This is a genomic window from Arthrobacter zhaoguopingii, from assembly GCF_009828595.1.
GTDB lineage: Bacteria > Actinomycetota > Actinomycetes > Actinomycetales > Micrococcaceae > Arthrobacter_D > Arthrobacter_D zhaoguopingii.
The window spans coordinates 56072-111344 of sequence record NZ_WPNY01000002.1; the positions used below are offsets into that span (position 1 = coordinate 56072).

Genomic DNA, 55273 nt, shown 5'->3' on the forward strand with positions numbered 1-55273 from the left:
CGTGCCGTCGGCCAGGCGCAGCGGAGTGAGCACCTCATAGCCGGGCTGGCCGTTCATCGGGCGGTTACGCACCACGACCTGCCCCGCCGTGTCGTACTCGCCGGTGAGCCGAACCGGAGTCCATTCCCGCAGGGGATCGTAGGTGGCGAAGTCGGTTGTGCCTTTTGCGTAGGGCACGGGGGACTTCTCGTAGTTCGCCTCGATGCGTCCGATGTCGGACACCACCGCATTGCGCCGCTCCAGCTGCCACATGCCCAGTGCGGCGCAGGCCGCCGCCAGTGCCATCACCAGCGCGAACCAGCCGAGCCAGCGGCGGGAGATCAGGAACCGGTACACCTAGGACGCACCGCCAGCCAGCGTTATTGTCTCTTTCCAGAGCCCACGGACCTGGAGGTAGTCCTGCAGCCAGTCGACATGGGCGGCGCAGGCGGCCCAGGCCTTGCGGCGCTCAGGGGTGTGGATGCGGGGGTTGTTCCACAGCAGCTGCCATTCGGCCGCCTCGCGGCAGCCCTTCCGCGAGCAGACCGTCGATTCGGCCGCCTGCTGAGGGGCACCCGAGAGGGAGTCGAAAATGTTGAAACCGGGTGTGCTCACGCGGCGGTGTCCGTCCTTCCGCGCAGCGGATCGTCGTTCTCATTGTGGTCATCGGTGGGTGCCAAACGCTCCTCCTCGATGATCTCCCCGGTCAGGACGTCTGGACCGGGGTCCTCCGTCTCGACCGGGCTGGTCGGGGCTTCAATTTCGCGCACCGGCGCGCGGTCGAGCAGGGCGTCGGTGTGGCGGATGTCGCTGGTGTCGCTGCCCCCGTTGGCGATGATGACGGCGAAGTAGGGCAGGAGCACCGCCCCCGCGATCACAACCCACACCATCCACCCTTCGACGAAGAAGACGAGGATGAGGCATACCATCCGGATGCCCATTGAGATCGAGTACTTGATCATGCGCGAGCGCATTTCGTCGGTGTGGGACTCCCGGGCGTCGGAAATGCTGTGAACGTCGGTGTCGTGCCTGCTGTGCCTGGTCTGCTTGCTCATTCCACTCCCAAGGGGCTTCATCCATCATCTCATCCCACCGCCCGTTGTTAAAGTTGGCTGCCTCACGGCTAGGATCGACGGGACACTTTGACATGAGTTCGTTAAGTAACAACGTGTAGCGAGAAGCGGAGGATCCCTGTGCAGGAAACAAGTCGCAGCGATGAAGACAGGCCCGGACGCAGCGTCCTCGTCACGGGTGGGAACCGGGGCATCGGGCTTGCCATCGCGAATGCGTTCCTTGCCAACGGGGACAAGGTGGCGATCACCTACCGCAGCGGCGAGGTGCCGGAGGGACTGCTGGGCGTGAAGGCCGACGTGACGAGTGAGGAGCAGCTCGACGCGGCGTTCACCGAGGTCGAGGCCGCCCACGGGCCCGTCGAGGTGCTCGTCGCCAACGCCGGCATCACCCGCGACACGCTGCTGCTGCGCATGAGCGAAACCGACTTCACCGACGTCATTGATACAAACCTCACCGGTGCATTCCGGGTGATCAAGCGCGCCTCCAAGGGAATGATCCGGCTGCGCCGCGGGCGCGTCATCCTGATCTCCTCTGTGACCGGTCTTTACGGCGCCCCCGGCCAGATCAACTACTCCGCCTCCAAGGCCGGGCTGGTCGGCATTGCCCGCTCGCTTACCCGCGAACTGGGCTCCCGCGGCATCACCGCGAACGTCATCGCCCCGGGATTCATCGACACCGACATGACGGCGGAGCTTCCCGAGGACACCCGCAAGAGCTATCTGGCCACCATCCCCGCCGGGCGCTTCGCGTCCCCGGACGAGGTGGCCAAGGTGGTGCGCTGGGTCGCCAGCGAGGAGGCAGGCTACATCTCCGGCGCCGTCATCCCGGTCGACGGCGGCCTCGGCATGGGCCACTAGGCCCCATCAGCATTCCGGCGGCAGCGTCCGCTGCCGCCGCACCGGAAACGCGAAGTCACGATGCGTGGGAACCAGCCCGCGCCAAGAAGGAGTAGTCATGGGTGCATTGGACGGCATTGGAGCAATCGTCACCGGATCATCACGGGGCATCGGGGCCGATGTGGCCCAGCTGCTCGCCGCCGAAGGCGCGGCCGTCGTGGTGAACTACCGGCAGAAGGCCCCCCGGGCCAACAAGGTGGTCGCCGGGATCGAGGGTGCCGGCGGCCGGGCCGTCGCAGTCGGCGCCGACCTGACCACTTCCGAGGGCCCGGCCGCACTGGTCGCCGCCGCGGTGAGCAGCTTCGGAGGACTTGGCCTGCTGGTGCTGAATGCGTCGGGAGGCATGGAGAGCGGTGTCGGCGAGGACTATGCGCTGAAGCTCAACCGGGATGCCCAGGTCAATATGCTCAAGGCCGCCGCGGAGGTCATGCCCGCCGGCTCCCGCGTGGTGTTTGTCACCAGCCATCAGGCGCACTTCATCGACACCGTGCCCACCATGGACGCCTACGAGCCGGTGGCCCGCAGCAAGCGCGCCGGTGAGGACGCCCTGCGCGACCTCATCCCGATGCTCGAGGAGAAGGGTATACGCCTTGTCATCGTCTCCGGCGACATGATCGAGGGCACGGTGACCGCAACCCTGCTGGACCGCGCGGCCCCCGGTGCGATCGAGGCGCGGCGCAGCGAAGCAGGCAAGCTGTACTCAGTGGCGGAGTTCGCTTCGGAAATCGTGAAGATGGTCACCGCCGACGTGCCGACCGGCCACACCGAACTGGTCGGGGGAGCGCGCGGCTTCGTGCCGCAGGGCTGACGATGCGGCGGGCTGCGCGCCCTACCCTGGCCGCTGCGCCTTCGCCGTCCAGGTCAGTCGGTACTACGGTGAAAGAGCCGTGTACGGGATCTCAGCGGTCCATCGTGGGTCCCGCGGGCCACACCCCTGCTGTGGCCGCTTCGACGGTGCCGCAGCACTCCTCCAGCCGCTTCCGCTCGTAGTCGCTTAAGCCGGAATCGGCCAGGGCGGCGCGGGTCCGGGAGAGCTGGTGGAGCACAGCGTCGAGGTGCCGCCCGGATGTGTCGGTCCAGGCGATTTCCCGGAGCATCTGGACCGTGCGCTCCGCGGTCCGGGGGTCGGTCATGCCATAGGTGAGCAGCTGTCCCATGGCTTGGTCCAACAGGGAGGGGAAGCCTGGGTATGTCAACCTCACCCGGGGCGTGCCGTCCTCGTCCTGCAGGGTCTTGGGGCCGGCATTCCGCGATACCAGCGAGCACAGAACCGCGGAGATGTGGGCCACGGCGTGAACGGCCGTCGTCGGATCGTTGACCCCCGGGGAGAGCGCGCGGCTGGCGACGTCGAGCAGCTGCTGGAGCCCGAATCCGGCATCCTGTACGGACGTGCGCTCAAAGCCTGTCCTGAGGGCGGCGTTCAGCTTCTTTTCCACGGTTTCCCGCACTGCCGGATCAATGGCCGTCCCGTCGGGGTCCCAGGCCCTCGCGCAGGGGATTCCGACGATGAGGGAGCTGCCCGGGGCGGCGTCCACGGAGATGAGGACCCCCGTATCGGTTGCGGCACTCAACGCCCGGTCCTCATCGATTCCCGTCAAAAACCCGGATGAACTGCTGACCAGAACCACGCCGTGCGGTCTCCCAGCGAATCCGCTGTCCGGCCGGGGCTGGTCATCCTCGGGGAAGATCCGGGCGATGGCCACGTTGGCCTCCGCGTGGACGTCCCGCAGCATGGTTTCAACCCGAATCTGCCGTGACAGGTGCGCCAGGAAAAGGACGAGGGCGATGACGCTGGCCACGGCAAGAACGAAGGCGAACGTTACGGAGATCTCGGGGACGAATCCGGGGTCCGTCGAGGTCTCCGCCCTGATACTGCGAAGAACGGTCAGCGCGAACACCAGCGTGGCGAGAAACAGGGCCAGCGTGTTGTGGACGAACCGGTCGCGGGTGAAGGTGCGCAGCAGGCGGGGAGAGAACTGGCTGCTGGCCAGCTGCAGCGTCACCACCGTGAGCGAGAAGGTCAGCGACGTGACCGTGACCAGCGACCCCGCGATGGTTTCCATGAGCGATCTGGCCGCCTCGGGACCTCCGCTGAACAGCAGACCCGACAACAGCGGTGCAACCCGGTCCTGGATGGCACGGTCAAGGAGTGGCAGTAGCTGACCCAGGATGAGGGCCACGAACAGCGCCAGCAGGGGAATGGGCCAGAGTTGGGTGCGGAGCGAATCCCGGAGGGTGCTCCGGGAGACCTGCCCGCTCACTGCTGCCCACTCCGGGTCCGGGGGCGGGCTCCTGGGTCTTCCTCGGTGCACGTCATGCCAGAAGACTAACCGCTCCCAGGCATCAGCCGTAACGGGATCTCCGGGTCGCCGGTGCGGAAGGCGGCGTCTTCCATTCCGGGGTTCGCGCCGATGTCCCCGGCGGGCCTGCCTGTCGCACCTTGCGGGTCAACATGCACCGATCCGCTCGGTGCGGAGGATCAGAACGACGCGCGCCGCTGCCCCCTGTTCAGCTGGTGTCAGCGCTTCGGCGGCGCCGCGTTCTTCGGTCTGGTCAGGAGAGCGGCAAGACCCGCGGCCACAGCCGCGGCGAAAAGAACGAATTTCAGGATGGTGAACGTCGACGCGGCGGCAACGGCGCCGGGCCCCAGAGACTCCGCCGCGAAGACCGCCTCGAGGAGCAGATTTTCAGTGATGTCGACCACGACGTAGACCACCGGGACGGGCAGCAGAAACCACCGGATTTTCCTGCCGCGGGTGATGGTGGAGATCAGAAGCATGACAGTGGCCGCAAAGACGACCGGGAACAGGACATCCCAAAGGTAGTGGGATGCTCCGTAGCGCTCGTACAGTTCGTCGGTCATGCGTGACTGCACGCGGGTGATGTAGTCGCTGTCGTACCCGGTCAACAGGGTATCGGGCATGGCCAGGCCGCCCGTTGCGCGCTGCAGGGAGGCGAGTTGCAGGCCGTTGATGGCCGCCAGAACGGCGCTCACGACGACGCCGGCAATGATCAGCAGGGCTGCTCTCCCCGGTCTTCTCGCCGCGGGCGATCCGGATCCGGCGGGTGCACGCCTGCTCCGCCGGGGCTGATGTGGGTTCGATGCCATCGACCCATTATGTACACCATCTCGGCGGCTTGAACCTCACAATCCGGTAAACGCCCCGGCTGGGCCGGTCCACCTCGGGCGTCGGTCCGGTATACGTTGCGCCACAACCCGGTCTCGCGCCCCGTCTCGAGGTCACAGACCCATGAAGCCGGTTGGGGACCGGAAGCGGTGCTGCCTAGGTTGTTTGGACGGCGCGGGGAACCAACCACAATGCGGACCGGATGCGCTGCCGGCCCCAGCGATATGGAGGAGTCATGGAATCGATGACCAGGAAACGATGGGCGATGCGGGCTGCTGCGATGTCGATGCTGCCGATTACCGCACTGGGGCTCGTGGGTTGCGACAGCACCGCGGGCACCGAGGAGGGCGCCGATGTGGAAGACATCGTGGACGAGGAGGCCGATGGCACCGAGGCGCCGGGTGGAGTCGAACCCTACAACGGGGTCTATGACAGCACGTTCTTCGACGATCGGGAGAGTTATGTCGGGGAGGAAGTGACCCTGTCCGCAGATGTGAACGAGGTGATGTCTCCGATGTCATTCACCATCGCCGGCACCGACGACACCACCGTCGAGGCTCTGCTGGTTGTGCATGACATGGAACTGCCCGAGGTGGCCCCGGAACTGACGGTCAGCGTCACAGGGGTCGTCCGTGAGGCGTTTGACCTTCCAACAGTCGAGGAGGAAATGGGAATCGACCTTGATGATGAGGCATTCGAAGATTGGGACGGTGAACCCTACGTCGAGGCCAAGAGCGTCGATACCGCTGTCCCCGCCGACAGCTGACCGTCAACTGGATGCGCGGCCCCGTCCGGAGCGCCGGACGGGGCCGCGCCGAACAACGGGAAGGGACACACCATGGCAGAGAGTACGCCGACAGCGGCCCGATCATGGCATCACGGCACCCGCCGGGCCGCCGACGTCGTCAGACTGCTCGCTGCACTCAGCATCAGCGTGTGCGCGGCCGGGATGGGGCTGCCCGACACACTGGGCTTTGCCATCGTGTTTCTTGGGTTGCTCGTTCCACGGATCACCCGCCTGCCCGGTCCCTTCGATTTCGGTTTTTGCCTGAATATTTTCGTGGCGACCTGGAGCGGGATCGCCGGGCTCTATCGGGCCATCTCCTGGTGGGATCTTCATTACGGCCGGAGCAACGGCGGCGGCACTGTTCCTTGTGCAGGCCCGCACGGGTCTGACCCCGGGCACCGCTGATGGGCAGGTGCTTCGCGGCCGTTCCATCGCAGCCATGACCTTGGCCCTGGGACTTTCCGCTGCGGTTGTCTGGGAGTTCTTCGAATGGGCGGCGAATGCCTATTTCACCGAGGAGATCCACGTCGGATACAACGACACCATGGCCGACCTCGCGGTCGGAGGTCTCGGAGCGCTTCTGGCAGGCGTTGCATTGGTCGGCTGGAAATCCGCCAGAACGGGCCGGCCGGTCGAACGCCTCCAGGCGCCAACCGGGTGACCTCGCCCGCCGCGCCGGACTCGCTGCCCTAGCCCCAAACACGGCCCAGGACGCCCGGACCGACGGTCGGCCCCGCCCGGATCACGGACGGAACTGATGATACGGGCAGGCGGCGACCGGAAGGCTGTGGAGGTTCCGGTGCCCGATGGCACTCCGCTCCGCCCCTCGGGGCCCGCACCACAGCTTGGTGACGTTCCGGTCACAGCTGGGTCGCAGGGACCGGTCCCGGGTAACGATGGAATAGACCAGGGGTCCCACGCACCGGATGCTTGCCGAGGCTGGGAGAAGAGCGGCGCCATCCTCCCGCAGACGCCGCCGGCTACCGCCGCAGTTAGGCGGGGCCGCTCGGTCCGCCCCCGCGCCGGGAGCGCAGCGATAACCGGCGGGCACCGCGCCGGACGCAGGCGGACAAACCGAGGCCTATGAGGTGGCCCCGACATAAGCAGATAAGCGGCAGGCACTGCCCAGAACACGCAACAGATCCGACGATTGTGCTCCTCGGAAACCCGGGGGCAGAGGAGTTGGGACTGGAAGCATAAACATTTTCGGCAGGATCCGTGAGGGAATGCAGGTTTTCGATCGGGCGGGCGAACGGGTCGGTGTGGTGAGGTCCGTGGAGCTTGGACGCGACCGCGTACCGTCATCGCAGATGGAGGCCGGCGGAGGCGGCAGGGTATCGGGGCTGCGCGGAGCGTTCGCTACCCCTGTCGCCGACCTGCCGATGGCATGCCGCGACCGCCTGCTCCACGACGGTTTCATCCGCATCGACTGCGACCGTTCCAGCACGGATTTCTTCGAGTCCTTCGATGCGGTGGACCGGGTGGCAGGCAGCATCGTGCGCCTGGCTGTGCGGCACCACCAGGACAGCGCGCGTTCCCCCGCTATTCGCTGAGCGCGGTGATGACCGTGAGGAGGACTGCGTAAAGCACGAGGCCCACGGCGAACCAGGCGAAGCTTGAGTTTCGGTTGGAGGGCAGTTCTTCCTTGAAGACGTTCAGCAGCACCGACCCGGCAAGGAAGGAGGTCAGCAACGCCACGACCAGGGTGCTGGTCGGCGCAAACAGGGCCGAGAGCACCCATCCCGCCAGCAGGGACCCGGCCAGCAGGATGCGGCCGGTTGACCTGAAGCGCCGCGGGTAGTGCTCCTCCAGGCCGCGGTCCGTCAGGATGAAGTGAAGACCCATCGCGACCGTGAAGAGAACGGCGAACAGGACTCCGGTGCGCACCCGCAGCGCCATGGTGTACGTGATGAGCACGTTGTACGCCATGAAGGACGCAAGGTGGAGCCAGTAGACTCCCGCGGAGCCGGAGTCTGTCCCACCGCTGCGGTCCCCGGCGCGTGCGGCCATGCGCTCGAGCCCGTAGAACAGTGTGAATCCGGTGAGCGCGACAACGAAGATGCCCAGGTCGAGCAGGGGAGTGACGGTGAGGGAATCCTCCAAAGCCTCTCCGATGGCATTGCTGCCCTCGGCCACCTCGGGCAGCAGGTGCAGGAAGACATAGGCGACGGCGAGGCCTCCCGCGAAGGAGCCGGTGTACCGCTCGGGAACGAGCGGCAGCTTGCGGATATGCGGGGCGCCCAGGTGCAGCGCCGCGAGGAGCACGGCGATCAGGAGTGCGCCCACCACACTCTGTGCCACGGTCGGTTGCACGCTCACCCTTCCCGCCGGGGGCGCGCCCGGTGTCCGGCCTCATCCGCCACCGGTGCCTCCGGGGCCCGGGCCCGGTCCTGGTCCCGTAGGAAGAAAGCCCCAAGGGATCCGGCAAGGGTCGCGAACACGGCCACCGAGTAGACCGCCAGCAGCACCTGAAGAATGCGGGCAAATGGATCCGTCGGGGTCAGTCCGCTCCCGGTGATGGTGGCCATCGCGGCTTCGAAAAGCGCCTCGGTGTAGGAGGTGTGGGAACCGGTTGCGTAGAGCAGCTGGCTGGCGGCGAGGATCACGACGGCGGTCACGGCCGCGAGCCAGCCGATCCGGCTCGAGAGCAGTCGACCCGCCGACCGGGACCCCCGGATTCCCGCGGACAGGATCCCTCCGAAGCGGGCAAACCGCGCGATCCGGACGATCCGGAGGACCTGGAGCGCACGGAAGAACCGCAGGAACGGCACGAGCAGGAAGACAAGCTGCCACCAGTTCTTCGCCCAAAACGCCCTGCTGAAGCCGCCAAGATAGGCCCGCAGCAGGAATTCCGCGACGAAAACGGCCCAGAACACCCAACCGGCAATGCTGAAGGCCAGGACCACGGCCGGGTCCTCGGCGAGGAGTTGCCCAAGGACCACGAAGAGGAAGATCACGCCGAGGATCCCCATGGGTTTATCCAGCCGGCGGGCGAGGACCTCCGCGCTGCGGAGTCTGTCGGACGCCGCCGGAGCGGTGCCGGGCCCGGCGGCGGGCCCCGTCACGGCGATTCTTCCCCGAAACGGTTGGCCACACCATCCAGGGCCGACCCGCTGCCGGCCTTGGCTTGGGCGATCACGCTGATCGTCCCATTCGTCTCGAGCACGACGGCGGCGATGCTGGAGAGGTCCCCGAACCCGCTGCCGCGCACCGCCTGCAGCACCTCGGACTCTGTCAGCCGGTTTCGACGCAGCTGGCTGTGCTGAAGCTTTCCGTCGATGACAAGGGCAACCGGTTGCGCGGTGACGAAGGAGCGCGCCCGGGGCCAGTGCGCCGATACCCAGGCGACGACCAGTTGAAGTGCCGCGAGCAGTGCCAGGGCCGTGACCCCCTCCAGGAAGGCGACGTCTGAACTGAGCAGGATCGTGGCAAGCGTCGACCCGAACGCAACGGTGACGATGAAGTCAAAGGCATTCAATTGCCCCAGCGTGCGCTTGCCCGAGGCCCGCAGCACTAGCACCAGGGCGGCATAGGAAACCGAGCCGATGAGCAGCACCCTCAGAATCTGCGCCCATGAGTCAAACCACATTCAGGACCCCCTCCAGAGCCGTCCAACTAGCGATCGAGGCTATCAGGTCCCCCTGTCGCGGATCCCTGATGGTGCGGCGGACCACCGCCGACTCCATCGACAGTACGGGGGGTGCAGCTGTGCGACCAGCGGGTGACCGGCTGGCCGGGCTCCCGGACTGCGCCTCACCGCGGGGACGTCGGAGCGGCGCTGGCGGCGCTCTTGGCCTCCGCCGCGGTCTTCGCATACGATGCCGAGACGCGGCGGTACACGGGCGTCAGGAAGGCGAGCAGGGCGGCGAGAATCAGGATGATTCCGGCCACCAAGAACACCAGGGCGATGCCGCGGGAGGTGCCCTCTCCCAGCAGCGGAGCCAGTTGGGCGGCGCCCTCGTCGGAGCGTGCATACGGGATGATCCAGAACTGCGCGATCGGGGCGATGAGGAACGCGGTGATAGGGGCTGCCGCGGACTCGAACGCCATGGCAAACCCAAACACCCGCCCCTGCCGCTGCAGGGGCACCACCTGCTGGATGACCGTCTGCTCGGCAGCCTCGACGAAGGGCACGAGCACCAGGTAGAGCCAGATGCCGGCGATGTACAGCCACGCCCACTCCCGCAGCGTAAACACCGCGCCGAGGACCCCCATCAGGATCACCGCGAGGAGCATGGTGCGCAGCGGGTTGGCTCCCAGCCCGAACCTGCCAATCAGCGCGCCGCCCACGATGAACCCGGTGGCACCGAGCGCGAAGAAGGTGCCCCACAGCTCCACGGGGAAAAGCTCAAGCCCATAGGGATCCATCAGGGCCAGGTAGACGCCGCCGACGAAATTGTTGAAGGTTGAGAACAGGATCAGCGCGAACAGCCCCGACACGGCGAGCACAGCGGCCAGTGAGCCGCGGAAATCGAAGCCGCCGTGGGCGTCCGTCGCTGCCGCGCGCACCTCCTCGGGCATGCTCAGCGTCAGCAGGTGCGCGAAAGCCAGCGCCGTGAACACCAGGGCGACGACGATCGTCCAGCCCATACCCAGCAGCCCCACCGACAGCCCGGACAGCACCGAGGTGACGATGAACATCAGGCCCTGCACCATGCCTACCAGCCCGTTGGCATTGGCCCGCCGGTCCGGCTCGATGAGGATGGTGACCGTCGTGGAGAGGGCGATGTTGCGCAGGTTCTCCACCACCGCGCCGATCAGGATAATCAGGGTGAAGACCCAGAACCATGGCCGGGTCAGGTCAAGCAGCGCGGGTGTGGGCGCCAGGGCGAACATGATCCCGGACAGCACGAACATGACGAGGGTGAAGCCCGCGGCGAAGCGCATCACGGCCAGCTTGCGGTAGCGGTCCACGTAGGTGCCGAAGCTGATGCTGGAGAGGGCGATGAGCAGCATGTACGCCCCACCCACCACACCGGTGGCGATCACGTTGCGCGTCTCCAGGTACACCCAGAACGTCAGCGCGAACCACAGGTAACTGGTGGTGATATTGGCGAGGGCAGTGTTGATCAGGATCCCGGCGAAGGTGCGGGACCGCTCCGCCGGGGTGCGCAGGGAGGTGTCGATGGCGTCGCTGTCCGCAGGCGGCGGCGCCGCATCCGCCCCGTCCAGCGTCGGAGGGACGGCTGCGTCCACGCGCGTGCCGTCGAGGGGATCCGCAGCGGCCCGGGGCTGGGCCGGTTCGTGCCCGGTCATGCGTCCCAGTGTAGTGACCGGCACCGACACTGTCGCTGCGCCGGCTGGACCTGTTACGCGCCGCTGGGGATCCCAGGGAACGGTGCCGGTGCGGGCCTTAGATCCCCGCGAAGTTCCGCACAATGTCGAGGTAGGGCAGATCGACGGAGGCGTCCGCGGCTGCCCGCACGGCGGGCTTCGCGTTGAACGCCACCCCGAGCCCGGCGGCGCCGAGCATGTCGAGGTCGTTCGCTCCGTCGCCGACCGCGATGGTCCGCTCAAGCGGAATGCCGGCGTCCTGCGCCCACCGCCGCAGGGAGCGCTCCTTTTCCGCCCGGTCGATGACCCGGCCCGACACCCGACCGGTGAGGAGGCCGTCGCGGATCTCCAGCACGTTCGCCTTGGCGTGGGTCAGGCGCAGGCGCGCCGCCAGCGGGTCGAGGATCTGGCTGAACCCGCCGGAGACCACCGCCACAAGGTGGCCTGCCCCGAGGAACGCTTCCGCCATCACCTCGGCACCCTCGCTCAGCTCGATCTGGGCGCCGACCTTGTCCAGAACCGCCTCGGGCAGTCCTGCCAGGACGGCGACCCGGGCATGAAGGCTCTGGGCGAAGTCGATTTCACCGCGCATCGCGGCTTCCGTGACGGCGGCGACCTCCGCCTCGCGGCCCGCAAAGGCGGCCAGCAGTTCGATGACCTCCTGCTTGATCAGCGTCGAGTCGACGTCGAGCACCAGCAACGTGCGCCCCGGGCCGAAAACCGCACCGGGAACCACCGCGGTCCCGACCGGCCGCACCGGCGCTCCGGCGGCGGCATCGCCCGCTCCCGGCAGGACCGCACGCAGGTCCGCCACCGGACCGGTGTACTCCACCGTGAGCGTCCGCACCCGGTACCGGGAGTCACCGCCGTCACTGGCCGCCAGGATCCTCGCGCCGGCGGCGCGGACGGCGTCCTCGACGGCCAGGAAGCCCGCCTCGGAATCGTTCAAACCGTAGCTGACGACTCGGAACGGCGCGGTCATTAAACCTCCAGGGATGCAGGGGTGCCCAGTGGGTCGGGACGGGTGCCACGGGCGGGGCCGGACGGCGGTGCTGGTTTCGCCAACTACCCCGGTCTTAGCCTAGTGTCTAGTGCTATGAGTGACGTTCTTGAATTGGCCGGGGTGAGCCTCGTTCGGAGTGGAAAAACGCTGCTGAACAGCGTCGACTGGCAGGTCAAGGAGGGCGAACGCTGGGTCATCATGGGCCCCAACGGAGCCGGAAAAACGACACTCCTCCAGATCGCCGGAGCGCGCCTGCACCCCACCACGGGCGTGGCAGGGATCCTCGACGAAGTGATGGGCGCCGTCGACGTCTTCGACCTGCGCCCCCGGATCGGACTCGCCTCGGCGGCCCTGGCCGCGCAGATCCCCGAGCACGAAACGGTCCTCAACGTCGTTGTCACCGCCTCCTATGGTGTGACGGGCCGCTGGCGTGAGCAGTACGAGAAGCTCGACGAGCGCCGTGCCTTCCGGCTGCTCCACACCTGGGGCATGTCGACCTTCCTGAACCGCCCCTTCGCCTCGCTCAGCGAAGGCGAACGCAAGCGGGTGCAGATCGCTCGAGCGCTGATGACAGATCCCGAACTGCTGCTGCTGGACGAGCCGGCCGCCGGTCTCGACCTCGCCGGGCGTGAGGACCTCATCCGCCGGCTGACCGAACTCGCCCAGGATGAGGAGGCCCCCGCCACAGTGCTGGTCACCCACCACCTCGAGGAGGTTCCTCCCGGGTTCACCCACGCGATGCTGATGCGAGACGGCGGGATCGTCGCCGCCGGACCGCTCGAGGACGTCCTCACCGAGGAACATCTCTCCGAGGCGTTCGGCCTGCCGCTGAAGGTCAGCCGCGCCGACGGCCGCTACAGTGCTGTCGCCCGCACCGCGTAGGCCGGAGGCCGGGGCGCAGCACCGCACGGCTCCGCCGGGAGCGGGCGCGTGGGCCTGATCCGGCTCGAGGGCCCGGGGGACCCGCGCACCACGGACTACCGCAACCTCACCGACACCCAGCTCCGCCGCCGTGTTGAGCCCGCCAACGGCCTGTACATCGCCGAGAGCTCCAAGGTGCTGCGGCGCGCCATCGATGCCGGACACTCACCGCGGTCCTTCTTCCTCGCCGAGAAGTGGCTGCCGGGCCTTTCGGACGTCCTCGACCGGTTCCCGGAGGTTCCGGCGTTCATCGGCGACGAGGCCACGCTCGAGGAGATCACCGGTTTCCACCTCCACCGGGGGGCCCTGGCCGCCATGAACCGCCCGGCCCCGAGGACCCTCGACGAGGTCCTCGCCGGGGCCCGCAGGGTGGCGGTGCTCGAGGACATTGTGGACCACACCAACCTCGGGGCGCTGTTCCGGTCCGCCGCGGCGCTGGGCATCGACGCGGTCCTCATCAGCCCCCGGTGCACCGACCCGCTCTACCGCCGGGCCATCCGCGTAAGCATGGGCAGCGTCTTCCAGGTGCCCTGGGTCCGCCTCACGGACTGGCCAGGGCAGCTCGCGGCCCTCCGGGAGGCGGGGTTCACCGTCGGGGCGCTGGCGCTGGGGCCCGATTCGGTGCCCGTCCAGGACGTCGGAACGGCCGGACACGAGCGGCTGGCGCTGGTCCTTGGAACCGAGGGCGAGGGCCTTTCCGCCGGTGCCCTCGCCGAGGCCGACCTGTCGCTTCAGATCCCCATGCACGCCGGAGTGGATTCGCTCAACGTGGCCGCAGCGGCCGCCGTCGCCTTCTGGGAGTGCCGCTACCGCACCCCCTAGCGGGGAAGGCGCGGGAAAACGGCAGTAGCGGGCGCCGATACCCGATGCAACACTGGGAGGGTGACCGCTCCATCGGCCCGCTTCAAGGCTCCCGGCGCACGGACCGTCCCCGTGGCCGCGGCGCTCCTCTTGGGCGCGGCCGTCGCGCTGAGCGGATGCGGCCGGCTCGCCGAACAGATCGACGCAGCGGAATCCTCTCCGCTGACCGCCCCCGCCCCCCTGGCGACCGCGCCGGTCAAGACCCCATCGCCCGCACCCGTGGCCACCGCACCAGCACCTTCCGCGGCCCCGAAGCCCACGCCGGCGCCGACGAAGGCCCCCGAGCTGTCCCTGACCCAGAGCCAGCAGTCCCTGCCGGCCGAGGTGGTGAAGGCCTGCGGTGCCCTGCTCACCGGCACGCTCCCGGAACGGCTGCCCGCCGCGGAGGCGGGTGCCTGCGTCGAAGCGTCGATGCGCGCCGGCACCGGAGCGCAGCAGACCCTGTCGACCCGCGCCACCGGCCTTCCCGCCGGAGAGCACACCTCGGTGCTGAGCACGGCGCCCGAGTTCGGCCTGCATCTGCGCAACGGGGAGCACGGGGTGGAGATTATCGTCAGCGGCGGCGAGGGGTACCTGCTCACGCCGGAGGGAGGAACACCGGCCGACGCCGAGGGCGGGCCGGAGGAGCGCTTCGCCGCGGTCCTGGTGGAGGCGGCCTCCGCCACGGCCGACCCGGCCGCCGTCGGCGCCCTGTTGGCGGACTCCGGAGAGTTCCTGGTGACACCGCGCAGCGAACGGGACGGCATGCTCTATACCCGGCTGTCGGCGGTGTCCGGGCCCGAACTGCAGGGCGTCAAGATGGCCACCCTCGACATAGAGCTCGACGAACTGATGCGCCCGGCGCACCTGAGTATCAGCGGGTTCGAACATGAGATCCTCAGCTCGGTGGAGGTCGGATTCTCCGACTGGGGCATGCCCCAGGCCATTACGGCCCCCGCTTTAGCGCAGCTGGGCGGATTGCGCTAGGATTACTAGCTGGTCCCGAAGGACCGTTTCCGCTTTCAATCCCAGTGCCTGGCAAAATCCAGGCAACCAGAGAAGGTATTCCTGTGAAGTCTGATATCCACCCCCAGTACCACGCCGTCGTTTTCCGCGACCTCGCCTCCGACAAGTCGTTCCTGACGAAGTCGACGGCCACGTCCAAGAAGACCATCGAATGGGAAGACGGAAACACCTACCCGCTGATCGAGGTGGAAATCTCCTCGGAGTCCCACCCGTTCTACACCGGCAAGCAGCGGATCATGGACTCCGCCGGCCGCGTGGAGCGCTTCAACGCCCGCTTCAAGGGTTTCGGCAAGAAGTAGTCCCGGCTCTTCTCAGCACCTCAGTTTCGACAGTGAAGCCACGCGCGCACGACGCCGTGGCTTCACTGCGTTAAGCCAACCAAGCAGGAGGAACCCCGGATGGGTCAGGGCCAGGAAACGAGCGGCGGACGGCGGCACGGCGAGTACAAGACGCCGGGGGGCAAACTGACCGCCGTCGACCTCGCGGTGGTGGACGGACGTCTGGCCCAGGTGTCGGTGAACGGCGACTTCTTCCTCGAGCCCGACGAAGCCCTCGACGACATCAACGCCGCCCTCGAGGGCCTGGCGGTCGACACGCCCCCGTCCGAGCTGGCGGAGGCCGTCCGGGCCGGGCTCGACCCCTCGGCCCAGCTCTTCGGGTTCTCCCCGGAGGCCGTGGCCACCGCCGTGCGCCGCGCCCTGGGGCACTCCACGGGCATCGCGGACCACACGTGGGAGATCGTCCCGCCGACGGCGCTGAGCACCGCCATGCACGTCGCCATGGACGAAGTGCTCACCCGCGACGTCGGGGACGGGCGCCGCAACCCCACCCTGCGGTTCTGGGAGTGGGAATCGCCCTCGGTCGTGATCGGCAGCTTCCAGTCGGTGCGCAACGAGGTCGATCCCGACGGCGTCGCCCGGCACGGGGTGAGCGTCGTGCGCAGGATCAGCGGCGGCGGTGCCATGTTTATGGAGCACGGCAACGCCATCACCTACTCGCTGTACATCCCGCAGACGCTCGTGGACGGGATGAGCTTCGCCGATTCGTACCCGTTCCTCGATGCCTGGGTGATGGAGGCCCTGGCCGCCCTGGGCATCAATGCCTGGTACCAGCCGCTCAACGACATCGCCACCGATCTGGGCAAGATCGGCGGGGCGGCGCAGAAGCGGCTCGCCAACGGCGGGATGCTGCACCACGTCACGATGAGCTACGACATCGACGCCGACAAGATGCTCGAGGTGCTGCGCATCGGCAAGGAAAAGCTTTCCGACAAGGGCACGAAGAGTGCCAAGAAACGCGTCGACCCGCTCCGGCGCCAGACCGGGCTGGCCCGGGAGGAGATCATCGCGGTGATGATCGAAACCTTCCGCCGCCGCTTCAGCGCCGTCGACGCCGGCCTGAGCGAGGACGAGCTGCGGCGCGGCCGCGAACTCGTCGAGGAGAAGTTCGGCACCGAGGAGTGGCTCTACCGGGTGCCGTAGGCCTGGGCGGTGAGGGAGCGCAGCAGGTGGTCGCGCTCCTCCACCAGGATGCGCCGGAGGGCCCCCGGCGCATCCTGGTTGGCGGCGAGCCAGCTGTCTGTGGCCAGAAGCACCGGGTGCACTTCCGGGCGGCCCTGGAGGTCCTGGCGGCCGGGATAGAGGCCGCGCACCACGCGGGTTGCCATCTCGATTCCCCGGGCCTCCCAGACCTCCCGGAGCGCCTCGAAGTACGGTCCGTTGTAGGGGGCCGTCAGCTCCGGCCCGCCGAGGGTGAACCCCTCGATGGTGGCGCTGAGCAGTTCGTTGGACAGCCGGGTCCCGAAGACCGCCTCGCGCCAGGCGAGGTCCTTCACCGCGGCGTCCGGCACGGCCGAGCAGGCCAGCGTGAACGCTGCCTTGCCCGACGCCGTATTGTCGCGGGCCAGCTCGGTCTCCAGTTCGTCGATGGGGGCCAGGCCCTGCGCGGCCAGTGCGGCAAGGAACATCCAGCGCAGTTCGTCATCCAGGACCAGCCCCGGCACGGTGTCCGCGCCGTCGAGCAGGCCGCGCAGCACGGCCGCCGCGGAGCCGGTGGTCCGGCCGCCTCCCGCCAGTGCCCGCGCCCACGCGAGCTGCAGGTCCGAGCCTTCCGCGGCGTCCCGCAGGCCCCGCTCCAGGAAGCCGGCGTAGCGTTCGCGAAGCGTCGCCCGGCCGGCGGGTGCCGTGTAGCGTTCGACGGCGGTGCCGGCGTTCTGCAGGAGCACCTGGAGCACCCCGACGCCTGGTTCGGCCGGTGCGGCCAGCTCGACGGCGCCGAGGTAGTCGGCGGCGGCCAGGTCGGCATCCCGGGTGCTGGACCACAGGGCGGAGAGGCAGATGGCGCGGGCGAGCGGGTCGGCGATCCGGTCCACCGACCGCAGCAGCGTCGCCAGGGAGCGGGGGTCGAAACGCAGCTTGGCGTAGGTGAGGTCCTCGTCGTTGACCAGCAGCAGGTCCGGCTGGGTCCGGCCGACGAGCCCGTCCAGCGGGGCCGAAGCGCCGGTGACCTCGACGGCGTGCGACTCGGTGCGGGCCAGAAAACCTTCGGCGTCGTAACTGTAGAAGCCGACCTTGAGGGAGTGGGGACGGGGCTCGGGCACCCCGGTGATGGGGTCGAGCGCGTCCTGCCGGATCGCCGCGGCGGTGTACACGCCGTCCTCGACGGAAACCTCCGCGGTGAGCGCCGGCACCCCGGAGGTCTGCAGCCACTGCCGGGCCCAGGCCGTCATATCCTGCCCCGAGGCCTCGCTGAGGGCGGCGAGCAGGTCCGCGAGGGTGGTGTTGCCGAAGGCGTGCGCCCGGAAGTACTTCCGGGCCGCCTCCGTGAAGGCGTCGAAGCCGACGTAGGCGACGAGCTGCTTGAGCACCGAAGCGCCCTTGGCGTAGGTGATGCCGTCGAAGTTCTGCTTCGCCGCCTCAAGGTTGGGGATGTCCGCCACGATCGGGTGGGTCGTCGGCAGCTGGTCCTGCACGTACGCCCAGGCCTTGCGCTTGTTCGCGAAGCTCACCCACGAGGTCTTCCACTCGGTGGCCTCCGCCACGCCGAGGGCGCCCATGTAGTCGGCGAAGGACTCCTTGAGCCACAGGTCGTCCCACCAGGTCATGGTGACGAGGTCCCCGAACCACATGTGCGCCATCTCGTGCAGGATGGTGTTCGCCCGCGCCTCGTACTGGGCGGCCGTGGCCGCGGAGCGGAACACGTAGTTCTCCGTGAAGGTCACCAGGCCCGGGTTCTCCATCGCGCCGAGGTTGTACTCGGGGACGAAGGCCTGGTCGTACTTGCCGAACGGATAGGGGTAGTCAAAGAGGCGGTGGAAGAAGTCCAGCCCGCGGCGGGTGGTGTCGAAGATCGCCTCCGCGTCGAACGCGGACGCCAGCGACCGGCGGCAGTAGAGCCCGAGCGCAATTTCGGGCGAGCCGGTGCCGTCCGCACCGGTCCAGGATCCGGCGACGTGGTGGTAGGGGCCGGCGAGCACCGTGGTGATGTAGGTCGAAATGCGCTCCGTGGGCGCGAACTCCCAGCGCAGCGCCCCGGCGGAGACCGGGGAGGGGGCGCCCAGCGCCGGGGCGTTGGAGGCGACCGTCCAGGCCTCCGGGGCCGTGACGGTGAAGGTGAAGGCGGCCTTCAGGTCGGGCTGTTCGAAGTTGGCGAAGACCCGGCGGGCGTCGGCGGGCTCGTACTGGGTGTAGAGGTAGGTGAGGCCGTCCGCTGGGTCGGCGAACCGGTGCATGCCCTCGCCGCTGCGGCTGTAGAGTGCGGTGCCGCGAACGGTCACAGTGTTCGCCTCAAGCAGGTCCGGAAGGTGGATGCGCGAACCGTCGACGGCGGCGGCCAGGTCGAGGGTCTTCCCGTTGAGGAGCACCTCGTCGACGCCGCCGTGGATGAAGTCGAGGAAGGTGGACGCGCCGGGGGCGGTGCAGCGGAACACCACGGTGGATTCGCTGGGAAACCCCTCCGCCGAAGGGTCCTCGGCGCCGCTGAGGTCGAGCCTCACATCGTAGCGTTCGACCCGGATCAGCAGGGAGCGGGCGGCGGCCTCGTCACGGAGCAGGTTCTCGTTGCGCATCCGGTTATTCAATCACGCGCCGCGCACCGGCAGGCACGGCGGGTCGTGGTGGAATCGAAGCATGGACACGACAATTCCCGGGAACGAACCCACTCCGAGCGTGCAGATCGATGCCGGCCGGTTGGAGGCGAACATCACGGCCATGGCCTCGGCCATGCGGGCCCGCGGGGTGGCGCTGCGCCCCCACGCCAAGACCCACAAGATCCCTGAGATCGCCGCGCTCCAAGTGGCGGCGGGCGCCGTCGGGCTGACCGTGGCCACGGTCGGCGAGGCGGAGGTCTTCGCCGGGGCCGGGGTTGAGGATCTGTTCATCGCCTACCCGCTGTGGGTTGACTCGGCGAAGGGGGAGAGGCTGCGCCGGCTCGCGGAAAGGGCGCGGATCACCGTGGGTGCGGATTCCGTCGAAGGCGCCACCGCCCTGGCACGCAGCCTCGGCCCGGCCGTCGCCGCGGTCGCGGTCCGGGTTGAGGTCGACAGCGGCCACCACCGCAGCGGCGTGGCGCCCGGGGACGCCGCCGGCGTGGCCGTGGCAGCCGCGGAGGCCGGTCTAGAGGTCACCGGCGCCTTCACCTTTCCGGGCCACAGCTACGGCCCGGGAATGCCCGTCACGGCGGCACGGGACGAGGACGCGGCGTTGGCTCGAGCGGCCGCCGGGCTCCGCGCCGAGGGCTTCGCTGCTGCCGAGCTGAGCGGCGGGTCGACCCCGTCGGCGCTGATGGGAGGCGGAACCGCCACCGAGCTGCGCCCGGGGGTCTACGTCTTCGGCGATGCGCAGCAGTGGGAGCTGGGCACGATCGCCCCCGGCGACATCGCCCTCACCGTGGCCGCCACCGTGGTCAGCCACCACCGGCGTGCCCCCGGGGAGCCGGGGCGCTTCCTGCTCGATGCCGGCAGCAAGGTCCTCGGCAGCGACCGGGCGGCCTGGGCGACCGGCTACGGCAGGCTGCTGGAGCACCCGGAGGCGCGGATCGTTGCCCTCTCGGAACATCACGCCACGGTGCAGGTGCCCGCCGGAGAACCCCTGCCGGCCCGCGGCACCCGCGTCCGCGTGGTCCCCAACCACGTCTGCCTGCCCGTGAACCTGGTGGACGAGGTGCAGGTGGTCCGGGACGGCGCGGTCGTCGACCGCTGGGCGGTGGCGGCCCGGGGCAGGAACAGCTGACCCACCCCGGGCGGCCGCTCAGCCTGCGGGGACGATCTGTCCCTTGCTCAGGATGGTCAGTCCGGACTCGGTCACGGCGAAGCCGCGGCTGAGGTCGAGCTCACGGTCCACGCCGATGCGTGCCCCGGCCGGGATCTTCACGTTCTTGTCGATGATCGCGCGGCGGACGATGGCGCCGGGGCCGATGCTCACCTTGTCCATCAGCACCGAATCGCTCACCTCCGCGTTCTCCTCCACAAAGACGTCGGTGGCGAGGATCGAACCCTGAACGGTGCCGCCGGAGACGACGACGCCTGCCGAGACGATGGAGTCATGGGCAGCTCCGGAGCGGCCGGTGGCGCTGCGCACGAACTTCGCCGGCGGCGAGACGCTCTGGCGGGTGTAGATCGGCCACTGCAGGTTGTACAGATTGAACAAGGGCAGCGGGGAGATCAGGTCCATATTGGCGTCGTAGTAGGAATCCATCGTCCCTACGTCGCGCCAGTACTGGCGGTCCCGGTCGGTCGAACCCGGGATGAGGTTCGTCGTGAAGTCATAGACGGCGGCGTCGTTGCGGTCGACGAAGTGGGGGATGATGTCCCCGCCCATGTCGTGCTTGGTGTCGAGCCGGGCCGCATCCTCCTCGAGAGCCTTCAGCAGCGCATCGGTGGTGAAGACGTAGTTGCCCATCGAGGCGAGGAAGCTGTTGGGGTCATCGGGCAGCCCTGGGGTGGTCTTGGGCTTCTCGACGAAGGCGGCGATGCGGGTCGGGTCCTGCTGGTCGACCTCGATGACGCCGAACTGGTCAACGAGGTTCATGGGCTGGCGCACGGCGGCGACGCTGACGGAGGCCCCCGAGGCGATGTGCGCGTTGACCATCTGCTCAAAGTCCATGCGGTACACGTGGTCGGCGCCGATGACCACGACAATGTCGGGCTGGGCGTCGTGGATGAGGTTCAGGGACTGGTAGATCGCGTTGGCGCTGCCAAGGAACCAGCTCTTGCCGCGGCGCTGCTGCGCAGGCACCGAGGCGATGTACTGCTGGAGCTGGGTTGACATCCGCCACGTCTCGGAGACGTGCCGGTCGAGGCTGTGCGACTTGTACTGCGTGAGCACCACAATCTGCAGGTAGCCGGAGTTCACCAGGTTCGAGAGGGCGAAGTCGATCAGCCGGTAGCTTCCGGCGAACGGCACGGCCGGCTTGGCCCGGTCCGCGGTGAGGGGCATCAGGCGTTTGCCCTCGCCACCTGCCAGTACAACCGCCAGAACTTTCTTTAGTGCCACGGGTAACCCCCTTTGAGTATTCCAACGTGTCGGTCCAATTCTGTTCACACTAGAGGACTGCGGCCTCCTGCACTACGTTGGGGGAGTGCGAGTAGATATTGTCTCCAAGGAATTCCCCCCAGAAATCTATGGCGGGGCAGGCGTCCATGTCGCGGAACTGAGCCGCGTGCTGGCCGGGCAGGTGGATCTGAACGTCCATTGTTTCGGCGCGGAACGGCCCTCCGACTACCACGGGGCGCGGGTGCGCGCCTACGGCGTGCCCCCGGGGCTGGCCGGAGCGAACGCAGCCGTGCAGACCCTCGGGACGGACCTGGAGATGCTCGGGAACATCAATGGTGCCGACCTCGTCCATTCCCACACCTGGTACGCGAATATGGCCGGGCACCTTGCCTCCCTGCTCCACGGCATCCCGCACGTGCTCAGCGCCCACAGCCTTGAGCCGCTGCGGCCGTGGAAGGCGGAGCAGCTCGCGGGAGGCTACGCGCTGTCCTCCTGGGCGGAGAAGACCTCATACGAGGCCGCCGCGGCGGTGATCGCCGTGTCGGCGGGAATGCGCGACGACATCCTGCGCAGCTACCCCGCCGTCGACCCGGCGAAGGTGCATGTGGTGCACAACGGCATCGACGTCTCCGAGTGGGTGCGCGACGAGGACGACGACGCCGTGCGGGCCCTCGGCATCGACCCGGACCGTCCCAGCGTTGTCTTCGTGGGGCGCAACACCCGCCAGAAGGGCGTGCCCTACCTGCTCCGGGCGGCCGCACAGCTGCCTGCGGACGTGCAGCTGGTCCTGGTCCTCGGTGCGGCCGACACCCCCGAGCTCGCCGCGGAGACCGAGAAGCTGATCAACGAGCTCCGGGACCGGCGCGGCTCGGTGGTGCTCATCGAGCGGATGCTGCCGAGGCGCGAAGTGGTCCAGGTCCTGAGCCACGCGACGGTGTTCGCGTGCCCGTCCATCTACGAGCCGCTGGGCATCGTCAACCTCGAGGCGATGGCCTGCGGAGCGGCCGTGGTGGCCAGCGCCACCGGCGGGATCCCCGAGGTGGTCGAGGACGGCGTGACCGGAACCCTCGTTCCGCTCGAACAGGTCTCCGACGGCACGGGCACCCCCCTCGATCCCGAACGGTTCGTCTCGGACTTCGCCGCCGCACTCACAGCGATGCTTTCCGATCCGGCGAAGGCCCGCCGGATGGGCGAGGCCGGCCGGACCCGCGCCGAGCAGCACTTCGCGTGGGACTCCATCGCCGAGGCAACCCTCGAGGTGTACCGCAGCGTGCTGTGAACCCGGGAGCCCCGATCCGCCCGCCGGGCGGGCGGATCGGGACCGCCAGTTCCCGGTCTCGGGTCATCGCCGGATTGGAGACCGGCCGGTCAGGCTGAGGACTTCTCGGGCACCTGCCGTGCCTTGCGCGGTGCGCTCTTGCGCCGCGCCTTGGTCTGTTCCGCCTGCCGGGCCAGCAGGGTCTTCTCCTCGATCGGGGAGCCGCTGCTTGCCCGCACCGCCCGGGCGTGCGCGGCGGCCTCGTCCTGGCGCCGCTTCTCCGCCCCGGTGGCGATCGCGGCGCGGAGGTGCTCGGGCCCATAGCCGAAGGCCTCGACCAGGTCGAGGGCGTGCGGGCGGAGCTTGGCGAGCAGCCGGTTGATGTAGGGCGTGAGGGTCCGGGCCCGCTGCGAGGAAAGCCGGCCGTTCATCAGGTACCAGGCGAGGTTCCGTTCCAGCAGGCACAGCCCGAACAGGTCGCGCAGCCAGGTCAGGACCTGCCGGGTCCCGGGCTCCTCGACCCGGTGCAGCGCCGCCGTGAACGCCTCCCACTGCAGCAGCTCAGCGTGCGCCCGGGCCGTTTCGATCAGTTCGTGCTGGTGTTCGTTGAACAGGGCAGCAGCCTTGTCCTGCGGCATCGCCCCGGCCCCCCGCAGGGCGCCGGCGAGTTCGGCCACCATGGTGCCGACCCGGTCCGACAGCAGCCCGTGCTGGGTTGCCTCGTCCCGCAGGGCGATCGCCGACTTCTTCTCGGACCCGGTGTCCACGACGGTCTGCACCACACGGCGGAGCCCGGAGCGGTGAACCGTCCGCCCCGCGGCCTGGGAGACCGCGTAACGGGCGAGGACGCCGAAGTCCATGCCCTTGAACTCGCGGGCATAGTCCATCAGCAGGCGCTTGGCGACGAGCTGGAGCAGGACGTTGTTGTCACCTTCGAAGGTGGCGTAGACATCCATGTCCGCCCGGAGCGACGTGAAACGGTTTTCCGTGAGGAACCCGGCGCCGCCGCAGGCCTCCCGGCACTCCTGCAGCGTATCCAGGGCCAGCCAGGTGGACAGCGGCTTGTAGGCCGCGGCGAGGGTCTCGAGGTCCTGGCGGTCGGCGTCGGTATCGGAGGTTCCCGAAAACACGCCGTCGAACTTCTCAAGCAGTTCCTCGTGCGCGAAGGACGCCGCATAAGTGGCGGCCAGCCGTGGCAGGAGGCGCCGCTGGTGGCGCTGGTAATCGAGGATGACCTCTTCGGAGAGGTCCGAGGACGCGTTGAACTGGCGCCGCTCGGAGGCGTAGGTGATGGCGGTCTTCAACGCAATCTTGCTCACTGCGACGGCCGCGCCGTCGAGGGACACGCGGCCCTGGACGAGCGTGCCGAGCATGGTGAAGAAGCGGCGGCCCGGCGAGGCGATGGGGGAGCTGTAGGTGCCGTCGGGGGCGACGCTGCCGTACCGGTTCAGCAGGTGCGTCCGGGGCACCCGGACGTCCTCGAAGTGGAGCCGGCCGTTGTCGATGCCGTTCAGGCCGCCCTTGAGGCCGTCGTCCTCGCCGCCGATGCCGGGCAGGAAGGCGCCGTCGGCGTCGCGCAGTTCGACGTAGAAGGCATGCACCCCGTGGTTGACGCCCCGGGTGATGAGCTGGGCGAAGACCACGGCGGCTCGGCCGTCGACGGCGGCATTGCCGATGTAGTCCTTCCAGGCCGCCCGGAAGGGGGTGTTCAGTGCGAAGGATTCATCCTCGGGGGAGTAGACGGCGGTCGTGGCGATGCTTGCCACATCCGAGCCGTGCCCGGTCTCCGTCATGGCGAAGCAGCCCGGGATGTCCATGTTCATGATGCCGGGCAGCCACGCCTCGTGGTGCTCCTCGGTGCCCAGGTGGAGCACCGCCGCACCGAACAGGCCCCACTGGACGCCCGCCTTGATCTGCAGGGAGGGATCGGCGACCACCAGTTCCTCGAACCCAGCGACGTTGCCGCCGTGGTCGTCGTGCCCCCCCAGCGAGGTCGGGAAGGCCCTGTGCACCGCCTGGTTCTTCACCAGGTAGTGGAGCTGGTCGAAGCAGCGGCTGCGGTGCTCGGCCGAGGTGAGTCCTTCGATCTTGTGCACTTCGGGGCGCCCTGCGAGCTCCCGTGCGGTCCGGCGCACCGAGGCCCACTTGCCGAGGAGCAGTTCCCCGAGCACAGCGGGGTCGAGAACGGCCGCGTCGTTGTCTGTGATGGTGCCCGCTGCGGGAACCTCGCGCCGGGGGGCGGCTGCTGTGTGCGTCATGAGTTGTCCTTTGCAGGGGAGGAGGTGGTGGAGTCCGGTGCCGGGCGGGACGGTTGCCCGGTGGGCACCTGGTGGCTGATGCCTTCGAAGAGCCAGTCGGTCAACTGGTCGGCGAGCTGCTCCACGCCGGGCTTGCCTGGGCCGGCGGGCGTCGCGAGCCATAGCTCACCCGCGGAGCGGACCATGCCGATGGCGGCCCGCGGCCAGTACGCGAGCCGGGGGTCGGCGGGGCCGCTCAGGTGGGGCGAGGACCGCAGGTAGGCCCGCATGGGGCGGGCCAGCATCTCGGTGACGGCCTCGAGGAAGTGGGTCAGGGGGTCGGCGGGCCGGGCCTCATCGGTCGGGCCCGCGGCCAGGTCGGCCGGGCCGACCCGTGTGACGAACGCGTACACGTTCGGTGAGGTCTGTGCCATCTGCAGGTAGACGTAGATCATGGCGCGCAGGCCCTCGCGGGGCGTCTGGGCCTGCCGTGCCGCCGCAAGGATCTTCTGCTGCATCTGGCCCGTGACGACCTCGGCCATGGCCTGCTGAAGGCCGGTCTTGTCACCGAAGTAGCGGTAGTACACGGACTTGGAGGTGTCGGCCGCCGCCGCGATGTCCTCCATGGAGGCGCCGTGGCCGAGGGTGTCGACGGCGCGGCGGGCGGTGCTGATCAGCGCGCGCCGGCGCTCGGCACGGTGTTCCTCCCATCGGCTTGACCGGCCGTCGGGCACCGCCCCCGTTCCGGCGGGCACGGCGGAAACCGTTGACGAAGTGTTCATGATACTCAGCGTATCAGGTACGCTGGGTATCGGTAATCCACCACCACTACCAGGAGATCCCTCATGTCGAACCAGCCAGGAGCAGGCGCGGGCACCACCACCGTCCGCAACGCCGTCGTCATCGGCGGCAACCGCATTCCGTTTGCGCGCTCGGGCGGGGCCTACGCCCATTCGTCGAACAAGGACATGCTCATTGCGGCCCTCGACGGCCTCGTCGCACGGTTCGGCCTCCAGGGCGAACGCATCGGCGAGGTGGCAGCAGGCGCCGTCCTCAAGCATTCACGGGACTTCAACCTCACCCGCGAGGCGGTGCTGGGTTCCGCCCTCTCCGCGCACACCCCGGCGTACGACCTCCAGCAGGCCTGCGCCACAGGGCTGGAGACCGTTGTGGGCCTCGCCAACAAGATCAAGCTGGGCCAGATCGACTCCGGCATCGCCGGCGGCGTCGATTCGGCCTCCGACGCGCCCATCGTGGTCAGTGAGGGCCTGCGCCGGGTGCTTCTCGACCTCTCACGGGCCCGCACGCCCAAGCAGAAGCTCGCCGCGGTCAGCAGGCTGCGCCCCCGGGACCTGGCACCGAACGCCCCAACCACCGGTGAACCCCGAACGGGGCTCTCGATGGGCGAACACCAGGCGCTGACCACCGCGGCCTGGGGCATCACCCGCGAGGCCCAGGACGAACTGGCCTATCGCAGTCATGCCAACCTCGCCGCGGCCTACGAGCGCAGGTTCTTCGAAGACCTGATGACCCCCTACCGCGGGCTCACCCGGGACGCGAACCTGCGCGCCGACACGTCGCTGGAGAAGCTGGCGAAGCTGAAGCCAGTGTTCGGCGCCGGGCTCGATACGCCGGCCACCATGACGGCGGGCAACTCCACGCCGCTGACCGACGGCGCCGCCGTCGTCCTGCTCGGCTCGGAGGACTACGCGCGGGCCAACAACCTGCCGATGCTCGCGAACGTCGTCGACGCCGAGGCCGCCGCCGTGGACTTCGTCAACGGTCAGGAGGGCCTGCTGATGGCCCCCGTCTATGCGATGCCGCGGCTGCTCCAGCGCAACGGTCTGCACTTCGACGACTTCGACTTCTTCGAGATCCATGAGGCCTTCGCCTCCACGGTCCTCAGTTCCATCGCCGCGTGGGAGAGCGAGGAGTTCTGCCAGACCCGGTTGGGCCTCGACGGCGCACTCGGCAAGATCGACAGGAGCAAGCTCAACGTCAACGGCTCCTCGCTGGCCGCCGGCCACCCCTTCGCCGCCACCGGCGGGCGGATCGTGGCCTCCCTGGCCAAGGCGCTGGCGGAGAAGGGCTCGGGCCGCGGCCTGATCTCCGTATGCGCCGCCGGCGGGCAGGGCGTTGTTGCCATCCTCGAGGCGCGCTGAGGTGGCGGATACCTATCTCGGCCTCGTCAACACGCCGCTGCCGGGCAAGCTGGCCAAGACGCTGGGGCTGCCGCGCCCGGCGGTGCTGCGCCGCTACACCCCCGGCGACCCGCTCGTCCCCGGCCCGGTGCTGGTCCTGGGCAGCGGCCCCGGCGCCGACACCCTGGCGGAGGCCCTGCTCGGCTGGGACCAGGACGTCCGCCGGCACCTGCGCCCGGGGGAGAAGCTCGGAGCGGTGGTCGTGGCCCTCGATGCGGTGTCGCGTCCGGAGGACCTGGGTGCGCCCCTGCTCGAGCTCGGCCCGGCCGTCCGCGCCCTGCTGCCCGGCGGGAGGATCGTTTCGGTCGCCCGGCCGGCGGAGGAGGCCGGGGACCCCGCCACCGCCGCCGCCCGCCAGGGCGTGGACGGCGCCGTGCGTTCGGTCGCCAAGGAACTGCGGGCCGGTGCCACCGCCAACGGGATCGTGCTTTTGGACGGGGCGGCGGCGGACAGCCCCGGCGCCCTGGGTGCCCTGTGGTTCCTGCTCTCCGGGCGCAGCGCCTACGTCGACGGCCAGTTCCTGCGGGTCTCCGCCGTGCCCGCGTCGGAGGAGCCGGCCGACGCCGCCGCTCCGCTGGCCGGCAGGACCGCCGTGGTGACCGGCGCGGCGCGGGGCATCGGAGCGAAGATCGCCGAGGTCCTGAACCGGGACGGGGCAACGGTCGTCGTCGTTGACGTGCCCGCGGCAGGTGACAAGCTTGCGGAGGTCGCCAACCGGGTCGGGGGAACGGCACTCCAGGTCGACATCACCGCTCCCGACGCTGCCGCCCGGATCCTGAGCCACGTGAAGGAGCGCCACGGCACCCTCGACATCTTCGTGCACAACGCGGGCATCACCCGGGACAAGCTTCTTGCCAATATGGATCCGGCACGGTGGAGCGCGGTCATCGCGGTCAATATCTCCTCGCAGCTGCGCATCAACGACGAACTGCTTGCCTCCCCGGTGTTCTCGCCCGAGGGCCGGATCATCAGCCTCGCCTCAACCAGCGGCATCGCGGGAAACCGCGGACAGAGCAACTACGCCGCCTCCAAGGCCGGGGTGATCGGCATGGTCCGCGCCACCGCGGCCGCGTTCGCTGGGCCCGGTCGCACCATCAACGCCGTCGCCCCCGGGTTCATCGAGACCGATATGACCGCGAAGATGCCGATGCTCACCCGTGAGGCGGCCCGCAGGCTCAGCAGCCTGCAGCAGGGCGGGCAGCCGGTGGACGTCGCCGAGACCATCGCGTTCCTCGCGTCCGGGCCGGCGGGCGGCATCAACGGCCAGGTTCTCCGGGTCTGCGGACAGAACCTGGTGGGAGCATGAACGAGGTCCTCCTGCCGGCCATGCCGGCGCTGGCGGGCCTGTACCGCCAGGCGGCACTCGGCGCCGTGCTGCGCCGGGCCGGCCGCCGCAGGCCCGCGACGGCGCTGCCGGAGAACCGCCACCGTGCCTCCGGCGGCCCTGTGGACCGGGAGCGGCTCACCGCCTTCCAGCATCTCGTCGGGCAGGCGGCACGCGACGCCGTCCCCTCGGCCTACGTCCACACCCTGGCCTTCCCGGTGGCCATGAGCGTCATGGCCCGCCCGGACTTCCCGCTCCCGATGCTGGGTATGGTCCATCTGAGCAACACGGTGGTGCAGACCCGGGCGCTGCGCGTGGGGGAGGAGTTCGAGTCGGTGGCCTACGCCGAGAACCTGACTCCGCACCGGTCCGGAACCTCGGTGGACCTCGTCACCGAGGTGTCCGTGGACGGGCAGCGCATCTGGACGGGCCGCTCGGTCTACCTTGCCCGCGGCATCCGGACCGCCGGCGGCCGGGAAGCAGATCCGGTGCCCTCCCCGGAGGGGTCCACGGGGGCAGGCCCGGCGGTCGGTGGCGACAGGAGGGACTCTGCCCTGCCCGGGAACGGGGACGCCTTCACCCCGCCGGTGCCCACTGCACAGTGGCACCTGGCCTCCGACACCGGCCGGGCCTACGCGGCCGTGTCCGGGGACTGGAATCCGATCCACCTGAGCGCGCCCTCGGCACGGTTGCTGGGGATGAAGCGCGCCATCGCGCATGGAGTGTACCTTGCCGCGCGCATGGTGGAAATGGCGGAGCCAGCGGCGCCGGAGGCACTGTCGTGGGGCGTGGACTTCCTGTCGCCGGCACTGCTCCCGGGCACGCTCGCCGTCGCCGTCCGTCCCGGGGAGCCACTCGACGGGTCCGTCCGGCGCACTGAGGTCACCGGCTGGGCGCCCGGCGCGAAGCGGCCGTCCTTCACCGGATGGGTCACTCCGGAGGCGGTGGACCCGGCGTCGCCTTAGACTGGGCCCATGGTTGACGATCCGCTCCTGCAGCGCGCCCGCGAACTCGATGACAAGGACCCGCTGGCCGGGTACCGTGACCTGTTCATCATCGACGACGCCGACGGCATTGCCGCCTACCTCGACGGAAACTCCCTGGGCCGCCCCCTCGCGGCGACCGAACAGAGCCTTGCCGACTTCGTCAGGCACCAGTGGGGGTCCCGCCTGATCCGCGGCTGGGATGAGGGCTGGCTCGAGCTGCCCGAACGCATCGGTGACCGGCTGGGGAGCATCGTCCTCGGCGCAGCGCCGGGGCAGTGCATCGTCGCCGACTCCACCAGCGTCCTGCTGTACAAACTGGCGCGCGCCGCGGTCTCGGCCCGGCCGGGCCGCACCGAGATTGTGATTGACCGTGACAATTTCCCCACCGACCGGTTCCTGATGGAGGCCATCGCCCGCGAGCGCGGCCTTACCGTGCGGTGGCTCGACGTTCCCTACGACGGCGGGGCGAGCGCCGAGGCCGTTGCCGGCGTCGTCGGGCCCTCGACCGCCCTCGTGGTCCTGAGCCACGTGGCGTACCGGTCCGCCCACGCCGCCGACGTTCCCGGCGTCACCTCGGTGGTGCACGACGCAGGCGCCCTGGTCCTGTGGGACCTGAGCCACTCGGTGGGCTCGGTGCCCCTTGAACTCGATGCCTGGAATGTCGACTACGCCGCCGGCTGCAGCTACAAATACCTCAACGGAGGTCCGGGCGCCCCCGCCTGGGCGTACGTCGCCGAACGGCACCTCGATTCCTTCGAGCAGCCCATCCAGGGCTGGCTCGGCAGCGCCGATCCGTTCGCCATGGGCGGGTCATATGAGCCGGCGCCGGGCATCCGCAGGATTGTGTCCGGCACTCCGCCGATCCTCGGCATGCTCGCCCTGCGCGACATGCTGGATGTGCTGGAGAAGGCCGGGATCGGGGCGGTGCGGGAGAAGTCGGTGGCCCTGACCGGTTTCGCCATCGAGGCCGTCGACGCCCTCCTGGGGCCGGCCGGTGTAGTGGTGGCCTCGCCGCGCGCACCGGGTGAGCGCGGCGGCCATATCACCATCGACCATCCGGCGTTCGCCACCATGGTGCCCGGCCTTTGGGAGCAGGGGATCATCCCCGACTACCGGAACCCCTCCGGCATCCGCCTGGGCTTGTCCCCGCTGACCACGTCATTCGAGGAGACGTTGGTCGGAATCCGCGCCATCGCCGACAAAATGGTTTCTTGAGGGGTGGGGCCTGTCGCTCGCTGAGCGAGGCGGTCTATTGTGGGGCTATTGCCCGGACCGGAGCCGGGCGTCGTTAGAGGGCGGCTGATCAGTGCGGACAAGCGGAGGCAAGGGCATGGCTGAGGACAAGGGCGATTCGCCCACCCTGCAGGTGGGTACCCTCCTCCAGGACATGGTGCTCGACAGCACCGATGTCGAGGAGTTCCTGACCGAACTGGTGAAGCTCGCGGCCGCAACCCTGGAGGGGGGGCACGGCGAGATGCTTTGCGGTGTGACCCTGCTGCGTCCGAAGCGGACGGGCACCGTGGCCAGCAGCAGCGAGCACGCCCGGAACATGGACGAGATCCAGTACAACTTCGGGGATGGGCCGTGCCTGCGCGCCGCCAGGGAGGAGAAGCTCGTCCACGTCCCGGACATCACCAGGGACACCCGGTTCCCCGAGTACCGGGATGCCATCGCCGAGCACGGCATCCGCTCGATCCTCGGAGTCCCGATCCTGCTTGAGGGCGACGCAAACGCGGGGCTGAACCTTTATTCGAACCACGTCGACGCGTTCGACGACGATGCCGTCGCCGCGGCCGAGACCTTCGCGGACGAGGCGTCGAAGGCCCTGCGGCTCGCTGTGCGGATCGCCCGGCTGACCGAATCCGCGAATGACCTCAAGGCCGCGATGGAAGCACGGACCACCATCGACCTCGCCGTCGGAATTATCATGGGCCAGAACCGCTGCAGCCAGGATGAGGCGTTCGGAATCCTCCAGTCGGCCTCGAACACCCGCAACATGAAGCTGCGCGACATCGCCACCGCCATCGTGGCCTCCACCGGCAAATCGACGCCGAAAACCCACTTTGAGGTCTAGCCGCGCCCTGGCGGCCGGCTCAGCCGGCCTTCCCTGCCAGGCCCTCGGTGAGCCTGCCCAGAAGGCGCAGCAGGGTGGCGTAGTCCTCACCGGGCAGCAACTCGCCGACCCGCCGCCGCACGTCGGCGACGGGCACGCAGAGTGCCTCGTGCACGTGCCTGCCTGCCTCCGTCAGGCGTAGCAGGCCGGCGGTTTCCTCAACCAGGCCGCGCTCCGTCAGGTCGGCGACGACGCCCGCGACGACAGTCGGCGGATCGAAGGGGCTCAGCAGGTCCACCAGGCCGGCGCGGCTCTCGGGCCGCCGTGTCAGGGAGGCCAGCACCTGCCAGGACCGCCGGTCGCTTCCCTGGCCCTCAAGGGCACGTTCGAAGGCGCTGTCGAGCTGCCGGTCGGCCTTCTTGAGCCACCAGCCGATAGGCCTGTCCTGCTGACCCGGTGTGGGTTCCGGCCCCGGGTCAGCCACGTCCCGCAAGGACCTGATGCGGATACTGCGCACCGCGGCCCTGGAAGTCGAGGATGGCCGGGTTGACTACCGCGCCATCCCGGATTTCGATGGCGCGCCTCAGCGTCTCGTTGGCATTCCAGGCCTCCGGCCCCTCCAGAACCGGGCCGAGGAACGGCAGCAGCGCCTCGCTGATCTCCCAGGTGGCCGAGTCCCACAGGTAGGACGGGGTGTGGTCGACGGCGTAGTAGCGGACGTGGTCCCCGACCTCGAATACCGGTTCGGCGAACGAGGTGGGCCGGGCCCAGCTGAAGCCCATGCCCCGGTCACAGGAGACATCGATGATGAGGCTGCCACTGGAGAACAGGGGAAGGTCGGCTTCCTTGAGGTACATCTGCGGCGCGTTGGGGTTCTGCAGGGTGCAGTTCACCACCAGGTCATGACGGGCCAGGTAGGGGGCCAGGGGCACGCGGCCTTCCTCAGTCAGGACCTCGCTCAGCTGCGGATCCTCGGCGGTGGCTTCGATCTGGGCGATGCGTGCCGAGTGGATGGGTGACCCGACGGCCGCCACGCCGCGGCTTGTCAGGACCTGCACGTCGCTGACGCCGTGGGCGTTCAGGGCGGTGACGGCGCCCCGGGCGGTTGCACCGAAGCCGATGACGGCCGCGGTGAGCCTGCGGCCGTAATCCCCGGTGAGGCCGGAGAGCTGCAGCGCATGAAGGACCGAGCAGTAGCCCGCCAGTTCGTTGTTCTTGTGGAAGACGTGGAGGGAGAACCCGCCGTCCTCCGTCCAGTGGTTCATCGCCTCGAAGGCAATCAGCGTGAGCCGCTTGTCGATGGCCAGCTGGGTGATCTCACGATCCTGGACGCAGTGGGGCCATCCCCAGAGCACCTGGCCGTCGGCCAGGGAGGCGAGGTCGGACGCCTGCGGTTTGGGGAGCAGGACGACGTCGGAGGAGGCGATGATCTCCTCGCGCCTCAGCAGGGGCCCGACCAGCGGGTCCAACTGCGCGTCGGAGAGGCCGAACTGGGCACCGTAGCCCTGCTCAACGCGCATCCGCCCGCGGATCGCGGCGTCTATACGTTCGAAGTGGTGAGGGTGGAGAGGAAGCCGTCGTTCGTCCGGCTTGCTGGAGAGGGAGAGGACACCAAGGCGCAGTTCCGTCATGGTTCACGCCCTCCCGGGTCCGGCGGGGGCCGCCGTCGCCGTATCCCGTGTTCCCGGTGGGGACGCGGTCGAGGGCCTCGGTGGGACCGAATGTGGGCAGGTCTGGATCATCGTTGCTCCCTAGGAGGAACCAGGGGGTTCCGTGCGTTGACACTACACCCAGCAGAGCGTGCCCCCGGCACCCTTCCTCCGGGTAACCCGGGCGGAGTGCCTCCGATGCCTGCCGAACCAGCCGGCGCCGTCCGCCAACCCGGATCTTTCCCGGAAGTCAACAGGTGCGAGCCCTACCGCTTCTGCGGGCGGCTTTTATACTTTCGGTGTGGCAATGTCGCTCCTGTTCGGTGTCGTGGCATCGAGCGCCCTGGTGATTGGGGCGCTCATCGGGGTGCGCTTCAACCTTCCCAAGCGACTGCTGGCCATTCTCCTGTCCTTCGCCGCCGGTTCGCTGATCACGGCGCTGGCGTTCGAGCTGTTCGAGGACGCGTTTGAGCACGGCGGGATCTGGCGGGCCGCGATCGGGCTCGCCGCAGGGGCCATCGTCTTCACTGTCCTCAGTGCGCTGCTCGACCGGTGGGCCCAGGCCGGGACCCACGACACCCCGGCCGACGAATATCAGGGCAGTGCCAAACTCGACACAGACTCCGCCGCCCAGGACCGTCCGTCCTCGAAGGCCTCGACGAAGGGGGCCGCGGGCCTGGCGCTGCTGGCGGCGGTGACCCTCGACGGCGTTCCCGAGAACGTCGCCCTGGGCGTCGCCCTGGGGGAAGGCACCGGGGGACTGGCCCTCCTTGCCGCCATCTTCGTCTCGAACTTTCCGGAGGCCCTCGTTGGCGCATCCTCGATGCGCGACCAGGGGAAATCCTCGGCAGCGATCGTCGGCCTGTGGGTGGGGTGTGCCGCGCTGCTGGTGATTGCCGTCCTCATTGGGGCCGGACCGCTGTCGGGCAGCGGCCCCGAAACCATCTCCATCCCGCTTGCCTTTGCAGCCGGCGCGGTGATCGCTTCCCTGGCCGACACCCTGATGCCCGAGGCCTATGAGAACGGCGGGCCCGCCGTGGCGCTGAGCACCGCGGCAGGCTTCCTGCTGTCTTTCGTGCTCTCCCTTATGTGAGTCGCGGACGAGACCGGCCGTTCCGCAGGCACTTGTACTGTAGGGCGATGAGCGAAACGACCTTCCTGCGCAGCTCCATGCTTTATACGGGAGCGCAGTATGCGGCGGCAGCACGAGTGCCTATAGGGGAGCACCTGATCTTCACTGCCGGGGCGTGTCCACTGGATCCTGACGGATCGACGGCGGCCGTCGGCGACTACCGGGGGCAGGCGGCCAAGGTGATGGACAACCTTCTACTCGCGCTCGCCGCCGGCGGCGCCGACTTCTCCCATCTCGTCAAGACCACCGTCTTCGTGGCATCGAGCGACCGTGAGGACCTGGCCGAGGTCTGGAACGTCGTTCGGGCAAGGATGGGGGACCGGGACGTGCCGAGTACGCTTCTCGGCGTCGCGGTGCTTGGATACCAGGACCAACTGGTGGAGGTCGAGGCCATCGCTGCGCTTCCTGTCCCGGATCCCTTGGCACCTGCCCCCTGACGGGGATCACTCCGGGGCGCCCGTTCCGCCGAAGCCCGTCCGGCGTTCCGGACACACCGGCCGAGAAAGTGCGGAATCCAGAGCGGACAGCACCCTCGGGTCGAGCCCACTGAGGAGGAGGGGCAGGTCGTGGGCCGCATAGGAAATGCCTCCCTGCCAGTCGGTTCTGACGACCGTATTCCCGTCCCACCAGAACGTGTTCCGCGGCTCTCCTTCGACTTCCAGTTGGACCTTCAGTGCCTCGTGCCGGCCGCACGGGGTGTCGATCGTCTCCGGCCCCTGCACGGCGAAGACGGCGTCGCGAGCCCTCCGGTCCCCGTCCTCAACGAACTGGCTGAACTCCAGCCGATCTTTCCCCGCCCGCAGCGCCTGCACCAGGAGCAGGTGTGCCGCGTAGCTCGGCACCGGGCGGGGGCCTGTCCCGCCCGCGTCGCCTGCCTGGACTCCGGTGATATCGATGTCGGAGCGGTGATCCACATAGCGGTATGAGGTCCAGCCGAGGACATCACCTTCATAGCGTGTCTCCTGGGTTAGGTGGACAAGCTGTCCATCCGGAAGCACAAACGCGACCGTGGTCCGGAGCGCGCCACCTCCGGTCTCACGCACCAACGCACCGGTCCGCCGTCCGTCGATGTAGAACGCCTCCGCTTCCAACTCCATTGGCACAACCTAGTCCCTTTCGGTGGGCTGGGGGCGATGCCACGCGTCGACATTGCTCACCGACGGAGAACCGGCAGGCATAATGAGGCGCATGCAGCCACAGTGGACCCCCCGGATCGGCTGGAACGACCTGCCCGCGCACGTCCGGGCCGGCGTCGAAGGAGTCCTTGGGGAGCCTGTGGCCGGGTTCACCGGTCAGCAGGGAGGATTCTCGCCCGGCAGCGCGGACCGGGTGGTAACCCCCACCGGCCGGAGGGCGTTCGTCAAGGCTGTGGGGCCGGCCCTGAACGCCGCTTCACCGGGGATTCACCGGAAGGAAGCGGCTGTCGCCGCCGTCCTGCCCGGGACCCTGCCCACAGCGTCCCTAATCGGCACCTTCGACGACGGCGAATGGATCGCCCTCGTGCTCACCGACGTGGACGGACGCCACCCCCACCTGCCGTGGGAGCTCCGCGAGGTGGGGCTGGTCCTCGATGCCCTGCTGACGGTAGCCCGGACACCTGTCCTCCCGGCGCTGGACCACCTTCCCGACCTGGCCTCGGACGTCGGCCCCGAGTTCGCCGGCTGGGAGCGCGTCCGGGCCAATCCGCCGCAGGACGCCGCCGGCTGGGTTCTGGAGAACCTCGATGTCCTCGAACGGCTGGCGGCGCGCGGAGTGGGGGACCTCCGGGGCGAGTGCCTCGTACATACCGATCTGAGGGCGGACAACATCCTGATCACCCCGGCCGACGCGGCGGTGCTGGTCGACTGGCCGTGGGCATGCGTCGGAGCCGCGTGGTTCGACGCGCTGAGTGTCCTAATCAACACCCGGGTCTTCGACCCGGCCTTTGAGGTGGAGCCGATCCTGTCGGGCCACCCGATCTTCGACGGGGTGGCACCCGAGAGCATCGACGGTGTCCTTTCGGGGTTCGGTGCCTACTTCACCGACGCCGCCCGCCAGCCGCCACCGGCCGGACTGCCCACGCTGCGGACCTTCCAGCGACAGCAGGGGGACGCCGTCCTCGGCTGGCTCCGCCAGAGGCTTGCCGCTCGCAGCTGAACCCGCCGGCAGCCTTTCTTTCAGTCGGGGAGGTCATTCCAGTCGAACGGGGTCACGGTGTTCGACTCCCAGTCCTGCCGGAGGATCGAGTACGCCACGGAGGCGAGCCTCTCACCATCGGCGGTTGGCCACCCCAGGCGGTAGTGCGCCTCCTTCAGGAAGCCGGCACGCAGGAAGGTCCTGCGCATCGCGATGTTGTCCTCGCGCGTCTGGCCCTCGAAGCGGACGACGTCCGGCATTGAGGTGAACACGAGCGCGCACAACGCCCGCAGGGCCGCGGTCCCGCCACCCCGTCCCCGGTGGGAGTCGCCCAGGCGCAGGTCGAACATCGGAGTGTCATCGCGCAGGTCCTGGAGGACGGCCATGCCGATGCAGTGTCCGGCATCGTCAATCCAGTAACCCTGGGTTTCCTCGTTCCAGAAGCGGCCCGTCTCCACACCGGGACGGAGGCCGCCGGGGGTGGGGGAGGCCAGGACGTGGAAGGGGAAGGTGTTGGAGGCGAGGAACTCCACCACGGCGTCGGCATCGCCGGAACCCATGGCCCTCAAGGTGATGTGCATGGACGGAGCCTATAGGCGGCACACGTCCGACCAGAGGAGGTGCGCGGCCCCGGCCGGGGTCCATCCACGCCCGGGACCCTGATGCTACGGGCGGGCCGCCCGTCCCCGGCCCATATGTCCGCCAAGGAAGCCGCCAATCACCAGGAGCGCTCCGCCAACCCGGCCCAGACCCACGCCGATGCCATGCCGGCCCCGTATGCGCGCATACCAGGAACCGAAAAAGACGAGGACGGCCATGCCGTTGGCTGCCGCGTGCACAATTCCCACGCGGCGAGTAGGCCGGTCGGCCATCGCCCACTCGGCCCAGCCGGTGATCCCCGCCGCCCCGGAGGAGGCGAGCCCGAGCGCCACGAGCCGGGTGGCTGCCTGCCGTGAGCCGGGATCGGGAAACAGGTCGAGGAACTGGGCCATGAACCATGCGCCGAATGGAAGGTCCTTGACGATGATGTGCAGGGGAATGCCCGAGGTGTCGCCGTGGAATAGCCGTCGTGCGCGCTCGCGGACGATGAGGCGCTGGGCTGCGGGGGCCGCGGCGTCGACGTACCTGTCCAGGCCGTCTGCATGCTCAAGCGCCCCGAGAAGCCGCGAGTACACGCCGGAATTCGGCGCCTCCGGGTTGCCAGCGTTGGAGGAGTCCGGCTGGGGGAGATGCATCGCATCGGATGACATGGAAGCAGGTTACTACTTTCATAGTGGAAAATCACTATGTTTATAGTAGGTTCATGCAACCGATCCGTCTCCGCGCCCTCGACGCCGCCGTCGACCTCCTGGGTTCCTCCGGCCTGCGCGCGCTGTCGCATGCCCGGGTCGATGAGCGGGCGGGGCTGCCTCGGGGATCGACCTCCAACTACTTCCGGACCCGCCGGGCGCTGCTGGCGGGCGTGGTGGACCGCATCGTGGAGAGGGAACTCGATGCGTACGGCCCGCAGCTCGCTCCGGGCACCGCGCCCGAATTCGTCGACGGGCTCTGCCTCCTGTTCGAGCAGACAAGCGGCGCCAACCGGACCCTGACGGCGGCACGCCTGGCCCTGTTCATGGAGGCGGGGCACGATACCGCCATCCGGGACGCCGTCGTGCGGGGCAGGGCCGCCATGGAGTCAGCGCTACTGCCGGCCCTCGCAGGGCTGGGGGCGCGGGACCCACGCACCTCCGCCGCAGCGGTTATGGCCTGCTTCGAAGGTCTCCTGCTGCACCGCATCGCCCGGCACGACGAAGCCGATCCGCGTCCAGTGTTCAGCTTCGTGGTGGCCGCCGCCTTCGACTGACGGCGACGGTCAGGCGGACCTGAGGGCATTGACGCTCGGGACGGCGGACAGCCTTCCGCCTGGAGGTGTCAGCTGGCGCGCTCCAGGCGGTGCCGGAGGCCGGAGGCGACCGCCGGCCATTCGGGAGCGGTGATCGAGAAGACAACGGTGTCCCGCAGGGTGCCGTCGGCCATCCGGCTGTGCGCCCGGAGCACACCGTCCTGGCGGGCCCCCAGCCGGGCAATGGCCTCCCGCGACTGGAGGTTGTGCCAGTGGGTGGTGAAAGTGACGGAGGCACAGCCCTCGGTTTCGAAGGCGTGGGTCAGCATCAGGAGCTTGCTTTCGGCATTGGTCCCGGTCCGCTGGGTCGACAACCGGTTCCAGGTGTAGCCGATCTCCACGCGCGGCGTCGCCCTGTCGATGTCGCAGAAGGTCGTCATCCCCAGCACCGCTCCGGTCTGTGCGTCCAAGGTCGCAAAAGGAAGCATTTCTCCTTCCGCCTGACGTGCTAGCCGCCGGTCGATTTCCTCCGCCATGCCTTCGGGAGAGGGAATGCTCGTGTACCAAAGCTTCCACAGCTCACCGTCACGGACGGCATCCACCAGCCCCTGGTAATGGCGGTGGGCGAGGGGTTCGAGGACAACCCGGGAACCGGTGAGCGTCAGGGGTGTGAAAGCCATGAAATCATCCAAGCACAGCCGACGTGCTGCCCCGTCCGCCCGGGGTGCGTCCTACAGCGGCTTCTTGGCCAGCTGCTTCACCCAGGAGGGCGTTTCCTTGCCCAGCTTCCGGTCAGTGGTCAGCCGCAGGCGTGCCGCACGGATCCGGACCCGCTGCTCGTCGCCCTGGGCGGGGTGATCGGCGGGCTGGCGGCGTCCAGCGTTCACATTGCGGCTTGTGGTTGCGCTCATTGCCCTGCCTCCTCCACGATCGGTTCCCCTGCTGCTCCATTGTCTCCCACGCCGTCAACCCCGTCCACTTCCGACGGGAGGAACCGGGCCCAGGCGACCTCGAGGATCGCGACCTCCTCGGGGCCGGCGAGGTCGCTGGCGGCGAGGCTGTCCAGGACGCCCAGCCCGATCTCCTGGCGCGGAGGGTCTTCGGACATGGCCGCATCAAGCGCCCATTCGGCCCGGGCCCACCACTGGGAACGCTGGTCCGCCTCCCGGCGGTCCCGCACGTTGCGCCACGCGATCACTCCGGTGATGACCGCCGTCAGGAGGATCGCCAGTGGTCCGAACGAGCTGACCACCTCCCACCACGGCGTGCCGTTGGAGATGACGTCGACCCTGACCGGGTCGGGCGGAGTGGTGGCGGACGGCAGCATAGTCCCAGCTTAACCGGGCGCGGTGACGCCACCGTCGAGCGCCCAGCAGTACCCGCCGGAGGGGGTGAACGCCTACCGGACCGGTCATCGGCGTCTGGCACGCTTCGGCCCCGGGGGCTGGTTCTCCGGCGGGTTCTCAGCCCGGTTGTCAGCTGTCGCCCCTGCTTCCGCCTTGCTGTCCGGGCTGGCTTCCTGCCTTATTGTCCGGGACGGCTTCCTTGTTGATGGGCGGGCCGGCTTCCTGCCTTAATGTCCGGGCTGACTTTCCTGCTAATGTGCGGGCCGGCTTCCTGCCTTAATGTCCGGACTGGCTTTCCTGCTAATGGGCGGGCCGGCTTCCTGCCTTAGTGTCCGGACTGGCTTCCCTGTTGATGGGCGGGCCAGTGGTGCCGCCTTGAAGTCGGGCGGTTCGGCTGGTTTACGGGTGGTTTTCCTGCTGACTTTCCGACCGAAGAATGTCGGTGGGGGGTGACATTCTTGGGTTATGGAAAGGGCAGGCTCCCCCGATTCGGGGGTGGATCCCCCAGCGCAGGACCCCGGGTGGCTTGAGGCGGCCGCGGAGATCCTCGGTGCCGGGTTCCTCACCGGCGGCGCCCCGGACACCGCCGGGCTCGATGAGGCGATCGGCGGGCTGCAGGCCATGGCGCGGCTGAAGAACTGGGCCGATGCCCAGACCGTGAGGTTCACCGAGCGGGTCCGGATCCTCACCGAAGAACACCTCCAGGAACGCGGCATGCAGGCCGGCTCCCTGGCCGATACCCTGGCCGCCTCGGAGGTCGCCTGCGCCCTGCGGATCCCCGAGCGCACCGCCGGGTCCCTGATCCAGCACGCCTTCGTGCTCACCGGACATCTCCCTGCAACCCTCGAGGCCCTGGAAACCGGGGCCATCTCCTGGCGGCACGCGCTCACCTTGGTCGATGAGTGCGCCGGGATCCCGGACTTCGCCCTGCCCTACTTCGAGCAGAAGCTCGTTCCGGTCGCGCAGGACACGACGGCCGCGCGGCTGGCGTATCGGGCCCGCCGGCTGCGTGCGGAAATGCATCCGGAGGCCATCAGCAAGCGGACCCAGTCGGCGCAGACGCACCGCCGGGTGGAGTTCCACCCCGACGACGACGGGATGGCCTGGCTGAACGTGTACCTACCGGCGGAAAAGGCAGTGGCCATCGACGGGCGCCTGACCCGGCTCTCCCGGGCGCTGCAGTGCACCGAGGAAACCCGGACCCTCACCCAGCTGCGCACCGACGTGCTCACCGACCTGCTCACCCACACCTGCCCCGGCCCCGCAAACACCGCGTCCCTTCCCGCGGGCGCGGGCCGTGCAGATGCGGCCCGGGCGGGCGCGGGCAGCGCAGATGCGGGCGGTGCGGGTAGGGTTCCGGGCCGGCCGGTTGAGCCCCACGGGTGGAACGGGATCCAGGCCCAGGTGCACGTCACCGTCCCGGTGCTGACCTTGCTCGATGTCGATGACGCCCCCGGCGAACTCGAAGGCTACGGGCCCATCGCCCCGGACCTTGCCCGCCGGCTGGCCGCCCACGCCCCCTCCTTCACCCGGCTGCTGACCCACCCCGAAACCGGGGCGGTCCTCAGCGTCGGCCGGGACACCTACACGGTGCCGGCGGACCTGAAAAAGTGGCTGCGTGTCCGGGACCGCACCTGCCGGCACCCGGGCTGCAACCGCTCGGCCGCCTCAACCGAACTCGACCACACCATCCCGTGGTCCCGGGCCGGCACCACCGCCCACAACAACCTGGCCCACCTGTGCCGCAGGCACCACATGCTCAAAAGCGAAGGGCTGTGGCACTACGAACAACCCGAGCCCGGAATCATCACCGTGACCTCCCCGGCGGGGCGAAGATACCAGACCCTGCCCGAACCCGTCCCCGGCTAACGGGAAGCGTTACGCCTCGTGCGCCAGACACTGATTGAGGGCAATCGAAATCAGATTGATGCGGGGTCGACCCGCCCCCCAGCTCCGACATCGGCTGAATCGAATCCACCATCACCGAGGACTGGCCGGCCATCGACTGAACAAGCCCATCATCACCTGGCCCATCATCACCTGGCCCACCATCAGCTGAAACAGGTTCACCTGCAGTTGAAACAGTTCCACCTTCAGGTGGAACACGTTCACCTTCAACCGGGGCAGGCCTCCCTTCGGGTGGGGCAGGCCTCCCATCGGTTGGACTGGACGGCCGTGGCGTTTCACATCTTCCGGATGTTCGGCTGGGCTCGAAGTTGTTCGACTGGGAAGGGACGAGCGGCGCCCGGAGGATTGCTGCCACCCAAAGAACCAACCCAGAAAAACGGCAACAAAAAAGGCCCCGGTCAGATGTCTCTGACCGGGGCCTTCGCTGTGCGCGGAGGGGGACTTGAACCCCCACCCTCAATAAGAGGACTAGCACCTCAAGCTAGCGCGTCTGCCATTCCGCCACCCGCGCGGGTGGGCTTTTCCCGGTTGAAAACCTTCGAAAGCGGCGAAAAAAACTCTAACACGACATCGGCCCAGAAGTTGAATCGGGGGATCGGTGTGCCCGCTCGGGCCTGACTTTCCGGGGGTTTTGAGCACCGCAGACCGGCGACCCGGTGCAGCGGCTCGGCCCGGGTTGGCCCGGCACACCGGGCACCTCGGTAGGCTGGGACCAACCGCACCCGAGGAGGACCCAGCGATGGCGATCACGCCCGAAGACGAAGTTGTACGCATCTGCCAGGAGCTCATCCGGATCGACACCTCAAACTTCGGTGACAACGCCGGCCCGGGGGAGAGGGCGGCCGCCGAGTACACGGCGGGGCTGATCGAAGAGGTCGGACTGGCGACGGAAATCTTCGAAGCCGCCCCAGGGCGCGCCTCGGTCATCGCCCGCATGGAGGGGACCGATTCCTCCCTGCCGGCCCTGGTGGTTCACGGCCACCTCGACGTCGTGCCGGCGCAGAAGGAGGACTGGAGCGTCGACCCCTTCAGCGGAGAGGAACGCGACGGGCTCATCTGGGGCCGCGGAGCCGTCGATATGAAGGACATGGACGCGATGATCCTCTCGGTGCTGCGCCATCTGCAGCGCAGCGGCACCCGGCCGCGGCGGGACCTCATCTTCGGCTTCTTCGCCGATGAGGAAGCCGGCGGCAAGTACGGCGCGTCCTGGCTCGTTGACAACAAACCCGGAGTCTTCGACGGGGCCACCGAAGCGATCTCGGAGGTGGGCGGATTTTCCGCCACCATCGGCGGGCAGCGCACCTACCTCCTGCAGACAGCCGAGAAGGGCATCTCCTGGCTGCGCCTGCTCGCCCATGGGAGGGCCGGCCACGGCTCCCAGATCAACACCGACAACGCGGTGACCCGGCTGGCGCGGGCCGTCACCCGGATCGGGGAGTACCCCTGGCCGATCGAACTGACGCCCACCACCCGGCAGTTCCTCGACGGTGTCACCGAACTCACCGGAGTCGAATTCGATCCGGACAACCCCGAGCTGCTGCTGGCCGAGCTCGGCACTGTGGCGCGCTTCGTCGGGGCGACCCTGCAGAACACCGCGAACCCCACAATGCTCAAGAGCGGCTACAAGCACAACGTCATCCCGGGCACCGCAGAGGCCCTCATCGACGTGCGCACCCTTCCCGGGCAGCAGGAGAAAGTGCTGGAGATCGTCCGCGAACTCGCCGGAGCCGGCGTCGAGGTCTCCTATGCGCACCAGGACGTGTCCCTCGAAGTGCCGTTTTCGGGCAACCTCGTTGATTCGATGATTGATGCCCTCCACGGCGAGGACCCCGGGGCGAAGGTTCTGCCCTACACGCTCTCGGGCGGCACCGACAACAAGTCGCTGAGCCGGCTGGGCATCACCGGGTATGGCTTCGCGCCCCTGCAGCTGCCGGACGAGCTGGACTTCACGGGCATGTTCCACGGCGTCGACGAGCGTGTGCCGGCCGACTCGCTGCGCTTCGGCACGCGGGTGCTCGCCCGGCTCCTGAGCACCTACTAGGGCGGCCGTGGAACCCGCCGACCTCCTGACCGACGCCCTCCTCGAACGTTTCCGGGAGCGCGCCCCACGGTACGACGCCGAGAACACCTTCTTCACGGAGGACCTGGCGGACCTCAAGGCAGCCGGGTACCTCCGGCTGTTCTGCGCCGTTGATGACGGCGGATCCGGCGCGGGAATGCGGCAGGCGGCCGCCGCCCAGCGTCTGCTGGCCGCCGCCGCGCCGGCGACGGCCCTTGGCATCAATATGCACCTGGTCTGGACGGCAATCGCCGCGCTCCTGAGGGGCCGCGGGGACGACTCGCTGGGCTTCATCCTCTCCGAGGCCGCCGCGGGGGAGGTTTTCGCCTTCGGCATTTCTGAACCGGGCAACGACGCGGTCCTCTTCGACTCCACGACCGCCGCGGAGCCGGGCCCGGACGGTTCGCTCACCTTCACCGGCACCAAAATCTTCACGAGCCTCTCCCCGGCGTGGACGCGCCTCGGAGTGTTCGGAAAGGAAACCGGAGCCGGTGCCGACGGAGAGGGTGAACTCGTCCACGCCTTCGTCCCGCGGGACACCCCGGGCGTCTCCATCATCGAGGACTGGAACCCTCTCGGCATGCGCGCCAGCCAGTCGAACACCACGCGGCTGGAGGGGGTGCGGGTGCCTTCCTCCGCCGTTTTCCGACGGCTCCCGGTGGGACCGAATGCCGACCCGTTCGTCTTCGCGGTCTTTGCCGCCTTCGAGACCCTGATCTCCGCCGTCTACGCCGGCATCGCCGACCGGGCCCTCGAGCTGTCCGTGGAGGCCGCGCGCCGGCGCACCTCCCGGGTACGGGGCATCAGCGCGGCGCAGGACCCGGTGATGCGCCACCGCATCGCCGCCGGGGCGATGCGGGTGGACGCGCTGGACGCGCAGCTCAGGGCCGTGACGGCGGATCTTGATGCGGGGACCGACCATGGCCCGTTCTGGTTCGCGAAGCTCGTCGGGCTGAAGACAACGGCCGTCGACACCGCGCGCCACCTTACCGAGACGGGGCTGCAGGTCTCCGGTGGGTCGGGATATGCGGCAACGAGCGAGATCGCCCGGCTGCACCGGGACACCCTCGCCGGGCAGTTCCATCCTTCGAATGAGGATTCGGCCCACAACACGGTGGCCACGGCGTGGCTGGGCCCGCTGGAGAACTAGGCGGTGCGCTCCACCCGCAGCACTTTTCGGCGCAGCCAGTAACGTCGGCTGCCGCCGAGGTAGATGCAGCTGCGCTCAAGTTCCCACTTGCCGTACTCGGCGTGTTCGGTGAGGACCTTCCGTGCCGCGCCCACCGGTTCGCCGGCGTTGACGGTGAGTACGAGGTACTCGTATTGGCGGCCGAAATCCCGTTTGCGGACGGCGGTTGAGTTCAGAAATTGCTCTCTCATATTCCTCCAATTTCGACCACTTTACCGATAACGTCTAACTCATGAGCATAGATCCGCGTGTCGCGCTCCAGGCCCTTGTCACCGCTCTTGAAGAGCACCTTGCGGCATCCGCTTCGCGCAGGATGGACGATGATCCCGCGGTCGAGGCCGCCTATCTCGCCATCGCGGATGCCTTCGAGGCCTATGAGGAAGCCCTCTACGACGCCCACGGCGAGGTGACCCCGCTGGAGATCTACGAGGAGTCCGACGAGGACGCCGAGCTTGAGGACGACGACCTCGACGAGGTCGATGATGACACCGACGCCGACGTCGATGTCGAGACGGACGACGTCAACGCCACCCGGGACTGACCGCCTTGTCACTGACCTAACTGTCACTGATATACCCGGGGCCGGCACAGCCGGGACCATCCACCAGCGCGGCCGGTGGCGCCCGCAGGAGGCGCCGCCGGATCAGCCGGAGCGGGTGGTCGAAGCAACCGCCGGAACGGGCGGTCGGAACGGGCGGTCGGAGCAGGCGGTCCTTTAGACCAGCGGCGCCGAGACCTCATCGAGGGCCTCGGCGATCTGGCCGGCGATCGGTTCGGCCGTTGTCCCCAGCAGCTCCTTGAGCTGCTGCGGCGTCCTGGCACCCACGACGGCGGCGGCAACCGCCGGGCGGCCGAGCAGCCACCGCAGGGCGAGGTCGTGAGGCTGCAGGTCGAGGCCCCGAGCGGCCGTGCAGAGCGCATCCACGACCCGAAGCGGCCGTCCCTCGAGGTAGCTGTCGACGTACGGCGCCCACACGTCGGAGGCCCGGCGGGAATCGGCGGGGGTGGAGACCCGGTACTTGCCGGTCAACACCCCGCGGCCCAGCGGAGCCCAGGCCAGCACTCCGGCGCCCATGGCGGCCGCGGCGGGCACGGCGCCCCGTTCGGCCCCCCGGTTGAGCAGGGAGTATTCGATTTCGTTGGCGATCAGCGGAATCCCTGCCGTGGCCGCGGCGCGCGCGAACTCCCAGCCGGCATGGTTGGACACGCCGACGTACCGGGCCCGGCCGGAGGAGTAGGCCACCTCGAGCGCACTGAGGGTTTCAGCGAGGGGAACCAGCGGGTCCGGCGCGGGCGCGAGCCACAGGTCCACGTGGTCGGTGCCGAGGCGGGACAGCGACGCATCGAGCGAATCGAGGAGTCCCCGGCGGGAGACATCGGCGCGGTGCGTCCCCGCGCGCACGGCGCCGCCCTGCACCGCCAGCACCAGTTCGGAGCGCGCCACGGTGTCACCGAAAAAGCTGCCAAGCATCGCCTCGGCGCGCCCTGCCCCATAGCCTCCGGCGGTTTCCACGAGGGTGCCGCCGGCGTCGGCGAAGATGCGCAGCTGCTCGCGCGCCGCCTCGTCGTCGACATCCTGCCCCCAGGACATGGTGCCGAGCCCCAATACCGACACGGCAAGGCCGCTCGTCCCCACGTTTCGCCGTTGCATAGGCCCAGCCTAAAGCCTCGGGGTCGAATGGTGCCTTAGGGTCTTAACATGTGAATTGGTTCGAAGCGGCCATCCTGGGCCTTGTTCAGGGACTAACGGAGTTCCTTCCCATCTCCTCGAGCGCCCACCTGCGCATCGTCGGCGAACTCCTTCCCAACGCCCAGGACCCGGGGGCGGCCTTCACCGCCATCACCCAGCTCGGCACCGAAACGGCTGTCGTTGTCTTCTTCTGGGGCGATATTGTCCGGATCGTCCGCGCCTGGTTCGGTTCGCTCCGTGGCCGGGTCAGCCGACAGGACCCCGATGCCCGGATGGGATGGCTCGTCATTGTGGGAAGCGTGCCCATCGCGGTCCTGGGGCTGCTGTTCCAGGACCAGATCGAAAGCACGCTGCGCAGCATGTGGCTTGTCGCGACCATGCTGGTGGTCTTCGGCGTGTTCCTGGCGGTGGCCGACGCAGTCGGAAAGCACACCCGCAACCTGGACCAGCTGACCGTCCGCCACGGGGTGCTGTTTGGCTTCGCGCAGGCGCTGGCACTCATTCCCGGCGTGTCCCGCTCCGGCGGCACCATCACGGCCGGCCTGCTGATGGGTTACTCCCGCGAAGCCGCCGCTCAGTATTCCTTCCTGCTGGCGATTCCGGCAGTCTTCGGCAGCGGCCTGTACCAGCTCGGCAGCAGCCTGGGGGACTGGGGTCCCTACGACGCCGGGGAGACGGCCCTGGCGACCGTCATCGCGTTCCTAGTCGGGTTCGCGATCATCGGCTGGTTCCTGAAATACGTCTCGACCCGCACCTACGGCGTCTTCGTCTGGTACCGCATCCTGCTGGGCATGCTCCTGTTCATCCTGCTCGGCTTCAATGTGATCAGCGCCTAACCCTCCGCCGCGCGGATACGGCCGGAATGGCTCCGCCAAGACCGTATGGTAGAAGGTGTGATTGCGTGGAACTCCAGCCCTGTCCCAACCCTTCCCGGCCGGCAGTCCGGCGTCGAACTGTACGACACGGCGGAGGGCCGCGTCGTCGAGCTCACCCCTGAGGAGAATCCGAGCCTGTACGTCTGCGGCATCACCCCGTATGACGCGACCCACCTCGGGCACGCCTCGACCTATGTCGCCTTCGACCTACTGAACCGGGTCTGGCGCGACACCGGTGCGCGCGTGAACTACGTCCAGAACGTCACCGACGTCGACGATCCTCTTCTGGAGCGGGCCACCGCCACCGGCGTTGACTGGCAGCAGCTTGCCGCGAACCAGATCCAGCTCTTCCGCACCGATATGGAGGCGCTAAACGTCCTCGCCCCCGATCACTACGTCGGCGCCGTCGAGGCGATCGAATGGATCGTGCCCGTGATTGAAGCCCTGCTGGAGGATGGCCTGGCCTACCGCGTGCCGGGCTCCGACGGGGCCCCGGACGGGGATGTGTACTTCTCGGTCGAAGCTGCCTCCGCCCTCAATCCGAAGGACCCGTCCCGCTGGGCCCTTGGCCTGATGTCGCACCTTCCCGAAGACGAGATGACCGAACTCTTCGCCGAGCGCGGGGGAGACCCCGAACGCCCAGGGAAGAAACACCCGCTCGACCCCCTGCTGTGGCGGGTCGCCCGCGAAGGTGAGCCGCACTGGGAGGGTGGATCCCTCGGCGAAGGACGCCCCGGCTGGCACATCGAGTGTTCGGTCATCGCCCAGCGGTTCCTGCCCGCGCCGCTCACCGTGCAGGGCGGCGGCAGCGACCTGATCTTTCCCCACCACGAGATGAGTGCCGGGCACGCGTGGGCCGGAAGCGGCACGCCCCTGGCCCGGCATTACGCCCACGCCGGGATGGTCGGCCTCGAAGGCGAGAAGATGAGCAAGTCCAAGGGCAACCTCGTGCTCGTCTCTGCCCTCCGCAGGGAGGGGGTGGACCCGGCGGCGATCCGGCTTGCCATTCTCAACCACCACTACCGCAGCGACTGGTCCTGGACCGCCGGGGTGCTTGCCCGGGCCACGGCGCAGCTCGCATCCTGGCGGGCGGCCCTGCCGCAGGCGGATGAGGAGTCGGCCTCCGCCCTGACCGCCGAGATCCGGGCGGCCCTGGCCCGCGACCTCGACGCCCCCGCCGCGGTTGCCGCCGTCGACCGCTGGGCCGAAAAGGCCCGGACCTCCGCCGAAGGCACCCCCGCCAGTGAAAGCATCTCCGCCGGCGCCGCGCAGGTGACGGCCGCGCTGGACGCGCTGCTCGGCATCCGACTCTGAGGGAGGCCGGCACGGGGACCCCTTCCGGACACCTGGCAGAGGCGGGCCCCGCCCGGCTACTGCTCGCGCCGGCGCTTCTTGAGGTATCGCTCGAACTCGCGGGCGATCGACTCGCCGCTTGCCTCGGGCAGGTCCACGGTGTCCTTGGCTTCCTCAAGCTGGCGCACATAGGCGGCCACCTCGGGGTCTTCGGTGGCCAGCTCGTCCACTCCGCGCTCCCACGCCTCGGATTCCTCGCTGAGCAGGTGCGTCTCAAGGCTCACCTGCAGCAGCTCCTCCAGCCGGTTCAGCAGGGCCAGCTGCGCCTTCGGCGAGGGGGACTGCCCCACATAATGGGGCACCGCCGCCCATAGGGACAGAGTGGGGATGTCCGCAAGGAGTCCCACCTCCGCAAGCACGCCGACAATCCCGATCGGTCCCTCATAGGTCGAGGGCTCCACGTCGAGGCTCTCGCGCACCAGGTCATCGTCGGAGGTCACGGTCACCGGGATGGGCCGCGAGTGAGGCACGTCGGCCAGCAGCGCCCCGACCAGGACCATGCAGTCCACCTTGAGCTCCTTCGCCAAGGCGACGAGCTCGGCGGTGTAGGCCCGCCACTTATAGGACGGCTCGACCCCGTGCACGAGGATCAGGTCGATGTTCGAGTTCGGAACCGAGGCCCGGCTGATCTTCGTCGTCGGCCACTTGATCCGCCGCTGGCCCGCGGCATTGCGCTTGATCAGCGGGCGGGTGAACTGGAAGTCGTAGAACTCATCGGCGTCGATCGTTGAGATCTTCTCGCTGCCGAGATACCTGCCAACGAACCGGAGCGCGTCACTGGCCGCCTCGCCGGCGTCGTTCCAGCCCTCGAAGGCGGCGAGCATGATGGTGACCCGCCGGTCCGGATCCGAGGCATCCTGGAAGAGGTCGCGGACGCCGCGTGGCTGGCTCTCGTCGAAGGTGTTCACTTCTTCACCCTAAACCTCCCCCCGCGAACCTGTCAGTCACCGCGGATGGCGCTTCGCGCACAGCGGAGGCGGGCGGACGCCGGGGCGGGCCACCGTAGACTTGGACCATGGCAACCCGCGCTCTCCAGACTCCGTCCACCTCAAACCCGGCCGGGGCCGTCTCGCCGGGCGATGGAGTCCAGGCCGTCCTGTGGGACATGGATGGAACAATCGTCGATACCGAGCCCTACTGGATTGAAGCCGAAACCCAGCTGGTGAAGGATCACGGCGGAACCTGGTCCGACGGCCAGGCAAGCGCCCTGGTCGGCCAGGCGCTGTCCTTCTCGGCCCGCCTCCTCCAGGAGGCCGGGGTCGGGCTGACCGAGCGGGAAATCATCGACCATCTCATCTCCCGGGTCGTCGAGAAGGTCCGGGTTGAGGTTCCCTGGCGACCCGGCGCCCTTGAGCTCCTCGAAGAGCTCCGTTCCAACGGCATCCCGTGCGCCCTGGTGACCATGTCCGAACGCCTTCTCGCCACGGAAATTGCCGCCAAACTTCCCGAGGGGACCTTCGAGTTCCTTGTCACCGGGGACATGGTCGAGCGTGGAAAGCCCGACCCCGAGGCCTACCGCACCGCCTTCGACCGGCTGGCCCAGGACCGCCCCGGCCTCTCCCCGGCCCGGGTGATCGCCGTCGAGGACTCCCTCCCCGGAGTCACCTCGGCGCTTGCCGCCGGCGTGGTGACCCTTGCCGTCCCCCATTTCGTGCCGCTGCCCAAGGATCCCGCCCGCACCGACTGGACCACCCTCGAAGGCAGGACTCTTGAGGACCTGAACGGCGTGGTGCGCGACACGGCCGCCCGCGGACGATGAGCGGACTGGCCGCCGGGCCGAGGGAGCGCCGCCTGGGGGTCTCACTGGGCCGGATTGCGGGCATCCCGGTCATCCTGACCTGGCCCTGGTTCCTGGTCACGGTCATCATCACGGTGTTTTTCGGGCCGAGGGTCGAGGCGAACTTCCCCGGCATTGGCCTCGGCGCCTACGTCGTCGCGCTTGGCTATGCCCTGCTCCTTGCCCTGTCAGTGCTGATCCACGAATTCGCCCACGCGCTCTCGGCGCGGGCCTTCGGCTGGCCCACCCGGCAGATCGTCCTCAACCTGTGGGGCGGTCACACCCAGTTCGAGCACTTCAGCTCCTCCCCGGGCCGCTCGCTGGCCGTCGCACTGGCCGGGCCGGCCTCGAACTTCCTCCTGTCCCTGGTGAGCTGGGGCATCATCCGTGCCTCCGAGCAGGGCACCGTGGTGGATCTGCTGGCCAACACCCTCTTCTGGGCGAACCTGATCCTCGCCGTCTTCAACGTCCTGCCCGGGCTGCCCCTTGACGGCGGCCGGATCGTGGAGTCCGCCGTCTGGAAGGCCACCGGGAGCCAGGATCGGGGCACCATCGCCGCCGGCTGGGCCGGACGGGTCATCGTGCTGCTGTTCGTCGGTCTGGTGCTTGGTCTTCCGCTGCTCTCCGGCCGCGCACCCCAGTTCACCCTCGTCATCATCAGCGTCCTCGTCGCCACCTTCATGTGGGCCGGGGCCGGCGAGGCCATCCGGACGGCCCGCATCCGGCTCCGGATCCCCGGTCTTACCGCGGGCATGCTCAAGCAGCCCGCCATCGGCCTCCCGTCCGCGAGCACCGTGAGCGAGCTCCGCCGGCTGGCCGCCGGCCGGCCCGATCTGGCCGCGGTGCTCCTGGATGCCGAGGGACGGCCGGAGTTCGTCGTCGACTTCGGCGCCCTGGCCGATGTTCCCGAGGAGGCGGCCGGCACCACCCGGGCCAGCACCTCAGTCCGTCCCCTCGCCTCAAGGGCGGGCATCGACGAGTCCGCCTCGGGGCAGGAGCTCCTGAAGCTCCTTGATTCCTCGGACGGTTTCGAATTCCCCGTCACCAATGCACAGGGCGCCGTCACCGGGGTCCTCCACCGGCTGGCCGTCATCGACGCCCTCACCGGCAAACGCACGCCCGGCTCCGCCTGACCCCGACCCCGACCCCGACCCCGCCTGACGCTAACCAAAGGACTTCCTGAATGAACAACCCCGCCTCCAGCCCTGCCGAAAACCCGCCGCACGGCGCAGCGAGCCGACGGGGCCCCTTCCGGCCGGGCGAAAGGGTGCAGCTGACCGATGAGAAGGGCCGGATGAACACCGTCACCCTCACCCCCGGCGGGGCGTTCCACACGCACAAGGGGTTCCTGCTGCACGACACCATCATCGGTCAGCCCGAGGGCACCGTCCTCCCCAACACCACCGGCCAGCTGTACCAGACGCTCCGGCCGCTGCTTTCGGACTTCGTGCTCTCGATGCCCCGCGGGGCGGCGGTGGTGTACCCCAAGGATGCCGCGCAGATCGTCACCATGGGCGACATCTTCCCGGGTGCCCGCGTGGTCGAGGCCGGCGTCGGCTCCGGCGCGCTGTCCATCTCGCTGCTGCGTGCCGTCGGGGACGCAGGGTACCTCCACTCCTTCGAGCGCCGGCCGGAGTTCGCCGAAATCGCCAAGGGCAACGTTGAGACGATCTTCGGTGGACCGCACCCCGCCTGGCGCGTCTCGCTGGGCGACTTCCAGGAGCAGGTACTCGTCGAGGAGGAGCCCGGCAGCGTCGACCGCGTGGTGCTCGACATGCTGGCGCCCTGGGAATGCCTCGACGCGGTCGCCACCGTCCTGGCCCCCGGCGGTGTCTGGATCAACTACGTCGCGACGGTCACCCAGCTCTCCCGCACCGCGGAGGCCATCCGCGCCGACGGGCGGTTCACGGAGCCGGAGGCCTGGGAGTCGATGGTGCGCGGCTGGCACCTTGAGGGCCTCGCGGTGCGCCCCGATCACCGTATGGTGGCGCACACCGGGTTCCTGCTCACCGCCCGGCGCCTGGCCGACGGCGCCACGGGGCTGGTGCAGAAGCGGCGGCCGTCCAAGACCGACTTCAGCGACGAGGACCTTAACGCATGGACCCCGCAGGCGGTAGGGGAGCGGGAGGTTTCTGACAAGAGGCTGCGCCGGGTCGCCCGGGACGCCTCCTCCACCATCCAGCGCGGGGCGCTCCCTCCGGAGGAGGCCCAGGCCCGCCGCGACGCCGAAAAGGAAGCAGAAAAGGACACGGAAAAGGAGACTGGAACGGGCGCCGGGTCCGGCCTATAGGGGGTTCGTGCGCCCGCCACAATTAGGCAACGATGCGGGCATTTGCCGCCGGTCCTGCGCTATGGTCGAACTATAGTTCAATGCCGAGTGAAGGTGGCGACACGATATGTCGGACTCTGAAGACTACGCTCCCCAACCCGACCGGACCGGCCAGCACCACTCCGCCGCGGCGGCGGAGAACTCAGTAGTCCAGCGGCAGCTCAACGTGCTGCGCGACAAGCTCCGGTACATCGACAGGCAGCTGGCGACGGCCACGCAGAACAATGCCCGCCTGGTGGGAGCCCTTGAGGCGGCGCGGACCGAGATCGTGAGGCTGAAGGCCGCCCTGGAAAAGGAGGGCGCGGCACCCTTCAGCTTTGCCACGGTGATCCAGGTGAACGTCCAGCAGCCCACCGAACCGGGAACCACCACCCAGGCCACGGTGCAGGACACGGCGGACATTCTGCAGTCCGGCCGGAAGCTGCGGGTGACGGTGAGCCCGCTGATCAACGTCCGCCAGCTCTCCCCGGGCCAGGAGGTGCTCCTCAACGAGTCACTGACCATCGTGGCCGCCCTCGGCTACGAGCGGGCCGGGGAGATCGTGACGGTGAAGGAACTGCTCGGCAAGGACCGCGCGCTCGTCGTGGGCCGTACCGACGACGAGCGGGTCATTCGGCTCAGCGGGCCGCTGCAGTCCCAGCGCATCCGGGTAGGCGACGCCCTGGCCGTCGACACGAAGTCAGGGTACGGGCTGGAGAAGGTGGCCCGCAGCGAGGTGGAGAACCTCGTGCTCGAAGAGGTCCCGGACATCGGCTACGAGGACATCGGCGGGCTGGGGCCGCAGATCGAGCAGATTCGCGACGCCGTCGAACTGCCCTTCCTCCACCCCGACCTCTACCGCGAACACGGGCTGAAGCCGCCCAAGGGAATCCTGCTGTACGGGCCTCCCGGCTGCGGCAAGACCCTGATCGCCAAGGCGGTGGCCAGTTCACTTGCCGCCCGCGCCGCCGAACGTGCCGGCACGGAGCAGGTCCGCAGCTACTTCCTCAACATCAAGGGCCCCGAGCTGCTCGACAAGTATGTGGGTGAGACCGAGCGTCATATCCGGCTGATCTTCGCCCGTGCGCGCGAAAAGGCATCCGACGGCAGCCCCGTGGTGGTGTTCTTCGATGAGATGGACTCCCTGTTCCGCACCCGCGGAACCGGGGTGTCCTCCGACGTCGAGACCACCATCGTCCCGCAGCTGCTCAGCGAGATCGACGGGGTGGAAAAGCTTGAGAACGTCATCGTGATCGGCGCCTCGAACCGCGAGGACATGATCGATCCGGCGATCCTGCGGCCGGGCCGGCTCGATGTGAAGATCAAAATCCACCGCCCCGACGCCGAGGGGGCGGCGGAGATCTTCGGGAAGTACATCACCGAGGACCTGCCGCTGCACGCCGACGACCTGGCCGAATACGGCGGGAACGTGGCCGTCACCGTGCAGGAGATGATCCGGCGCACCGTCGAGAAGATGTACTCGACCGAGAAGTCGAACGAATACCTCGAGGTGACCTACGCCAACGGCGACACCGAGATGCTGTACTTCAAGGACTTCAACTCCGGGGCGGTCATCCAGAACGTCGTCGACCGGGCCAAGAAGTACGCGATCAAGGACCTGCTGCTCGAGGGAAGCAAGGGCCTGCGCATTGAGCACTTCATGCGTGCGGTCGTCGACGAGTTCCGCGAACACGAAGACATGCCCAACACCACCAACCCCGACGACTGGGCGAGGATCTCGGGTAAGAAAGGGGAGCGGATCACCTACATCCGCACCATCGTCCAGGGCAAGGCCGGGCAGGAACCGGGTAAGGCCATCGAGACGGCGGCAAACACCGGCCAGTATCTATGATCCCAACCGGAGGAGTGGACCGGATGGCCCCGGTCGGGCCGGACTCCACGGAAGAGGTGTCGGTGCACCGGGTCATGGGTACGGAAACCGAATACGGAATCATCGCCCCGGGACTGCCCGCGGCAAACCCCACAATGCTCTCCTCCCAGGTGGTCAACGCCTACGCCGCGACGCTGCGCGAGGGGCTCGGCAACCTGGCCGGCACGCGGTGGGACTACACCGACGAAGCACCCCTGACCGATGCTCGGGGCTGGCTCGTTGACCGGGGCTCGGCCCATCCCTCGCAGCTGACGGACGAGCCGCCCGTGCTCACGGCCGAGCAGGTGGCGCTGGCCGGGGGCGCCGACCCGCAGGACACAGCGGTGCTGATGAACCTGGTGCTCAACAACGGCGCCCGCCTGTACGTGGACCATGCGCACCCCGAATACTCGAGCCCGGAGGTGACCAACCCCCTCGACGCCGTCCTGTGGGACCGGGCAGGGGACCGGGTGGCGCTGGCGGCCATGGAGCGCATCGCCGGCACCCCGGGCTTCTCACCCGTGCACCTCTACAAGAACAACACCGACAACAAGGGCGTCTCCTACGGGTCGCACGAGAACTACCTCGTGCCCCGCAGCGTGCCTTTTGGGAACCTGGCCGCCGCGTTGATCCCGTTCTTTGTCTCCCGGCAGGTGCTGTGCGGGGCGGGCAGGGTCGGCATCGGCGCCACCCACCAGC

General features: G+C 68.8%; 59 protein-coding genes and 1 tRNA gene (2 of these 60 cut by a window edge). 33 read left to right on the forward strand and 27 right to left on the reverse strand.

Annotated elements, in window-relative coordinates:
* The 3 genes in view from GVV86_RS02630 to GVV86_RS02640 are tightly spaced (each overlapping or abutting the next) and all read right to left on the reverse strand, a layout consistent with a single transcriptional unit that may run on beyond the window.
* A protein-coding gene (locus GVV86_RS02630; RefSeq protein WP_159616383.1) for an SURF1 family cytochrome oxidase biogenesis protein crosses the window boundary here: on the reverse strand, positions 1–336 show its 5' end (the start). The gene continues 492 nt to the left of window position 1, outside the view; only the first 336 of its 828 coding nucleotides appear in the window; its start codon is at positions 334–336; its stop codon lies beyond the left edge, outside the window.
* Complete coding sequence (locus GVV86_RS02635) at positions 337–594, reverse strand: hypothetical protein (RefSeq protein WP_159801268.1); 258 nt, start codon at positions 592–594, stop codon at positions 337–339.
* A complete protein-coding gene (locus GVV86_RS02640) occupies positions 591–1034 on the reverse strand; it encodes a DUF3099 domain-containing protein (RefSeq protein ID WP_246199614.1) in 444 nt (147 codons plus the stop codon). Before GVV86_RS02640 ends, GVV86_RS02635 begins: the two co-directional genes overlap by 4 nt.
* A 138-nt stretch (positions 1035–1172) precedes the next feature.
* On the opposite strand from GVV86_RS02640, the gene GVV86_RS02645 reads away from it, so the two are divergent.
* Both GVV86_RS02645 and GVV86_RS02650 read left to right on the forward strand, forming a co-directional pair.
* Positions 1173–1910 carry a beta-ketoacyl-ACP reductase gene (locus tag GVV86_RS02645; RefSeq protein ID WP_159616387.1) on the forward strand — a complete coding sequence of 246 codons (738 nt, stop codon included), beginning with the start codon at positions 1173–1175 and terminating at the stop codon, positions 1908–1910.
* 97 nt (positions 1911–2007) lie between these two features.
* On the forward strand, positions 2008–2757 hold the full coding sequence (locus GVV86_RS02650) for an SDR family oxidoreductase (protein ID WP_159801270.1): 750 nt from the start codon (positions 2008–2010) through the stop codon (positions 2755–2757).
* A gap of 91 nt (positions 2758–2848) precedes the next feature.
* Here the strand turns inward: GVV86_RS02650 and GVV86_RS02655 are convergent, their stop codons facing one another.
* Both GVV86_RS02655 and GVV86_RS02660 read right to left on the reverse strand, forming a co-directional pair.
* Complete coding sequence (locus GVV86_RS02655) at positions 2849–4210, reverse strand: DUF2254 domain-containing protein (RefSeq protein ID WP_159801272.1); 1362 nt, start codon at positions 4208–4210, stop codon at positions 2849–2851.
* Between the two features lie 257 nt (positions 4211–4467).
* Complete coding sequence (locus GVV86_RS02660; protein ID WP_159801274.1) at positions 4468–5058, reverse strand: hypothetical protein; 591 nt, start codon at positions 5056–5058, stop codon at positions 4468–4470.
* 263 nt (positions 5059–5321) lie between these two features.
* On the opposite strand from GVV86_RS02660, the gene GVV86_RS02665 reads away from it, so the two are divergent.
* The 4 genes from GVV86_RS02665 to GVV86_RS02680 all read left to right on the forward strand — a co-directional run bounded on the left by GVV86_RS02665 (position 5322) and on the right by GVV86_RS02680 (position 7417).
* Positions 5322–5843 carry a hypothetical protein gene (locus GVV86_RS02665; protein ID WP_159616395.1) on the forward strand — a complete coding sequence of 174 codons (522 nt, stop codon included), beginning with the start codon at positions 5322–5324 and terminating at the stop codon, positions 5841–5843.
* Positions 5844–5915: 72 nt separating this feature from the next.
* Positions 5916–6269, forward strand: coding sequence for a hypothetical protein (locus tag GVV86_RS02670; protein WP_159801276.1), 354 nt, complete (start codon positions 5916–5918; stop codon positions 6267–6269).
* A gap of 34 nt (positions 6270–6303) precedes the next feature.
* Complete coding sequence (locus GVV86_RS02675; protein ID WP_159801278.1) at positions 6304–6525, forward strand: DUF2238 domain-containing protein; 222 nt, start codon at positions 6304–6306, stop codon at positions 6523–6525.
* 565 nt (positions 6526–7090) lie between these two features.
* Entirely contained in the window at positions 7091–7417 is a 327-nt protein-coding gene (locus GVV86_RS02680) for a hypothetical protein (protein ID WP_159616399.1), read from the forward strand.
* On the opposite strand, the gene GVV86_RS02685 is transcribed toward GVV86_RS02680, so the two are convergent.
* The 5 genes from GVV86_RS02685 to serB form a co-directional block, all read right to left on the reverse strand.
* Positions 7407–8183: a hypothetical protein gene (locus GVV86_RS02685; protein WP_159616401.1), complete on the reverse strand. Its 777-nt coding sequence runs from the start codon at positions 8181–8183 to the stop codon at positions 7407–7409. The genes GVV86_RS02680 and GVV86_RS02685 overlap by 11 nt on opposite strands.
* Positions 8180–8929, reverse strand: a complete 750-nt coding sequence (locus GVV86_RS02690; protein WP_159616403.1) for a hypothetical protein — start codon at positions 8927–8929, stop codon at positions 8180–8182. The genes GVV86_RS02685 and GVV86_RS02690 overlap by 4 nt, the downstream gene beginning before the upstream one ends.
* Positions 8926–9453, reverse strand: coding sequence for a DUF421 domain-containing protein (locus tag GVV86_RS02695; protein WP_159616405.1), 528 nt, complete (start codon positions 9451–9453; stop codon positions 8926–8928). The genes GVV86_RS02690 and GVV86_RS02695 overlap by 4 nt, the downstream gene beginning before the upstream one ends.
* A 164-nt stretch (positions 9454–9617) precedes the next feature.
* Positions 9618–11120 (reverse strand): MFS transporter, encoded by a 1503-nt coding sequence (locus GVV86_RS02700; RefSeq protein ID WP_159801280.1) that lies wholly within the window; start codon positions 11118–11120, stop codon positions 9618–9620.
* Between the two features lie 97 nt (positions 11121–11217).
* Complete coding sequence (serB, locus tag GVV86_RS02705) at positions 11218–12120, reverse strand: phosphoserine phosphatase SerB (RefSeq protein ID WP_159616409.1); 903 nt, start codon at positions 12118–12120, stop codon at positions 11218–11220.
* Between the two features lie 114 nt (positions 12121–12234).
* Here serB and GVV86_RS02710 point away from each other — a divergent pair, with 114 nt between their 5' ends.
* The 5 genes from GVV86_RS02710 to lplAB all read left to right on the forward strand — a co-directional run bounded on the left by GVV86_RS02710 (position 12235) and on the right by lplAB (position 16409).
* Positions 12235–13023, forward strand: coding sequence for an ABC transporter ATP-binding protein (locus GVV86_RS02710; RefSeq protein ID WP_159616411.1), 789 nt, complete (start codon positions 12235–12237; stop codon positions 13021–13023).
* Between the two features lie 48 nt (positions 13024–13071).
* Positions 13072–13884 carry a TrmH family RNA methyltransferase gene (locus GVV86_RS02715; protein WP_159616413.1) on the forward strand — a complete coding sequence of 271 codons (813 nt, stop codon included), beginning with the start codon at positions 13072–13074 and terminating at the stop codon, positions 13882–13884.
* Between the two features lie 60 nt (positions 13885–13944).
* The gene (locus GVV86_RS02720) at positions 13945–14889 is read left to right on the forward strand and encodes a hypothetical protein (protein WP_159616415.1); all 945 of its coding nucleotides are present in this window, start codon (positions 13945–13947) and stop codon (positions 14887–14889) included.
* An 83-nt stretch (positions 14890–14972) separates the two neighbouring features.
* Positions 14973–15227, forward strand: coding sequence for a type B 50S ribosomal protein L31 (locus GVV86_RS02725; RefSeq protein ID WP_120168169.1), 255 nt, complete (start codon positions 14973–14975; stop codon positions 15225–15227).
* A gap of 99 nt (positions 15228–15326) precedes the next feature.
* Entirely contained in the window at positions 15327–16409 is a 1083-nt protein-coding gene (lplAB, locus tag GVV86_RS02730; RefSeq protein ID WP_159801282.1) for a lipoate-protein ligase LplAB, read from the forward strand.
* Here the strand turns inward: lplAB and pepN are convergent.
* Positions 16394–18994, reverse strand: a complete 2601-nt coding sequence (pepN, locus tag GVV86_RS02735; RefSeq protein WP_159801284.1) for an aminopeptidase N — start codon at positions 18992–18994, stop codon at positions 16394–16396. The two genes, lplAB and pepN, sit on opposite strands and share 16 nt — an antisense overlap.
* Positions 18995–19055: 61 nt before the next feature.
* Between pepN and GVV86_RS02740 the strand changes: the two genes are divergently transcribed.
* Complete coding sequence (locus GVV86_RS02740) at positions 19056–20156, forward strand: alanine racemase (protein WP_159801286.1); 1101 nt, start codon at positions 19056–19058, stop codon at positions 20154–20156.
* 18 nt (positions 20157–20174) lie between these two features.
* Here GVV86_RS02740 and glgC read toward each other — a convergent pair whose 3' ends face one another.
* Positions 20175–21419, reverse strand: a complete 1245-nt coding sequence (gene glgC / locus GVV86_RS02745; RefSeq protein WP_201291333.1) for a glucose-1-phosphate adenylyltransferase — start codon at positions 21417–21419, stop codon at positions 20175–20177.
* Positions 21420–21504: 85 nt separating this feature from the next.
* Here glgC and glgA point away from each other — a divergent pair, with 85 nt between their 5' ends.
* Entirely contained in the window at positions 21505–22698 is a 1194-nt protein-coding gene (gene glgA / locus GVV86_RS02750; protein WP_159801288.1) for a glycogen synthase, read from the forward strand.
* A gap of 89 nt (positions 22699–22787) precedes the next feature.
* On the opposite strand, the gene GVV86_RS02755 is transcribed toward glgA, so the two are convergent.
* Both GVV86_RS02755 and GVV86_RS02760 read right to left on the reverse strand, forming a co-directional pair.
* A complete protein-coding gene (locus tag GVV86_RS02755) occupies positions 22788–24935 on the reverse strand; it encodes an acyl-CoA dehydrogenase family protein (protein WP_159801290.1) in 2148 nt (715 codons plus the stop codon).
* Positions 24932–25696, reverse strand: coding sequence for a TetR/AcrR family transcriptional regulator (locus GVV86_RS02760; protein ID WP_159801292.1), 765 nt, complete (start codon positions 25694–25696; stop codon positions 24932–24934). The genes GVV86_RS02755 and GVV86_RS02760 overlap by 4 nt, the downstream gene beginning before the upstream one ends.
* Before the next feature lie 63 nt (positions 25697–25759).
* On the opposite strand from GVV86_RS02760, the gene GVV86_RS02765 reads away from it, so the two are divergent.
* The 5 genes from GVV86_RS02765 to GVV86_RS02785 all read left to right on the forward strand — a co-directional run bounded on the left by GVV86_RS02765 (position 25760) and on the right by GVV86_RS02785 (position 31499).
* Positions 25760–27076: an acetyl-CoA C-acetyltransferase gene (locus GVV86_RS02765; RefSeq protein ID WP_159801294.1), complete on the forward strand. Its 1317-nt coding sequence runs from the start codon at positions 25760–25762 to the stop codon at positions 27074–27076.
* Position 27077: 1 nt separating this feature from the next.
* Positions 27078–28421, forward strand: a complete 1344-nt coding sequence (locus tag GVV86_RS02770) for a 3-oxoacyl-ACP reductase (protein ID WP_159801296.1) — start codon at positions 27078–27080, stop codon at positions 28419–28421.
* The gene (locus GVV86_RS02775) at positions 28418–29404 is read left to right on the forward strand and encodes a MaoC/PaaZ C-terminal domain-containing protein (protein ID WP_159801298.1); all 987 of its coding nucleotides are present in this window, start codon (positions 28418–28420) and stop codon (positions 29402–29404) included. Before GVV86_RS02770 ends, GVV86_RS02775 begins: the two co-directional genes overlap by 4 nt.
* Positions 29405–29413: 9 nt before the next feature.
* On the forward strand, positions 29414–30640 hold the full coding sequence (locus tag GVV86_RS02780; protein ID WP_159801300.1) for a kynureninase: 1227 nt from the start codon (positions 29414–29416) through the stop codon (positions 30638–30640).
* A 115-nt stretch (positions 30641–30755) separates the two neighbouring features.
* Positions 30756–31499: a GAF and ANTAR domain-containing protein gene (locus GVV86_RS02785; RefSeq protein WP_159801302.1), complete on the forward strand. Its 744-nt coding sequence runs from the start codon at positions 30756–30758 to the stop codon at positions 31497–31499.
* Between the two features lie 19 nt (positions 31500–31518).
* Here GVV86_RS02785 and GVV86_RS02790 read toward each other — a convergent pair whose 3' ends face one another.
* Positions 31519–31962, reverse strand: a complete 444-nt coding sequence (locus GVV86_RS02790; RefSeq protein ID WP_159801304.1) for a MarR family winged helix-turn-helix transcriptional regulator — start codon at positions 31960–31962, stop codon at positions 31519–31521.
* On the reverse strand, positions 31955–33109 hold the full coding sequence (locus tag GVV86_RS02795) for a N(5)-(carboxyethyl)ornithine synthase (RefSeq protein WP_159801306.1): 1155 nt from the start codon (positions 33107–33109) through the stop codon (positions 31955–31957). The genes GVV86_RS02790 and GVV86_RS02795 overlap by 8 nt, the downstream gene beginning before the upstream one ends.
* Before the next feature lie 325 nt (positions 33110–33434).
* Here GVV86_RS02795 and GVV86_RS02800 point away from each other — a divergent pair, with 325 nt between their 5' ends.
* Positions 33435–34220 (forward strand): ZIP family metal transporter, encoded by a 786-nt coding sequence (locus GVV86_RS02800; RefSeq protein ID WP_425483340.1) that lies wholly within the window; start codon positions 33435–33437, stop codon positions 34218–34220.
* Positions 34221–34267: 47 nt separating this feature from the next.
* Entirely contained in the window at positions 34268–34696 is a 429-nt protein-coding gene (locus GVV86_RS02805) for a RidA family protein (protein WP_159801308.1), read from the forward strand.
* 6 nt (positions 34697–34702) lie between these two features.
* Here GVV86_RS02805 and GVV86_RS02810 read toward each other — a convergent pair whose 3' ends face one another.
* The gene (locus GVV86_RS02810; RefSeq protein WP_159801310.1) at positions 34703–35356 is read right to left on the reverse strand and encodes a hypothetical protein; all 654 of its coding nucleotides are present in this window, start codon (positions 35354–35356) and stop codon (positions 34703–34705) included.
* 91 nt (positions 35357–35447) lie between these two features.
* Between GVV86_RS02810 and GVV86_RS02815 the strand changes: the two genes are divergently transcribed.
* Positions 35448–36395, forward strand: coding sequence for a phosphotransferase (locus GVV86_RS02815; protein WP_159801312.1), 948 nt, complete (start codon positions 35448–35450; stop codon positions 36393–36395).
* Positions 36396–36415: 20 nt separating this feature from the next.
* On the opposite strand, the gene GVV86_RS02820 is transcribed toward GVV86_RS02815, so the two are convergent.
* Positions 36416–36955 carry a GNAT family N-acetyltransferase gene (locus GVV86_RS02820; protein ID WP_159801314.1) on the reverse strand — a complete coding sequence of 180 codons (540 nt, stop codon included), beginning with the start codon at positions 36953–36955 and terminating at the stop codon, positions 36416–36418.
* A gap of 84 nt (positions 36956–37039) precedes the next feature.
* A complete protein-coding gene (locus GVV86_RS02825; RefSeq protein WP_246669855.1) occupies positions 37040–37624 on the reverse strand; it encodes a DUF2231 domain-containing protein in 585 nt (194 codons plus the stop codon).
* Between the two features lie 53 nt (positions 37625–37677).
* Here GVV86_RS02825 and GVV86_RS02830 point away from each other — a divergent pair, with 53 nt between their 5' ends.
* The gene (locus tag GVV86_RS02830; RefSeq protein ID WP_159616453.1) at positions 37678–38220 is read left to right on the forward strand and encodes a TetR/AcrR family transcriptional regulator; all 543 of its coding nucleotides are present in this window, start codon (positions 37678–37680) and stop codon (positions 38218–38220) included.
* A gap of 68 nt (positions 38221–38288) precedes the next feature.
* Here the strand turns inward: GVV86_RS02830 and GVV86_RS02835 are convergent, their stop codons facing one another.
* From GVV86_RS02835 to GVV86_RS02845, 3 genes are read right to left on the reverse strand one after another with little or no spacing between them, the layout of a single operon-like run.
* The gene (locus GVV86_RS02835; RefSeq protein WP_159801316.1) at positions 38289–38879 is read right to left on the reverse strand and encodes a GNAT family N-acetyltransferase; all 591 of its coding nucleotides are present in this window, start codon (positions 38877–38879) and stop codon (positions 38289–38291) included.
* A gap of 51 nt (positions 38880–38930) precedes the next feature.
* Positions 38931–39110 (reverse strand): hypothetical protein, encoded by a 180-nt coding sequence (locus GVV86_RS02840; RefSeq protein WP_159616457.1) that lies wholly within the window; start codon positions 39108–39110, stop codon positions 38931–38933.
* Positions 39107–39526 (reverse strand): hypothetical protein, encoded by a 420-nt coding sequence (locus GVV86_RS02845; protein WP_159616459.1) that lies wholly within the window; start codon positions 39524–39526, stop codon positions 39107–39109. The genes GVV86_RS02840 and GVV86_RS02845 overlap by 4 nt, the downstream gene beginning before the upstream one ends.
* Before the next feature lie 484 nt (positions 39527–40010).
* On the opposite strand from GVV86_RS02845, the gene GVV86_RS02850 reads away from it, so the two are divergent.
* Positions 40011–41414, forward strand: a complete 1404-nt coding sequence (locus tag GVV86_RS02850; protein ID WP_159801318.1) for an HNH endonuclease — start codon at positions 40011–40013, stop codon at positions 41412–41414.
* Positions 41415–41525: 111 nt separating this feature from the next.
* Here the strand turns inward: GVV86_RS02850 and GVV86_RS18530 are convergent, their stop codons facing one another.
* Positions 41526–41663: a hypothetical protein gene (locus GVV86_RS18530; protein ID WP_159616463.1), complete on the reverse strand. Its 138-nt coding sequence runs from the start codon at positions 41661–41663 to the stop codon at positions 41526–41528.
* 217 nt (positions 41664–41880) lie between these two features.
* A tRNA-Leu gene (locus GVV86_RS02855) sits at positions 41881–41964 on the reverse strand.
* Positions 41965–42192: 228 nt separating this feature from the next.
* Here GVV86_RS02855 and GVV86_RS02860 point away from each other — a divergent pair.
* Together GVV86_RS02860 and GVV86_RS02865 are read left to right on the forward strand one after the other, a co-directional pair.
* Positions 42193–43494: a M20/M25/M40 family metallo-hydrolase gene (locus GVV86_RS02860; protein WP_159801320.1), complete on the forward strand. Its 1302-nt coding sequence runs from the start codon at positions 42193–42195 to the stop codon at positions 43492–43494.
* A gap of 7 nt (positions 43495–43501) precedes the next feature.
* A complete protein-coding gene (locus GVV86_RS02865; protein ID WP_159801322.1) occupies positions 43502–44662 on the forward strand; it encodes an acyl-CoA dehydrogenase family protein in 1161 nt (386 codons plus the stop codon).
* Here GVV86_RS02865 and GVV86_RS02870 read toward each other — a convergent pair.
* Positions 44659–44892, reverse strand: a complete 234-nt coding sequence (locus tag GVV86_RS02870; protein ID WP_133402452.1) for a DUF5703 family protein — start codon at positions 44890–44892, stop codon at positions 44659–44661. The two genes, GVV86_RS02865 and GVV86_RS02870, sit on opposite strands and share 4 nt — an antisense overlap.
* Positions 44893–44933: 41 nt before the next feature.
* Here GVV86_RS02870 and GVV86_RS02875 point away from each other — a divergent pair, with 41 nt between their 5' ends.
* A complete protein-coding gene (locus GVV86_RS02875) occupies positions 44934–45242 on the forward strand; it encodes a hypothetical protein (protein ID WP_159616469.1) in 309 nt (102 codons plus the stop codon).
* 174 nt (positions 45243–45416) lie between these two features.
* On the opposite strand, the gene GVV86_RS02880 is transcribed toward GVV86_RS02875, so the two are convergent.
* Positions 45417–46352: an aldo/keto reductase gene (locus tag GVV86_RS02880; protein ID WP_159801324.1), complete on the reverse strand. Its 936-nt coding sequence runs from the start codon at positions 46350–46352 to the stop codon at positions 45417–45419.
* Between the two features lie 50 nt (positions 46353–46402).
* On the opposite strand from GVV86_RS02880, the gene GVV86_RS02885 reads away from it, so the two are divergent.
* Together GVV86_RS02885 and mshC are read left to right on the forward strand one after the other, a co-directional pair.
* A complete protein-coding gene (locus GVV86_RS02885; RefSeq protein ID WP_159616473.1) occupies positions 46403–47227 on the forward strand; it encodes an undecaprenyl-diphosphate phosphatase in 825 nt (274 codons plus the stop codon).
* 57 nt (positions 47228–47284) lie between these two features.
* Positions 47285–48580 (forward strand): cysteine--1-D-myo-inosityl 2-amino-2-deoxy-alpha-D-glucopyranoside ligase, encoded by a 1296-nt coding sequence (gene mshC / locus GVV86_RS02890; protein ID WP_159801326.1) that lies wholly within the window; start codon positions 47285–47287, stop codon positions 48578–48580.
* Positions 48581–48636: 56 nt separating this feature from the next.
* On the opposite strand, the gene GVV86_RS02895 is transcribed toward mshC, so the two are convergent.
* Positions 48637–49527: a PAC2 family protein gene (locus GVV86_RS02895; protein WP_246199616.1), complete on the reverse strand. Its 891-nt coding sequence runs from the start codon at positions 49525–49527 to the stop codon at positions 48637–48639.
* A gap of 107 nt (positions 49528–49634) precedes the next feature.
* Between GVV86_RS02895 and GVV86_RS02900 the strand changes: the two genes are divergently transcribed.
* The 5 genes from GVV86_RS02900 to dop all read left to right on the forward strand — a co-directional run.
* Complete coding sequence (locus GVV86_RS02900) at positions 49635–50378, forward strand: HAD family hydrolase (protein WP_159801328.1); 744 nt, start codon at positions 49635–49637, stop codon at positions 50376–50378.
* A complete protein-coding gene (locus GVV86_RS02905) occupies positions 50375–51529 on the forward strand; it encodes a site-2 protease family protein (protein ID WP_159801330.1) in 1155 nt (384 codons plus the stop codon). The genes GVV86_RS02900 and GVV86_RS02905 overlap by 4 nt, the downstream gene beginning before the upstream one ends.
* Before the next feature lie 50 nt (positions 51530–51579).
* Complete coding sequence (locus GVV86_RS02910) at positions 51580–52686, forward strand: tRNA (adenine-N1)-methyltransferase (RefSeq protein WP_159801332.1); 1107 nt, start codon at positions 51580–51582, stop codon at positions 52684–52686.
* Between the two features lie 106 nt (positions 52687–52792).
* Positions 52793–54556, forward strand: a complete 1764-nt coding sequence (gene arc / locus GVV86_RS02915; protein ID WP_159801334.1) for a proteasome ATPase — start codon at positions 52793–52795, stop codon at positions 54554–54556.
* A gap of 23 nt (positions 54557–54579) precedes the next feature.
* A protein-coding gene (gene dop / locus GVV86_RS02920; protein ID WP_246199617.1) for a depupylase/deamidase Dop crosses the window boundary here: on the forward strand, positions 54580–55273 show its start. 926 nt of this gene lie beyond the right edge of the window; the window shows 694 of its 1620 coding nt (coding positions 1–694); it begins with the start codon at positions 54580–54582; the stop codon falls past the right edge of the window.

Coding starts and splice junctions, on each gene's coding strand:
- GVV86_RS02755 (WP_159801290.1), bottom strand. CDS start 24,935: ATGACGCACACAGCAGCCGCCCCCCGGCGCGAGGTTCCCGCAGCGGGC.
- GVV86_RS02900 (WP_159801328.1), top strand. CDS start 49,635: ATGGCAACCCGCGCTCTCCAGACTCCGTCCACCTCAAACCCGGCCGGG.
- GVV86_RS02910 (WP_159801332.1), top strand. CDS start 51,580: ATGAACAACCCCGCCTCCAGCCCTGCCGAAAACCCGCCGCACGGCGCA.
- GVV86_RS02660 (WP_159801274.1), bottom strand. CDS start 5,058: ATGGCATCGAACCCACATCAGCCCCGGCGGAGCAGGCGTGCACCCGCC.
- GVV86_RS02785 (WP_159801302.1), top strand. CDS start 30,756: ATGGCTGAGGACAAGGGCGATTCGCCCACCCTGCAGGTGGGTACCCTC.
- GVV86_RS02870 (WP_133402452.1), bottom strand. CDS start 44,892: ATGAGAGAGCAATTTCTGAACTCAACCGCCGTCCGCAAACGGGATTTC.
- GVV86_RS02680 (WP_159616399.1), top strand. CDS start 7,091: ATGCAGGTTTTCGATCGGGCGGGCGAACGGGTCGGTGTGGTGAGGTCC.
- GVV86_RS02795 (WP_159801306.1), bottom strand. CDS start 33,109: ATGACGGAACTGCGCCTTGGTGTCCTCTCCCTCTCCAGCAAGCCGGAC.
- GVV86_RS02850 (WP_159801318.1), top strand. CDS start 40,011: ATGGAAAGGGCAGGCTCCCCCGATTCGGGGGTGGATCCCCCAGCGCAG.
- serB (WP_159616409.1), bottom strand. CDS start 12,120: ATGACCGCGCCGTTCCGAGTCGTCAGCTACGGTTTGAACGATTCCGAG.
- GVV86_RS02775 (WP_159801298.1), top strand. CDS start 28,418: ATGAACGAGGTCCTCCTGCCGGCCATGCCGGCGCTGGCGGGCCTGTAC.
- GVV86_RS02815 (WP_159801312.1), top strand. CDS start 35,448: ATGCAGCCACAGTGGACCCCCCGGATCGGCTGGAACGACCTGCCCGCG.
- GVV86_RS02675 (WP_159801278.1), top strand. CDS start 6,304: ATGACCTTGGCCCTGGGACTTTCCGCTGCGGTTGTCTGGGAGTTCTTC.
- GVV86_RS02695 (WP_159616405.1), bottom strand. CDS start 9,453: ATGTGGTTTGACTCATGGGCGCAGATTCTGAGGGTGCTGCTCATCGGC.
- GVV86_RS02835 (WP_159801316.1), bottom strand. CDS start 38,879: ATGGCTTTCACACCCCTGACGCTCACCGGTTCCCGGGTTGTCCTCGAA.
- lplAB (WP_159801282.1), top strand. CDS start 15,327: ATGGGTCAGGGCCAGGAAACGAGCGGCGGACGGCGGCACGGCGAGTAC.
- GVV86_RS02670 (WP_159801276.1), top strand. CDS start 5,916: ATGGCAGAGAGTACGCCGACAGCGGCCCGATCATGGCATCACGGCACC.
- GVV86_RS02650 (WP_159801270.1), top strand. CDS start 2,008: ATGGGTGCATTGGACGGCATTGGAGCAATCGTCACCGGATCATCACGG.
- GVV86_RS02805 (WP_159801308.1), top strand. CDS start 34,268: ATGAGCGAAACGACCTTCCTGCGCAGCTCCATGCTTTATACGGGAGCG.
- GVV86_RS02905 (WP_159801330.1), top strand. CDS start 50,375: ATGAGCGGACTGGCCGCCGGGCCGAGGGAGCGCCGCCTGGGGGTCTCA.
- GVV86_RS02825 (WP_246669855.1), bottom strand. CDS start 37,624: ATGTCATCCGATGCGATGCATCTCCCCCAGCCGGACTCCTCCAACGCT.
- arc (WP_159801334.1), top strand. CDS start 52,793: ATGTCGGACTCTGAAGACTACGCTCCCCAACCCGACCGGACCGGCCAG.
- GVV86_RS02700 (WP_159801280.1), bottom strand. CDS start 11,120: ATGACCGGGCACGAACCGGCCCAGCCCCGGGCCGCTGCGGATCCCCTC.
- GVV86_RS02710 (WP_159616411.1), top strand. CDS start 12,235: ATGAGTGACGTTCTTGAATTGGCCGGGGTGAGCCTCGTTCGGAGTGGA.
- GVV86_RS02820 (WP_159801314.1), bottom strand. CDS start 36,955: ATGCACATCACCTTGAGGGCCATGGGTTCCGGCGATGCCGACGCCGTG.
- GVV86_RS02765 (WP_159801294.1), top strand. CDS start 25,760: ATGTCGAACCAGCCAGGAGCAGGCGCGGGCACCACCACCGTCCGCAAC.
- GVV86_RS02665 (WP_159616395.1), top strand. CDS start 5,322: ATGACCAGGAAACGATGGGCGATGCGGGCTGCTGCGATGTCGATGCTG.
- GVV86_RS02640 (WP_246199614.1), bottom strand. CDS start 1,034: ATGAGCAAGCAGACCAGGCACAGCAGGCACGACACCGACGTTCACAGC.
- GVV86_RS02800 (WP_425483340.1), top strand. CDS start 33,435: ATGTCGCTCCTGTTCGGTGTCGTGGCATCGAGCGCCCTGGTGATTGGG.
- GVV86_RS02860 (WP_159801320.1), top strand. CDS start 42,193: ATGGCGATCACGCCCGAAGACGAAGTTGTACGCATCTGCCAGGAGCTC.
- GVV86_RS02830 (WP_159616453.1), top strand. CDS start 37,678: ATGCAACCGATCCGTCTCCGCGCCCTCGACGCCGCCGTCGACCTCCTG.
- GVV86_RS02780 (WP_159801300.1), top strand. CDS start 29,414: ATGGTTGACGATCCGCTCCTGCAGCGCGCCCGCGAACTCGATGACAAG.
- pepN (WP_159801284.1), bottom strand. CDS start 18,994: ATGCGCAACGAGAACCTGCTCCGTGACGAGGCCGCCGCCCGCTCCCTG.
- GVV86_RS02840 (WP_159616457.1), bottom strand. CDS start 39,110: ATGAGCGCAACCACAAGCCGCAATGTGAACGCTGGACGCCGCCAGCCC.
- GVV86_RS02760 (WP_159801292.1), bottom strand. CDS start 25,696: ATGAACACTTCGTCAACGGTTTCCGCCGTGCCCGCCGGAACGGGGGCG.
- GVV86_RS02810 (WP_159801310.1), bottom strand. CDS start 35,356: ATGGAGTTGGAAGCGGAGGCGTTCTACATCGACGGACGGCGGACCGGT.
- GVV86_RS02740 (WP_159801286.1), top strand. CDS start 19,056: ATGGACACGACAATTCCCGGGAACGAACCCACTCCGAGCGTGCAGATC.
- GVV86_RS02880 (WP_159801324.1), bottom strand. CDS start 46,352: ATGCAACGGCGAAACGTGGGGACGAGCGGCCTTGCCGTGTCGGTATTG.
- GVV86_RS02875 (WP_159616469.1), top strand. CDS start 44,934: ATGAGCATAGATCCGCGTGTCGCGCTCCAGGCCCTTGTCACCGCTCTT.
- GVV86_RS02845 (WP_159616459.1), bottom strand. CDS start 39,526: ATGCTGCCGTCCGCCACCACTCCGCCCGACCCGGTCAGGGTCGACGTC.